This is a genomic window from Treponema sp. OMZ 788 (genome assembly GCF_024181245.1).
GTDB lineage: Bacteria > Spirochaetota > Spirochaetia > Treponematales > Treponemataceae > Treponema_B.
In genome coordinates this window covers 288,356-346,026 of sequence record NZ_CP051199.1, presented here as the reverse complement: position 1 = coordinate 346,026, position 57,671 = coordinate 288,356, and the positions used below count along the sequence as shown (strand labels likewise).

Genomic DNA, 57,671 nt, shown 5'->3' with positions numbered 1-57,671 from the left:
AAAACCATTTATTTTAACAACGAACAAAAATCAGCTTTCATCAAACATATGATCATATGTCAATATTACAATGCATATTCCAAATTTTTTCATACCTTTTCTCCATTATTAAAATTGATTAGTCAAAATATTTACAATATTTTACTCCTCGCAGTTTATAAAATATTCCTAGCTTCAAAACGACTGCTTAAAGGCCGGTCAATCGCTGTCCGAAAAATGAGATAGTTAGGTTGTGAATACAAATAAGGCTTTATTTTCATAATATTTTTCTCATGTAAGCAAATCATCCGACAACGATGTTTTAAAATAATTTATGTATAGTTTTTTAAAAGCATCTAACTGCTCTTTCGACATTTTTTTTAATACCCCTGAGTTAATTATTCGAATCATTATTTTTTTTTGTTCTTCTTCTTCTAAAGGCGAACTTTCAGTAAACGGAATGACCGGTTTATTTCTTTTAAATTTCTTCCAATTTTCTATTATATGCTCCACATCACGAACATGCATAACCATACTTGACATTTGTAACAATGGATAACTTTTTTCAAAAAATAACCGTTTTTTACTATTGCAAAAACCCAATGTATCATTATAATAGCAATATCCTACACTTACAAGTTCGTCCCAATGTTTTTCAAGACCATTTAATAACCGTATTTGAAATTTATTATGAAAATGTCGATATAAAAGGCTTACAGAACTATCTGCTACCAAGGCTGTAAGCATCAGCCATGAATTTTCTACAGTTTTTTTCATATACCATGACACAACATCAGATGTATAGACTTCATCATATAAAATATAATCACTTAAAACTGATGGAAAAAACGCATTCGGTACTGCACGTGTAGGATATCCATCAACCATTACGATTGGCGTATCTTCCGTAACTTCCATCATTTTATCCGGAGCTTGTATTTTTTTTATAAAATTCTTCATAAAAACTATATTATGATTTTTTAACGGCCTTAATCTTTTTATAACTTCGTTGTATGATCCAAATAATATGCTAGGTATTTTCATTTAAATATTCCTATATTTTTTATAATCTAGTGAATTTAATTCCACATATTGCAAACATATTTTCTTCAAATGTTTTTCCTTCTCCTATTCGATATAAAAGCCGATCCTTTTGTGGAACAAATTGATTAAAATAGTAATATAATTGCTTAGCCCACATATAAGTCTCAGGATTAGCAGTATCTCCATACACAATATTAGCATACTTTTTATTACATATACGCAAATAAAATGGTTGATTCATTCCTCGTATATCAGAATATTTTTTATGATTATTATTCGATATTAACCTTAGATTGATTTGTTTACTAATAATATGAAATTCATCTGAGGTCAATTTACCTATTAAATTATGTTGAGAGTTTGAATTAAAAAAAACAATACACTTTTCATAGTTTTTTGAAGCAACAAAAACAAGGTGCCAATAAAATTTATTATTATTTTCACTGATTCTTGCAGGAACACCTATTTCATAAAATTCCCATATATCATTACTATTAAAATAAGATTTAAAAAAAACATTTGCTTTATCATCATTAGCAATTAAATAAGGAAGATCAAACCCATGTAATACGTCAAAACATAGTATAAACATAATAATAATTAATGAATAATATTTTTTCATCGCATTATTCTCCACATTTCCATTCTTCTTTTAGTAGCATCTTTTGATCGTATAGGAATAATTTCACCACAGTATCATAAGCATGTGTTAATTCATGAGCAATAATTCCGACTGGATATAAGAGCGTACCTAAATCAATATACTTCACATCGGACGAAAAGTAAATATCAGAATCAATCATATAAAAGACTATTCCTTTCCTTGCCATTAAGAATCCCGAACCTTTCTTATAGCTTTTATTATTGCATAAAACATAAAAGTAAACAAGTGTCGGTATAGCGCTTTTCATGGCTTTGCTTTCGCTTCGGTATCTTTCCGCAGAAATTGCTGCGGAAAAATGTACAGCAAAAGCAATTTTTATAAATTGCTTTTGCTCCCTTGCAATCGCTGTCCGAAAGAGATAGGTTAATTGCTTTAATAAACACTCTTTATTTTTCATAAATCAAATTTACAATATTGCAAATATAATACCTTTTAATTATAATTAACTTTCTATAATTTTCAATCCTTCAGGAAACCGATCTAAAATGCATTCTTTAGGAATGCGATAATTATACCAATGCAATATCGAATCATCGTCTTTTTTTCCCATACAGATTCTTTTACAACTACTGTTTTTTTTCTTAAAAAGATTATCGCAATCTACCAATATTTTTATCTCTTCATCAGAAACATCACAATGGGTAAATATTTCTTCCAATACATTTCACGTGCATAAATTATTTAAATACTCATAAATTAAGTATTCTTTTCTAAATGGCATATCTTCACAAGCTTTTTTCCATTTGTTTAAAACATAGGGTAAGCCAAATTTTTTAACTAAAATTAAATATTTACTTTTAGCAATAAAATCATCTACATTCTCAAGAGTTTTCATTACATTGCTTCACCCATTCACGATATATTTTCATTTCAGTACTACCTTCAGAATACCAATTTGGAATTCTTTCAGGAGGAACTCGGTAGTAAAACCAGTATAATTTTGGATCTTCAGGCTCCTTAATACTGTTTCTATTTATCCATACATAAGGAACTTCAACTGTCTTTTTGATAAATATTTTATCTACTTTTTTTATAAATACTTTTACTTTTTTCGTGATTTTACAATTTTGTTCTACATCAAAAATAGAACATCGAATATTTAAATGGTGCAGATAATCATCATGCTGATAATGAAAAGATGTATCATACGGAAGTTTATTAACAATCTCATCCCATTTATTTAATAAATAATTAAAACCTCCAAGCTCAATAAGTTTTTCAGAATGTTTTCCTAATTGTAAGTAATCATTTATTTCTTTACTTATTCTAAAAACTTGGATATCTTCTTTATTGAAAATCTCTTTTAAATGTTTCTCCATTTTTATCATAAAACATCGTTCCTTTACCTTCCGCAGAAGGATTATGAATAATTAATGTGCCGTCAGAACCTAAGTATGCTTTAGCACCGTCTTTTCTACGAATTCCAACTTCAGTATCAGGATCATTTAAGACTTCATCCATTTTATCTTTTATTCCCTGTTTTGTAGGATCATCTAAATTTATTTCAGGACCATGACCGCCATCAAGAGCATGTTGTGCAATTTCATCTTTATCCTTCTCTGGAATATCCCTACTTGCTCCAGGCTCATCTGTTAAAGTTTTTGCCAATTGATATATATCATAAATAGTCCATATGCCAATAATAATCTCGGCTATAGGTAGAGGACCATCGGCAGCTGCAAAAGCAGCTTTAGGTGCTGCCTTTTTAACAGCAAATTTTAAAATTTCTTTAAAAGACAGCTGAGCAGCTACCCTTCCATCCGGATCCACATACTTCACCGGATTATTCCCCGCATAATGATAAACATGCAAATTGACGGTATTAAACACTCCACCCATACCCGGTAAATTCTCGTTATGCTTTTTAGCCTCATCGTCAATGGGAGCTTTGGGTATATAATCATTTAACGCCGGATCGCCACTCAACCACCTACTATACTTCGGATCAAGGTACCTTGCTCCATAGTAGTATAAACCTGTTTCTTCGTCAAGCTCTTTGCCGGTAAACCTAAACGGTAGCTTATCCAATCCAGCTGCAACTTCTTCTATCCAAAGTTCTCCGTAAGGCGTATATTCTATATGCTCATACTGTCTGCCTCGCCAGTCGGTTACGAATTGTGCACTTCCTAAGTGGTCGCTGTGGTAATAATACCTCTTTGCCTTTTGTTCGTCGTTCTCGCCTTGGTTATCCGTGTGCGTCATGGCGGTTACAAGCCGTGAGTTTCCTACAAATATGTGTTTGTGTACTCTTAATCCTTGCGGGTTGTTTTGGTCTTGTGTCGGGATATGTATTGTAAAGAAATTGCGAAAGATGAGATAGTTAGAATGTGGATAAATGTAAGGTTTTGGTTTCATTGTTTTTATATTTATCGTAAAAGTTTTATCAACTAGTTTTTAATTGTATCTCCAATTTTTTTGTTCTCTCCTACAATTAATATCATATTTCTTCCTATAGAAATATAATAATTAGTCCAAAAGAAAATTCATGACGTTCATCAAGGTCTCGCAAATCTAAATACAATAATCTATCTTTTAAATTCCAACACGGTAGCATATCCTTATATAACACCCATCCCTCTCCTTCTACATAACGAGCAACTTCAATTTCATTTAAATGATATGCGCCGTATTTCTTTACCAATGTAGAAGTAATTTTATTTTTGAGATTTTCAGATATTGGTCTACTTTGAGTTCTATCAAAACCAATATATAATCTCTGTTTAAGAAAATCATAGTCTACAGTACAGAATACCTCTGTCCAAAAGGTGCCGTATTTAAATGACTGTACATAATAAGTGCCTGCCTCCCAGAAGCCCCATTTTTTATACAGTTGATATAATTCCTCATATGATTTAATAGATTTAAAATCATAATGTATTGCATCATATAGTATATGATACCTTTCAGTACAAGAACTAAAACTGAGGGAAAGCACTAATAAAAGTATAATCCTCTTCATGCTTTTCAACTCCATTTTAAATTAATTGTTTGCTTTTCTTTTTAATCTTAATTATAAAAACAACATTTAAAATAAATGAAATCAAAAGCAAAATTGTTGTCACATCCAATAACACGGAAGACATTTTATTTTTCCAAATATATTTATAAGGTAATTCTCCATTTGAAAATTTTCCCTGATATATTTTACCGTTTTGTTTTGTCAAAGTTCCAAAGCCGTCAAATTTACCGTTCACAAAATTACCAATATAACTATCACCATTTGAAAATTTATAAACACCGTGGCCTTCAAGTTTTGTATTTACAAAATTACCTGAACGTACAGCCCCGTCATTATATTTGATTTTACCTTTTCCATTTAAAAAACCGTTTTTAAAGATACCTTCAAAAATATTTCCTGTTGATGTTTTTAATACGCCGTTTCCTTCATATATACCGGCATTGACTTCCCCTTCATATGAAGATCCATCACTGTACAAAATAAAAGCTTTACCTATTTGCAATCCATTAAAGTAATTGCCTTTGTAAGTATATGAATTTGTTGTCATTTCGCCATAGCCATGAAACAATCCATTTTGATATTCTCCTTCATACTTATCGCCATTTGGCCATATCTGAACCGCCTTGCCTGAAAACATTCCATCTTTTAAACTACCATGATAAGTTGAACCATCAGGAAGTAACACTTCAACAGCAAATAAAACTATATTTACAATAAACAATATAATCACTATAGTATTTTTTTTCATATTTCACCTACATAATTATAAAATATTTTATATTTTTATTATCACACAAACTACAAAAATAAACAAGCATCAGCATCAAGTTACTTTTAAACATAACCTAGCGCTCTGTGCAGCAATATCGATCCATTTTTTTGACACAATTGCTGGCAGAGGCGTGAGATACTTGGATTTTGAACAAAAATCAGCTTTCATCAAACATATGATCATATTTTTTATACCAAAAATAAGGCAAGACATGGCACCCCATCACATACAAATACAATAAGCCTGTTAAAATCCATAGCACTAACGAAATAAAAGATATAAAATTTGTATAATACCACTGTAAAGCGGACACCTCAACAACTTTCATATCTTCCTTAGCAACTAAATAATAATTACCTTTAATAATCATTGTAGTATTAAAGATGAAATTCTCACAATCACAATATTTATCCATTCTAAGCAAAATTGTAAATATTATAGTCAATATTATAATGCATATTCCAAATTTTTTCATATTTCATTTCCCAAATTAAAAAAAATCAAAATTATACCAATCAATATTAGCCCATCTTTTTTTATCTCCGTTAAGATAAGTACCTTCAAAAATTTTCATATTACCAAATCTAATTTCCAAATACAGTCCTAAAGCATACATATTCATTCCATATAAATCTTTTGATACCCTTTCAAATTCAGAAACTATTTTACTTTCCGCATATTTACAAATTTCGGCTTCTTGAATTTTATCAATTTTAGATTTTGTATCTATCACAACACAAACAACAGACCCTTTCAAAGCTTTAAATATTTTTACATTTTCAATATTCTTGTTTAGAGATTTTAAATCTTTTACAAAATTTTCTACATCAACATTTCCTATAGCTCTATCTCTATCTATATCAATATCAATATTTTCATAATAGTCGAATTCGTTTATTTTAAAATCAAAAGAAGTATACAATAAAATTCTGTTATTTACAAAAATACGCAGTTTAACAATAGTATCGTTTTTAATAAACTTATCAATATCTTCATAAGCGGAAGGATATTTCTTTGATGTTTTAGTTATAACATGAGAAAAATATGTTTGTGTATTTTTAATACTAGTCACATTTACATCTTTCGAAAAATAAAAATTAAAATTAACTATATTTTCAGACACATAAACGGAACATTTTTTTAAATTTTCTATTTTATATAATTCCCAAAAATTACCTTTATCCTCAATGTATATTCTATCTTTTTCATTTGAAAGATCAAAACATTTTTCGGGAACACCATTGTTATGATTTTCAACGGAACAAGAAAAAAGCAATAACAAAATACAAATAAGATAAAAAAGTTTTTTCATACTCTCACAAAAATATTTATTTCCCCATATAATAAAAACCCGGCAAGACCTAAATGGCCCCGCCGGTTAAAACTATCATCTTTTATTTTTTTATCAGGTTTGCAAATGTTGCCATGCCTGCATAGCGGGCGTTATAGCCCAGCTCATCTTCGATCCTCATTAGCTGATTGTATTTTGCTATGCGGTCGCTTCGGCTCATTGACCCGGTTTTAATTTGTCCGGTCTCGAGGGCAACGGCCAGGTCGGCAATAAAGGCATCCTCGGTCTCGCCTGAGCGGTGCGAAATTACGGCAGTGTAGCCGGCCTTTTGAGCCATTCTTACGGCATCGATTGTTTCGGTAACCGTTCCGATTTGGTTGAGCTTTATCAAAATAGAATTGCAAGCTCCTTCTTCAATACCGCGGGCAAGCCTCTTTGTGTTTGTTACAAAAAAGTCGTCGCCTACAATCTGAATCTGGTTTCCCAATTCCTTTGTCATCTTCGCATAGCCTTCCCAATCGTTTTGATCGAGCGGGTCTTCAATAGAAACAATAGGATACTTACTTATCCAATCCTTAAACAAATCTATCATTTGCTCTGCATTTAAAACTTTGGAAGGCTCAGACTTCCAGAACTTGTAGCCCTTTCTATCGCCTGCATCAAAGAGCTCCGAAGAAGCACAGTCCAAGGCAATTACTATATCCTTACCGGGCTTGTAACCGGCCTTTTCGATAGCCTTCATTATGTAGTCCAGAGCTTGAACATTTTCGATGTTGGGAGCAAAACCGCCCTCATCGCCTACAGCCGTAACATGTCCGTCTTTTTTTAGAATATCTTTTAAAGCATGGAAAACCTCAGCAGTCATCCTTATGCCTTCACGGATTGATGGAGCGCCGACGGGCATAATCATATACTCTTGAAAATCTATCTTGTTGTCGGAGTGCCGTCCGCCGTTTATGATATTTGCCATAGGAACAGGCATCTGCATTGCATGAACGCCTCCCAGATAACGGTAAAGCGGCAGGCCTAAGCTGTCGGCAGCGGCGCGTGCTACGGCCATCGAAACACCGAGCATAGCATTTGCGCCGAGCTTGGATTTATTTTCGGTGCCGTCAAGATTGAGAAGCATATTGTCTATCTCGGCCTGATCCAAGGCATCAGCCCCGTCAAGCTCCTCGGCAATAACCGTATTAACTTGGTCAACAGCTTTCAAAACACCCTTTCCCATGTAGCGGCTCTTATCGCCGTCCCTCATTTCCAAAGCCTCATATTCTCCGGTAGAAGCTCCTGAAGGAACACAGGCTCGTCCATAACTAAAATCGCTTAACTGAACCTCAACTTCTACAGTAGGATTTCCCCGCGAATCCAAAATTTCGCGGCCTTCAATATAAATAATATCAGACATATTAACCTCCTTAAGATAAAGCCGATAGTTAATTTTACCCTTATTCCAAAATAAAATCAAGCCGAAAAGAAAAAGTCACACATCCTCTTACGGAATTTAATCTGCTAGTTTAAAATAAAAAATAAGAATAAATTTTCTACATTCTTAACCTTGCATTTTTTAAAAATATAGTGTATCCTTATTCTGTGATTAAATTTTTAAGCTTTTACGCTTTATATAAAAGGAGTTTTTATGGGATTTACAACGGATAAAATCAGAACCATAGCCGTTGCCGGACACGGTCAATCGGGCAAAACCAGTCTTGTGGAACACTTGCTCTATGTTTCGGGCCTTATCGATAAGGCAGAATCGGTAGACTCGGGAAAAACCGTGACGGACTACAGTCAGGAAGAAATCGATCGAAAAATATCTATTTACTCAACCTTAGTTAACTTACAAAAAGACGATAAGCTCATAAACATTTGGGATACTCCCGGAGCTTCTGATTTTATCGGTGAAGTAATCGCAGCCTTCCGCTCATCCGAAGCAGCCCTCATAGTTTTAGACGGAAGATCGGGCGTACAAATCGAAACAATTAAATACTGGCGCGACCTTGACAGAAGAAACAAGCCACGCTTGGTTTTTGCAAATAAGATGGATGAAGGCAGGGCCGACTTCGATAACTGTATAGCCGACGTTAAAAAGCAGTTTCAGGTAGATGTCTTCCCTGTAAGCTTCCCCATGGGCACAGGAGACGATTTTAAGGGCGTTGTAGACGTGCTTCACGGAAAGGCCTATAAAATCGAAGGCGGAAAAGAAGTAGAAACCGAAATTCCTGCCGAATATCAGGATAAGTACAAGGAAGCCCTGGAGGTTTTAGCAGGAGCTGCAGCCGAAGGTGATGAGGAATTACTCGTAAAATTTATAGATGAAGGAGAACTTTCTCCTGAAGAAATCAGCAGAGGTCTTACCTTGGCTATGGCAGATAATAGGATTGTTCCTCTTTTTGCAGGTTCAGCCCTCAATAATTCGGGTCTTACCTCTCTTTTACGCTTTATAAGCGAAATTCTTCCCTCACCGGAAGGTGCCCTCGAAAGAGGAGTTACAAAAGAAGGAGAAGAAATCTCAATCAAACTTGACCCTTCTGCCCCTCTTTCAGCAATCGTAGTAAAAACATCCAACGACCAGTTCTCAGGCAGACTTTCCTATGTAAAGGTTATTACGGGAACCCTCTCAGCCGACTCCGAGGTCTTTAACCTTAGAGAAGAAAAAAAGGAAAGGGTCGGTAAGATTTATAAGATCTTGGGTAAAAAGCTCAGCGAGGTAAAAGAAATTGCCGCAGGAGATGTAGGCGTTTTGGTAAAGCTTGCAAGCACAAAGACAAACGATACCTTGGCTGCCTCTGCCGATGCAGTACCCTTTGTGCGGCTTAGAACACCCGAGCCCATCTACTCTTTGGCCGTTTCGGCAATAGATAAAAAGAATGACGATAAGGTCAGCGAGCAGCTCTTTAGGGCCTGCGAAGAAGATATGACCCTTTCATTCGCATTCAATGCCGAAACAAAGCAAAATGTCCTTTCAGGCATGGGCGACTTACATACAAGTATAGTTTTGGATAAGGTCAAAAAGCAGTCCAAGGTCGAAATCCAAACCTCAATCCCCCGCATTGCCTATCGGGAAACGATTCAGCGCAAATCTCAAGCCGAATATACGCATAAAAAGCAGTCGGGCGGTCACGGACAATTCGGAAGGGTTGTTTTGGCTATCGAACCTCTCCCTAGAGGAGAAAAATACAAGTTTACGAATGCCGTCTTCGGAGGAGCCATCTCCAAGGGCTACATACCCGGTGTAGAAAAAGGCGTTATTGAGGCTATGGAAAAGGGAGTTTCGGCTGGCTACCCCGTAGTGGATGTTGCCGTAACCGTTCTTGACGGTAAAGAGCACCCCGTAGACTCATCCGAAATGGCCTTTAAGATTGCGGCCCGAAATGCCTTTAAGGATGCAATGCGCAATGCAGGCCCCATCCTCCTTGAACCCATTATGAACCTGACCGTATTTGTCGAAAACTCATACCTCGGAGACATAATGAGCGACCTTTCTTCCCGCCGAGGAAGAATACTGGGGCAGTCTTCTCCTGCAAGCGGCATCGAAGAAATCAGAGCCCAAGTTCCACATAAGGAACTTTTGCGCTATGCAATAGACCTCCGCTCAATGACAAGCGGTACCGGCTCCTTTGAAATGTCCTTCGACCACTATGATCCGATATCCGGTAAGATTGCCGATGAGATAATAGCCGAAGCCAAGGCCTTCATGGAAGAACAAGAAGAATAGGCTAAAGCCTAAACAAAAAAAACTCCACGCCGGACAATCCGATGTGGAGTTTTTTATTTAAATAGTTTTTTAGAACCGGAATGTTTTTATTCGTGCGGAGGGTTTAATACCCCGACGCTTGCGTCGGGGTTGTTGATTACGCTTGCTGAGCTGCTTCTAAAAACTCCTGCATGGGCTTTATCAGATTCCGTGACAGCATACTATTTAACTTTTTAATGTAAATTTACAGCAGTGTTAATTCGGATGTTTTTGTTGCTTTTTGCAGTTCGTCGATGAGGATATAGGCTTGCTTCATTACGAAGGCGAAATTTCGCCCGCTGTATGCTTTTTTATCGTTTTTAATCGGGGCTTTGATCGAAACGACTCGGCTTGTGTCTTCTTTTTTTGCCAATACGATATATTTACAGCGTTCGTCGTTCAGCCGGTCGGTATTCGGGTAAATCTTTTTAAATTCCCGCAACCGCTCTATTACTTCTTCCCGTTTACCCATGCAGGTCTTGACACCGGCTTGATCAAGTGCTGCATCGTCGTTTAGTATCAGGCTCTCTACAGAACCGATAATTTCGGGGAAAAGGGGCTGAATACTCTGCTCCGCATAAAAACCCATATACTTTGTAGGCGTAAAATATCTGTTTTCTTGGCAGCGGTAGATGCCATAGTCCTTATAAAATGACCAGGCTTCCCGTGCGGGAACAATGACTGCAGTTTTCTGTTCATCGTTTAAATTTGCGTTCAGTAGGCCTTCTTCTTTAAAGAATACCTGCAGCTCCGAAAGCAAGAAAATCTCGTGCGGTATCATCGTTACTTCTTCTGTTACCGTGTTCAGTATTTCGTATAAAATGTCAAAATTGCACCAGATGATTTTTGAGCCGGATGTTTTGCGTGCAAGCTCCGTTATGTCTTGAGGACAGGATTCGTCGGGCGTTAAAACGATTAGTTTGGCCTCTTTTGAATTGTTAAGATGCCTTTCAAGCTGAGCTCTATAGACGGTATTTTTTTCGATTTTCGTTTCGATGATATAATCGAGCGATGCAAAAATCCGTGCATCCGGTATGGAGTTGCCGTTTTTATATTGATTTTCGAAAGTAATCATTTTAAAATTACTTTCCCCTTCTATGCCTTGGAAAATAGCCGATAGCGTCGGATTGCTCAGCCGTTCCAAAACCGCCAGTATCGTAGAGGTTACTCTGTTTTCGGCGTTATGATATGTTGAAAAAATTGATTTGTTCATAGTATAAAACTCCTTAAATTACAAAAAATTTTCGAGCCGCTAAAGCGGCTGACACAGTGCAGTTTCATCTTTGCTTCAAAAAATGTACTGCACCGCATCTACGCATTTGTGCTTTGGCAGGTGCGCCGTTACGGGCGGCTTACGCTGCGCCCTCCACTGCTTACCCGCCTACGCACAAATGCGTGAACTCAAGGGCACCAAGCCAGGCGGAAGCCAAGAGCGTTGCCCCTGCCGCCAGGACTGTCGTAGCCCCGTACGCCTACAGTGCAGTAGTCCGCGCTGCCGCTCCACCTGCCGCCGCGTGAGACGCGGTGAGAGCCTGACGCGGCCCCTTGAGGATCGGTAACAATACCGCCTTGCATATAAGCAGCATCGTTTGATGCAGGGTCATCCTTATACCAATCAAAACACCATTCCCAGACATTACCGCTCATATCGTGTAACCCGAGTGCATTCGCTCTCCTTTCTCCGACCGGATGAGTTTTTCCTCCTGAATTACCACTATACCACGCAACCTCTCCTGTTTCCGCCGTATTCCAGTCAGCTTTGGCTCCGCTTGCACTGTTTAATTTGGTAAGCCATACATCGCCGTATTGTGCCGCATTTTCAGTATTGCTTCCCTGCCAACGGGCCGCATATTCCCACTCAGCTTCAGTCGGAAGTCTAAAGCCTTTTTTACTCATATCGGCATAGGCGGCATCACAATCAGCTGTTGCCGTCGCATCTTTTAATACAACCGTATGATTGTCCTTTTTGCGGTAGACGCATTCGCCTATTCCTTTTTCTTTTTCCGTATACGCATTACACCACACAATACAGTCCCGCCAACTTACTTCAGTTACAGGTTGCTCTTCGTCATTTCCGGTTCCGGAACTGCCTTTTTGCCCTGCATTGGCAAACTTATATCCGTTTTCAGCTTTTACCGCCCAATCGTAAACTTCTTTCCAAAGTTTGTATGTTACCTCCGTCTTGCCTAGCTTGTAGGGGCTTAATTTTACCTTTCGGCCTGCACGGAATACGCCTTTCCAATAATCTTCATTTCCGGGTAAGGTACTGGTATCCGGCTCTACGCCTACAATGCTGTTTGCAGGAGGGATTATTTTTACAAAGCCGTCGCCTGTATATTCAAAAGAGCCTACAGCGGGCGGCGTGTTCTCAAAGCTCACCTTAACCTCGGCCGCCTTGGTAACAGGAAATGAATAGGAACTGTTTGTGCCGTTTACGGCGTTGCCGTCAAGCGTCCAGCCTTTCACCCTGTAGCCGCCGTGAGCTTTAGCCGTGAATGTTACGGTCTTGCCTTCCTCAACAGTTATTGGGCTTGCCTCTGTTTCGGGGACGCCGTCTGCCTTTGCTTTAAGCGTGCCGTTTGGCGTAGTGCTGTCCACGCTGAATGTTATGGCGTATTTAGTCGGCGGCGTGGGCGGTGTGGCACTGCCCGAACCGCTTCCGCCTGCATTGTTCGGGCAGCCTGTAAAGACCAGTGCCAATATTGCGGCTATGATGAGTGCCGCGGCTCCCTTAACTGTGAAGGCTTTTGCTTTCTTGTTTTTGTTTGAGTTAAATTTTTTCATACATCTTCTCCCTTAAAAATATTATTTGAATTGGATTGAATTGTCCCAATCCAGTAGGACATATTATAGAAATGCATGGGCTTATGTGCCCATGTTGTGTGGGGCTATGCACCCACGATTTACGGGCTTATGCACCCATGACTTACGGGTTTGTGCACCCATATTGTACGGGGCTATGTACCCATACAGTTTGAAGTTACGCACCCGTACTTTATGGTACAACCGTAAGCAGTTTAGCAAAACGGCCTGCCTTTACAGCTTTAAGAGGCTTGCCTCCGCCTGAATGTTTGGAGCGTACTTCGATGTAGTAGGTACCGGCCGCCAAATCAGCAGGGATTATTGCCATAAGACGCGCGGGTTTGTTTTCGGCGATGACGGCAGCACGCACGGGATTTCCCGTTTCGGGCACAAAGAAGATGCCTTGTGCCGTATCTTTGGCATCAAACTTAAGCCGTGCACCTACCAGCTGTACGACTCCGCCTTTGGTCAGTGTTGTGTTTACCGTACCTGTTACGATGTCGGTAACTTCGGTGATGTAGGGGTCGGTGCTTACGCCTTCGGTTTTTTCGCACTTGACTTTGGTAACCGCATCGCGAAGGAGCGTGCCGGCGGTTATGTTCAAGTTTACCGTGTGCCGTTTTTTGTCGAAGCTGTCATTTGCTCCGTCGAATACGCCCGATATGCTCATCGAGGTGTTCATAAGCGGTGTGTTAACGGCCGAGCCGTCTTTGATAAGGCTCGAGCAGACTTCTCCGTAGACTTGCAGCGTTGCCGCCACATCCGCCCTCGTAAGCGTGGTACCTTTTTCCATCATCAAGTCGATAATCTCGTCAAGAGTGTACGAGCGCACGTCGGCCGCCTGCGCCATGTAGTCATCGGGCGCAGGGGTGAGTAAGTTTTCTCGTAAACAATACTTTAACATCTTGTTCTCCTTATATTTTTTAATTTAACCGCGGAGCACGCCAAGGACGCAAGGTGTTTTAAGAAGGCTTTGTAAGGCATTCTTTTATAATCCTTTGCGAAGTTGAGCGAAGCTCAACGCTTTGCGTTCCTTGCGGTTTTTTAAACGGTGTATGAAAAAAGCCCAAGGACAGGAGGCCGGGCTTTGACTGACGGCTTGTCTTTGGGCGTGGTTTGAGTAATTGATATTTATTTGGGCACAGGAACCCCTCAGCTGTGAAGCTGTGAAGCTGTGAAGCTGTGAAGCTGTGAAGCTGTGAAGCTGTGAAGCTGTGAAGCTGTGAAGCTGTGAAGCTGTGAAGCTGTGAAGCTGTGAAGCTGTGAAGCTGTGAAGCTGTGAAGCTGTGAAGCTGTGAAGCTGTGAAGCTGTGAAGCTGTGAATTTTGCCCGATGCGGTACTTTATGTCAAGAGCTTTTTCAAAACTTTTTGTAATTTTTTTATGAGAATGTTTATAACTGCTGTCCGGGCGTTTCCATATCATTGGTATTTAGTATAAACGGTTTTGCTGCATATTGCAAGGCTTTTAGAATAAAGTTGTTTAATTGGTAATGGGCTTGTCACCGTATCAATTACACATTACCAATTAACCGAATTACAGTTTTTCAATCTCTTCACTGGAGAGGCCTGTCGCCTGCATTATCTTTTGTACAGGGTCACCTAGTTGCTTTAATATACGTGCCGTTTCAAGCTTATTTTGGTATTTGCCGTCGGAAAAACCTTGTTCAATACCGCGCTCAATGCCTTGTTCAATGCCTTCAGCAAATGCTATTCGTCTTTCTTCAGATCTCTGTACTGCGATGTCTGTGTCGTAATCATATTCGGCTACTAACATATTTATTACCTCCCGTGATTTTCTCATTAAATATTCTCTTAATATTCCTTTTTCTATGCATATCTTTACCGCATTGGTAAAGCCTTTTTCAGGGTCGAGCTGTGTTTGCTTTCTTACCTCTTCTACAAAGAGGCTGTATTCCTCTAACGGTTTACAGGCTGCTAGGATTTTGTTTGCTTTGTCCGTGTTTATGTTTAAAACCTGTACCGTCAGCTCCAGCGGAACGTGTTCTGGCTTTGTAATAAAGGCATCGGACAGTTTTAGAACCGTAGTTTCAGGATAGTCTTCTTTGCCGTTATAGAAAACGTAGAATTCCGGCGTGGGTATTTTTGAAAGTTTTCTTAGATACCTGTCGGTCGGTGCTTGCAGTTTTTCATAGAGCCTCGCTATGTATTCTAAAAAGCGTAAGGGCATGTTTTCGTTTATAGTGGACTGATGTTCTGCAAGAACGATGATTTTACCATCTACAAGGCAGGAAACATCGTTGATTATGTTCATATACATAACATTATCGAGCCTTATATTTTCTACAGGACACGAAAGCTGTAAATTCGTCCCATGCAAAGCGTTGTAAAGCGATAAGAAATTCTCTTTTGCTTTTTCGTCTTCGCTGAATAAATCGACAAAAACCGAGTCTTTGTATTTTCTGTTTGAAGTACTCATAGCCATCCCCTCATTGATTGTATTATAACATAATTACTTTAATTTTGTAAGAGTTGTTTTTTTTATTTAACCGCAGGGGGCGCTAAGAGCGCAAAGGGGTTTAAGGGAGTCTTTGTAAGACATCCTTTTATAATCCTTTGCGAAGTTGAGCGAAGCTCAACGCTCTGCGGGCGTTGCGGTTTTTTGAATCTGCACCGGTTATTTGCAAAAGTGCTCATACTATATAACCGCCGCGGATGGCGGTGGTTCCACGCATGCGATGTTTTGAGCACTGCTCAAAACTCGTGTTGAAAATCGAACAAGGATGTTCAATTTTCATACATTATACCACTCTTACCGCAGTTTTGTAAGGGATGATGACGGGCGGTCTATTACGGTAATAATAGGGGCAGGATCAAACATCTTTCCATCTTATAAAGATATGGGAACCTCTAAAAAACTGAAGCTCTTAGAGGTTCCTTTTTATAACTACCTACTTCTTAAACCGCTTTACCTTTTTGGTAGTGGTCATTTCAAGCGGCTCAGCAAGATAGGTTGTCTTTGTAATGCGCTGATAGGGTAAAAGCTTCTTATTTACGGTCTCGATGATAGCATCGATTTCTTTTTGAACAGCTGCATCGTCTTCGCTTGTGCCGCGGGTCTTGTTTAACTTTTTATAAAGTTCATCAGAGGGATAAACAAGGGCTTCAACTTCCTCGCCTTCCTCAGCCTGATAAGCTACTGCAGTAATCTGCTCAATCTCGTTATAGTAAAGCTGGAACATATTTTCGATTTCTTCTGGGAAGACGTTTTTTCCTCCCGCAGTAACTATGAGGTTTTTAGCCCTTCCGCAAAGGTATAGGTAACCTTCATCATCGAGCCAGCCGAGGTCTCCTGTACTAAACCAGCCGTCCGGCGAAAGCACCTTAGCTGTTTCTTCAGGCATGTTGTAGTAGCCCTGCATAACCATCGGCCCCTTTACGGCAACCTCGCCTATTCCCTTTTCATCCGGATCGAGGATTTTCATTTCCATATAAGAAATAAAATACTGTCCGACACTGGCTATCTTAAAGTGTTCCTTTGGGTTAAGGGCAACAATGGGAGAGGTCTCAGTCAGACCATAGCCCTGAACAAAGTCGATACCGAACTCGTTATAAGCCCTGCATACATTGGGAGCAAGGGGGCCGCCTCCGCAGATAGCGATACGCACATTTCCTAAGCTGGCCTTGTCCAAAATGCCGTGGAATAGCTTGCTGCCGATATTTACCTTAAATACCTTTTTAAAGAAGTAAGAAACTCCCATCAAGGCCCTGATAATACCGAAAACTACGGCACCCTTAGCCTTTATGCCTTTGAAGATACCTGCAAGCAGTTTATTAAACAAGAGCGGAACGCCCAAAAGCATCGTGATTTTTCCGGCTTTAAGCTCGGCAAGCATCTTTGATACGGCAAGAGTCTTGCCGAAAACCAATTCTGCACCAACCGAAAGAGCTTCGATAAATACCGCAAGCATCGTATACGAGTGATGAAGCGGCAAAAGAGCATAGAATACATCCGTGTGATAAATATTTAAATTAGACTGGGCTATATAGCAGTCGGAAACAAAGTTTTTGTGACTGAGCATAACGCCCTTTGGATTTCCCGTTGTACCTGAGGTAAAAAGGATTGCAGCTGTATCGCCTTCTTCAGCCTTGGCCAATTCGGGCGTACCATTAGGTTTTAAATTATATACATAAATCTCAGGATGTTTTTTACTTAAAGAATAAAGGGAGCCTATGTAAGTCTCGGTCTTTGCCTTTTCTTCAAAAAAGCCGAATTTTTCTTCATCTACAAAGAAAAGTTTGGGCTTTGCAGTTTTTAAAAGGTTTTCTATTTCTTCATTATGAAGACCGTAGTCTATCGGGATGGTAATAGCTCCTGCAAAAAGGGTTGCCAAATATACAACAGCCCATTCGGGGGAGTTCTTACCGGAAACAGCAACATGGGTTCCCTTTGTAACTCCGTTTTCGGTCATCCAATAAGCCAAGTCTTTGATTACCTTTAAACTTTCAGCATATGAAAGGGTAATACGATCGGGTTCAAATACCGTAAAACAATTTCTTTCAGGATACCGTTCTGCGGTAATTTCAAACATTTCGGGGAGGGTCGGCCACTCGCCTTTGAATTTTTTACCTCTCCACTCATCCAAAAAAGCCCAGGGCTTTTTATTAAGATTTGCCATAAGATCTTCCTTTTGTAAATAAATTTAGCTAAATTCTCTTATGGTTAGACCCGATAAAAGATTGGAGGTTGCAGAATTTATGAAAAAAATATTTATTTTTATTGTTTTAAGCTTTTTTTTAAACGGATGTATGTCATTCGGAGCTCAACCGCCTGAATCCCCGCGTCTCGATTTTATAAATGCCGCATATAAATACCTGAAAACTCCATATAAATATGCAGGAACTACAAAGGAAGGAATGGACTGTTCAGGTTTTATTTACCGCTCAGCTCTTGACGGCCTTGAAATGACAATCCCCAGAACGACAAAAGGGCTTGCGGGTTTTGTAAAACATATTTCAAACAAAGAGGTTCAACCAGGCGATCTTTTATTTTTTCATACTGTAGGAAATAAATTATCGCATGTCGGCATTTACATAGGCAACAGGCAGTTTATTCATGCGGCATCTCAGGGTAAACATACCGGTGTAATAGTTTCATCTCTTGATGAAAAGTACTGGAAAAAAAGCATACCGCTTTGCCGGGAGATTTTTAGAAGAAGAAGATATCTTTGATAACTAAATATCGAAAATATCCAAGATTATTATAAGCTGCATTCCCTTGCGGGGCTCAATGTTGATATAGAATTCCTGTATCAAGGCCTTAGGTTTTGTTTTAAGTTTCCTTATTATTGAAAACTCTTCCTTTGCCAATAGTTTTCCCTTAGGCCGTCTGTAATCAGAAAAATCATAAACCGCCTTCGTGATTAAGCGGCCTTCCTTAACTTGGACCACAATTTTTCCGTCTTCATTTGTAATATATTTTTCTTGAGTCCCATCCGAAAAAAATACAGTGCAGGGAAGATCCTTAAAAGATATTTGAGCCTTGTCTGTCAGCTGTATATAGGCTCCTTCAATTGTAGGCTGAACTTGCTTTGTTTTGCATGATGAAAAACAAAGAAGCACAACAGCAAAAAAAACAATAATCTTTTTCATTTTATTCTAAAATTCCTTTTATTCTCATTTGTTCAAAGACACTGTCTTCACCTATAAAATGAGCAAGCCCTGCAAACACAAGGGTTGTGCCGCCCTTATTAAGATATTCATCAAACCTTTCTGCCCAAACAATATTTCGGGCCTTCAGCAGAACCTCTTGAGAGATACCCTCGCTCATATCTAAAAGCGAACCTATAAAGTCTTTTAAGTCTTCACGATTGTTTTCCAAATAAAGCTTTTTTAATTTGGTAAGCAAGTCAACAGTGTTATCGGCATTTTTCAAATCGTCTATAGTTTTTTTAAGATCATACAGTTGTTCTTCAAAGCTGCCTGATGATAAGATATCCAGCTGTTCGTCAATAGTTTCAAGGGCTTCAACTTTTCTTTTTCCGGCACGGTTTACAAGATGCATATCTATACCGTTTTGCGGATCCAAACCGGCCTTGGTATATAGGATTTGGGTTAAGGTTACCGTAAGCACCCAAGGATTAAATTTAAAAAGCGGCAATGCAATGCCTTCTCCCAATTCTTGTTTAACAACATTGATTTCGTCTTCAGACAAAAAATTAGACAAATCTTTTTCGGGACTGATATTAATGCTTTGAATCATTCTTATCTGAAATTTTTCCTGAATGGTTCCGATTTCGGGAAGACCGCCCAACTCACTTACCAGCCTATCAGCCTTATCAAAAATTTCAAGCACTTTATCTTCTAAAGGATAAAAATCTTTATCGGCAACATGAATTGTACCTAAAACATAAATTGATGCATCATCTTTTTTTATTTCCCAAAGCATCCTTTCGGGATGCCTTATCAACACAGCCTTAGGTTCGTTTTCATCTTTTAAATTAGCGTTTTTTGTGGCACAAGATGTTAAAAACGAAAAGAGCAGTACAAGGCTTAAAACATAAGACAAAAGTTTTTTTGGGTTCTTCATATTTTCTCCAAATTTCAGCAGATTATTATATTTAAAGTATATAAAAATTTGAAAAAAAATGCTATACTGCGAAGTACTATGAATGACTTTATTGCTTTATGTGCCGTAGGTGCAGAACCTGTCCTTACAAAGGAATTAAAAATCTTAGGCTTTAAACCCTATAATAGATTACCCGGAAGGGTGTTTTTTACATCGGAAGAAAAGGATCCTCTTTTGGCCTTTTTTAAGGCAAATTATTTTTTACGCACGGCAGACAGGGTTTTTCTGCTCATAAATACCGCAAAGGCCGAAAATTTTGATGACCTCTTTGATTTAGTCTTTTCTATAGATTGGCATAATTATTTTCCGCGGGATGCCCGCATAACCATTGATAAGGTGCGTACCTATAAATCCAAACTTTCTTCGGAACATGCAGTTCAATCCATCGTGCATAAGGCAGTCTGCGATAAGCTGTGCAAAAAATGGAATATGCACTCCCTCCCCGAAACGGGAACCCGTTTTATGATTCGAATATATATAGAAAATAATAATGTCTATGTATGTCTGGATCTATCGGGAGAACCTCTTTACAGAAGGGGCTACCGCTTAAGCGGAGGAGCCGCCCCCATGAGGGAAACCTTGGCGGCCGTGTTAATTCAGCTCATGCAATGGAAAAGAAAAATTCCTCTCCACGATGCTTTTTGCGGCTCAGGCACCATCCCGATTGAAGCGGCTTGGTATGCCTACAATATCCCGCCCGGAATTGCCCGTCACTTTGCCTTTGAAAGATTTATCTGTTTTGAAAAAGAAAAAATAGAAAGCGTTTTAAAAGAAGAAAAAGAAAGAGCAGCCTCTCAGGTACGCACCGACTGCCTTGCAAGGATAACCGGCTCGGATATTTCGGAAGAGGCCGTTTCTCTTTCAAAGGCTAATGCAGAGAGGGCCTGTATAATTGCAGGAAGGGAACTTCATGCCGCAGGCATTACCCATCACATAGAACGCCCCGATTTTATTCAATCGGACTTTTCAGAACTGGAAGCCCCATACGAAAGAGGCATCCTTTTATCCAATCCGCCCTACGGTGAAAGGCTCGGAAGCGAGGAAGAAGCCTTTGAGCTTTATAAGAGGATGGCAGAAATCCCACGCCGCTTTCCCGGCTGGAAGCTCGGCTTTATCACAAGCAAAAAGGAATTTGAAAAAATATTTTGTAAGCAAAATAAGGATGCAGTCCTAAAAAAACACAACATCCGCGGCGGTAATATGGAAACAGTCTTGTACATTATGGAGTAAGCCTCCGGTTTAGCATACAAAAAAAGGGCTGTCTAAAAGACAGCCCTAAGTTAATTGCATGGAACTAATTTTTATGGAAATCGTTTATGCTACATAAACGGCAAGTTTTTGTTTTTCGGCAGGCTTTTTAAGCTGCTGCAAGGCCTTCTTTTCAATCTGGCGAATTCTTTCCTTTGTAAGATTAAAGATGAGCCCTACCTCTTTTAACGAAAGAGGAGCATAGCCGCCAAGCCCGAAACGATAGCGGATTATTTCGGCTTCCCTGTCATCAAGATTTTTAAGAAGCTCGTTGACCTCATCTTTAAGGCTCATATCCATCGCATAGTCTTCCGGCATTTGATGAGTTTCATCTTGTAAAAAGTCGTTTACACTGGAGCTGCCGGGTTCATCAAAAACGGGAGCATCAATCGAAATAGGCTCTCTTGCTGCATTCATAATTGTATGAACCATAGAATTATCCATGTTTAAAATGCCTGCAATCTCATTGAGTTCCTGAGTTTCGTTTCCCGAAAAGTCGATTTCTTTTTTTGCCTTTTCTATTTGAACAAGCTCATTTGCCCTGTTTAAAGGAAGGCGTATCATTCTGGATTTTTCGCAAATGGCCTTTAAGATGGACTGCTTAATCCACCAAACGGCATAATAAATAAATTTATAACCCTTTGAAACATCGAATCTTTCGGCTGCATTCATCAAGCCTATGTTGCCTTCACTGATAAGGTCCATAAGGGGAAGGCCTTGATTTTGATATTTTTTTGCTACATTTACAACAAAGCGCAAGTTTGAATTTACCAACATATTTTTGGCATCTTCATCTCCCTTTTCTGCAAGTTTGGCGTATTTTATTTCTTCCTCCGCAGTTAAAAGCGGTATTTGATTGATTTCTTTTAAATAAGCGGCTAGAGAGTTCATTTCTGCATCATAATTGTTTTTTGTTCTGTTATACATAACTTAACTCCTTGTATAAAACTTGGAAGCCTTTTGACCTCCAATGTATACAAGCAAAAATCATGCTAAACTATAAATTTTTGTAAAAAATATTTTTAAATTAGAAAAAACAACGGATTAATTCTATAACCTCATAATCAATATAGAGTTATAAAATCAGTCATATGAAATTTAAAATAATCAAAACCTATTGCCTTTTTGGCTTTTTTTTCTTATATTTTATGGTATTCGGGATTTATGTATTGAAATGACACAACCCGAAATAAAACACAAAAAAGAGTGCCAAAAAGGCACAAATATTGCTTTTGTGTTCTTTTAATTTTTCAGGAGGTCTTTTGATGAAAGTTAAACCCTTAGGAGACAGAGTTTTAGTAAAACCGGATGCCGTAGAAACAAAAACTGCCGGCGGAATCATCATTCCCGACACAGCTCAAGAAAAAACCCAAAGAGGTGTTGTTGTAGCTGTAGGAGATGACAAAGAAAAGATTAAGGTTTCAGTCGGACAAAAAGTTATTCACGACAAGTATGCCGGAACTCAAATTCAGCTTGACGGTGTCGATCATTTGATTTTAAAAGCAAATGATTTGGTTGCCGTTATAGAATAAGGTTTAGCGTTTTTATCTGACAGATAAAAGCTTATTAAAAAAAGGCGGGTCTTGTTTAAAGCCCCGCCTTTTTCTTTTAGTTTAAAAGAGTTTTATTTTACCAATGACATTGTGTCCTTAGCAATCATAAGCTCTTCGTTTGTGGGGATTATAAGAACCTTAACCTTTGATGAGGCCTTGCTGGCATCGGTAAGTTTTCCCCTTACCTTGTTCTTTTCGGAATCAAGTTCAACTCCGAGGAATTCCAAACCGTGACAGATTTTTTCTCGAAGCTCGATCGAGTTTTCGCCTATACCGGCTGTAAATACTAAGGCATCCACTCCGCCGAGCTGGGCTGCATAAGAAGCTATGTATTTTCTGACTCTGTTGCAGAAAACATCCAAAGCGAGCTGAGCCCTCTTGTTTCCTTCTTTTGCGGCAGTTTCAATATCCCTGAAGTCGCTGCTTACACCGGAAATACCCAAAACGCCGGACTTTTTGTTTAAAACATTGCTCATGTCATCGGCTGAAAGTTTTTCCTTGTTCATAATAAAGGGGAGAATTGCAGGGTCGAGGTCGCCGGAGCGGGTTCCCATTGCTAAACCTTCGAGGGGAGTAAGGCCCATTGAGGTATCTACACATTTTCCGCCTTTGATGGCTGCCAAGCTGGAGCCGTTTCCTAAGTGGCAGGTAATAACCTTAAAATCGGCCGAATTATTTTTAAGTGTTTCGGCAGCTTTTTCTGAAACAAAGCGGTGAGATGTTCCGTGGAAGCCGTAGCGGCGGATCTTATATTTTTCGTAATACTCGTAGGGAAGAGCATAGATATAGTTTTCTGCAGGCATTGTTTGATGGAAGGCCGTATCAAAAACTCCTACCATGGGAGTGTTCGGCATAAGGGCCTTACAAGCTTCAATTCCCATAATATTTGCAGGGTTGTGCAAGGGAGCAAGGTCGATACATGATTTGATACCGGCCATTACCCTGTCATCTAAAAGAACGGACTTATTGAATTCTTCTCCGCCGTGAACTACCCTGTGACCTACAGCCGTAATCTCGTCCATAGATTTTACAACGCCGTGATTTTTGTCGATGAGTGCATCCAAAACAAGCTGAATAGCCTTTTTGTGATCATCCATTTTTTCTTCAATTAAAACGGCATCCATTCCTTTTTTTTCGTGCTTAATGCGAGAACCTTCAATACCGATTCTTTCGACAAGGCCTTTTACCAAAACATCTTCGTTAGTCATATCAATTAGCTGATACTTTAAAGAAGAGCTTCCGCAGTTGATAACCAATATCTTCATTATATATCTCCTTAAAAATGAAAAGTAATATTATCAACTATAATACCTCAAAATATAATAAAAGTCTATCTATATAAAGGCTTGTTTTTTAATAATTTTTACATTATAATGGAATTTATAATCCTCAATTTATAAAGTATTAGGAGAAAGCTATGGTCGAAAAAGAAAAAGAGTAAATCGGCATTTGCAGTTTTTTTGCAAAATAATCTTAATTTTATAATAGCAATAATTGTGTTTTTAATTTTTACGGCCTTCAGCTTTATTAAATTAGGAAGAAATATTGAAAACCAAGTCTACGATGCAATGTTAAGACTTAAACCTGAAATCGAAGAAAAAAGCGAAGTTCTCCTTTTAAATGTAGACGATTTTTCCATAGAGCAAGTAGGTTCCTGGCCTTGGTCGAGGGATGTCTTAGCCGATGTTTTAATTCGCTTAAAGGAGGCCGGCGGCAAGGCTGCCGTTTTCGATATTGAATATCTGTCCGCAGGAAGGGCAGGTGCAAATAATGCTTATGTCGAGCATGAGCTTCCCAAAGAATATGCGGCCGTCCGTCAGGAATTCGGAGAATATATAAAAGAATTTTCGGATGCCGTCGCAAGCAAAAACATTCCGCTTTCTGAAGTAAAAACAATAGGAAAGGATATGTCCGACTATTTTCAATTAAGGATTGAGGAGCTTTCCGATTCAATTAAACATAATGTTTTTAGGGATAATGATGTTTATATGGGGGCTGCAGCCGGTTTTTTTGAAAATTCTTTTTTAACCATAAACGCAGTAAACATAAACATAAGCAGCGAAACAAAGGAACTAAAAGACTTTGCCTATAATAATTTCTTGTTTACAAATATCGAAGATGAGGCAGGTCTTTTAAAAAAAGAAACATTGGCAAACCGCAAGGCAGCAAATGAAGAGTACGGTATGGCACCGGCTATTATGCCGATACTCAAATATGCAAGAGGGGCGGGATTTCCTAATGTAGTTATAGACGAGGACGGTGTACGCCGCCGCATTTCTCTTTTAACTGAATATGAAGGCAGGTACATAGGCCAGCTGGTTTTTACTCCAATCCTTCACATCCTTGAGCCGGAAAAAATTATCCGTACGGGAAGACGCCTGATTTTGAAAAATGCCAAGGATCCGTCCGATTTGGAAAAAAGAAAGGATCTTATAATCCCTCTTGATGAGGATGGAAACCTTTTAATCAATTGGCTAAAAAAACGCTTTGCCGATACCGACAACCCCGAAAACGGCAGTTTTAAAAGTCTATCGGTTTATGCCCTTACCTATGCCGACATAATGGAAAAGAATTTAGTTTCACTTTTGGAAGCCATAAAAAATTTGCAAATCAGAACTGCTGAAGGATACCTGTCTTATCATAGTGCAGTTACTTCTTTAGAAAGTGAATATTCAAGACTAGGTGAATGGAAGAATGAGTTACTAAATAAAAACAGGCAAGACTTTAAAGAATACTTTACAGCCCGGGACTCTTTTTTTGATAATTACAGCAAATTTTTAAGCGGAGATTTCGATAAGGAAATCATCGGACTTTTTGCAAAAATAAAAGAACAAAGCGGCTCTACCGAATACGATACGATAGAAGCCTATGCTGCAGACCTTTTTACAAAGGCAAAAGAAGAATATAAAAACTATTCCGATCATATAAACTATATCAAAGGTTTTTGTAACAATGCCTTTGCAATTATAGGATATAGCGGTGTAGGAACATCCGATTTGGGTGTTAACCCCTTTTGGAAGTCATATCCTAATGTAGGTACCCATGCCAATATTTACAACACAATCATGAATGAGGATTTTATAACTCCTCTTCCAAAATGGGTTTCAATTATCCTTGCTTTTGTAATAGCAATCTTTACAGCCTTTATTCTAAAAAAAAGTAGAAAGAGGTTTTATCAAGGTACTTGTCGGAATCGTGTTATTAAGCTTAACTCTTTCCTTGGGAATTCTTTTATTCGTATTCGGCAAGATATACCTTCAGCTCTTTCTTCCGGTTGTAACGGTGGTTATCAGCTTTATAGTAATCCTCTTACTTAACTTTATTTTCAGTGAAAAAGAAAAAGGTTTTTTACGAAAAGCTTTCGGTGTTTATCTTTCGGACGATGTTGTAAACGAAATTATTTCCGACCCCGACAAACTCACTCTTGGCGGAGAACAAAAAAGAATTACGGCTCTGTTCACCGACATAAAATCCTTCTCTACCCTTTCGGAAAAAATTACGCCTGAGCATTTAGTTTCGGTTTTAAACGTTTACCTCACACAAATGAGCGATTTAATTCTACATGAAAAAGGCACAATAGATAAATACATTGGAGATGCCATCGTAGCCTTTTTTGGAGCGCCGACAGACTTACCGGATCATGCTTACAGGGCTTGCCTTGCCGCAATCAGGATGAAGCAGGCAGAAAAAGAACTCAATAAGCAGCTTTATGACGCAGGAGACATTCCCATGCCCATCTTTACGCGCATAGGAATAAACACCGGAGAAATGGTTGTCGGCAACATGGGCACAGAAAAAAAGATGAACTACACTATCATGGGAAATGATGTAAACCTTGCAGCCCGTCTTGAAGGTGTAAACAAAAAATACGGCACATGGATATTGGCATCCGAATCTACATGGAACGAAACTAATGATGCTTTCTTAGGCCGCCGCCTCGACCGCGTAAGGGTTGTAGGTATCAATACTCCGGTTCAGCTTTACAATGTTATGGCAGTAAAATCGGAGGCCGATTCCGAAATGATAAGGCTTGTAGGCATATTTGAAAATGCAATAGATTTTTACAGACAAAGGGAATATCAAAAAGCCCTTAACCTTTTTAACAAGTGTTTGGAAGTCGCCCCTGATGATGAGCCTTCAAAGATGTATGTTGAAAGAATGAATATGCTTCTTGCAGATACTGAAACAGCCTCAACTCACAGCGACATTGTAAACATGACAAGTAAATAAATCTCTTTATTTTATAAGGATGCTAATATGAAAAATTTAACTCAAGGAAATGAGCTAAAACAAATAACGCTTTTTTCCTTACCGATGCTTTTAGGCAATATCTTTCAGCAATTATATAATGTGGTTGACAGCATTGTAGTAGGAAAAAACATAGGAGACCATGCACTTGCAGCCGTAGGAATTTCTTTTCCGGTATGGTTTATTTTTATATCACTTGTCATAGGTTTTACAATGGCTTGTAATATTTTAATAGCTCAATTTGTAGGAGCAAAAAAACACGAAGAAATAGACAAGGTAATTCAAACAAGCATATTGATTTTGTTTTGGGCAGGTCTTATAGTTACGGTCATCGGTATCTTTTTGGCTCCCTACATTTTAAAGATGATGAACACACCCTCGGATGTATTTGAAGAAGCCCTTATTTATTTAAGGCTGATTTTTAGCGGAATGATTTTTTTGTTTATATATAATGCCTTTACTGCCATGCTGAGAGGTTTCGGCGACTCGATGACTCCTCTTTATGCCCTGATAATTTCTACCTTAATAAACATAGGCCTTGACTGTTTATTTGTAATAGTATTTAAATGGGGAATTGCGGGAGCTGCAATAGCAACGGTGATAGCACAATTCGTTTCATGCTTTTGGCTTATACTTTATTCAAGAAAAAAATACGAAGCCTTTAGAGTAAACTTTTTTAAACTAAGGTTCGATAAGATTATATGTATGCAGTCCGTCAAAATGGGCTTCCCCTCAGGGATTCAGCAAGCCTTGGTCGGCGGAGGCTTTATGGCCCTCCTTTCGATTGTAAACACCTTCGGCACACAAACGGCAGCAGCTTATTCGGCCGCAGGAAAACTTGACGGTTTTATAGTTATGCCGGCCCTAAATATCGGCGTTGCCCTTTCATCATTTACGGGTCAAAACATAGGAGCCGGAAAACTGGACAGGGTAAAAAGAGGTTTGCATGCCTCATTACTTTTAGCACTGGGAATTACAGTTACGGCTACTACTGCAATAGTAATTTTCGGCAAAAGCGTTATGCATCTTTTTGTCAATAATCCCGAAGTAATCGCATTGGGAGCCCGATACCTGATAATAGTTGCCCCTGCATATTTTTTTAATACGATAACCTTTACCTTAAACGGAGTTATACGCGGAGCAGGAGAGACTGTTTTTCCGATGATTTCTACCCTGATGGCTATGTGGGTTTTTAGGGTACCGGCCGCTGCTGTTCTATCAAGATACTTAGGCTCGGACGGAATTTGGCTCGCCGTTTCTATAGGTTCGGCTGCAGGCTGTCTTTTAACCTTCATTTACTATTGTTCGGGAAACTGGAAAAAAAAGACAGCCAAAATTTTGGAAATCAAAAATAGATAAATTATTGAACTTAGCTATTTTTCAAGTTTAAATAATATATAGATTAATTTTTATTTTAAAGGAAAAAAAATGAAAGAAAAATTATCGAGTTTTTTTTACATTGTTTGCGGAGTTTTGATGATAGCATCCGGCATTCATTTCTTTTTGCTGCCTTCAAAACTGTCTTTGGGAGGAGCAACCGGTATGGCCTTGGTATTGTCAAAATACCTGCCGCTTTCTACAGGAGCCTTACTTGTAGTAGTAAACATTTTTTTGTTTGCCCTAGGCTTTTTAATCATCGGAAACAAATTCGGTCTTAAAACGGTTTGTGCAAGCCTTGGGCTTTCAGGAGCCGTATGGCTTTTGGAAATTTTAGTTCCTCTTCAAGCTCCTATTGTAAACGATAAATTCTTACAGCTTATTATTGCTGTCATACTTTACGGCGGCGGTGTAGGCATAGTTTTAAACCAATATGCTTCAACCGGAGGAAGCGATATCTTTGCAATGATTTTTCAAAAATATTTCGGCCTCGACTTAGGGAAGGGATGCTTGCTTACCGATTTTACGATTACCGTTTTCGCAGGCTTTGCCTACGGAACGGAAATAGCTTTGTTCTCTCTTGTAGGAGTTATCATAAACGGCCTTGTAATAGACTCTACAATTGACGGTCTAAATGTAAGCAAGTACTGCGTAATAAATACAGAAAAACCTGATGAGCTTTGCCGATTTATGGTAGAGCTCGGCCGGTCGGCAAATGTATACAAAGCGACGGGAGCATATACACATACTGAGCGTTCTGTTATCCAGACCGTAATGAGCCGCCGAGACTTTGTAAAACTAAAAAGCTATCTAGCTCAAAATGACCCTAAAGCCTTTATGGTAGTAACCAATGCCCATTCAGTATTCGGCTGGCATTGGAGGAAGATAGGAGAATAGGATCTAGGTACATAAAAGGTACTGGATTATTTTTGCAAAAGCTGATATAGTTAAAATATTCATCAATAGCATCTTAAGGAGTTAAAACTATGCTTAAAGAAATTCGCGGAAAGAGCGCAAAGAACTTGCGCGGAAGAAGCTTTCTAAAATTGTTGGATTTTACTACAGACGAAATCCGCTATTTACTCAACCTTTCAAAAAATTTTAAAGACATGAAAAGGGCAGGAATTCCTCACAGATACCTCGAAGGAAAAAATATCGTTCTTCTTTTTGAAAAAACCTCTACAAGAACACGCTGCTCTTTTGAAGTTGCAGGTTATGACCTAGGGATGGGCGTTACCTACCTTGATCCCAATTCTTCACAGATGGGACACAAAGAATCTATCGAAGACACAGCCCGTGTTTTAGGAAGAATGTATGATGGTATCGAGTACAGAGGTTTCAGCCAGGAGCTTGTAGAAACCTTGGCCGAGTATTCAGGCGTTCCCGTATGGAACGGCTTGACCGACCTTTTCCACCCCACTCAAATGCTTGCAGACCTTCTTACAATCGAAGAAAACTTCGGATATTTGAAGGGGCTTAAATTCACATACATGGGAGATGCCAGAAACAACGTAGCCAACTCCCTCATGATAGCTTGTGTAAAGATGGGAATGCACTTTACTGCATGTTCACCCAAGCACCTCTTCCCCACCGAAGACTTGGTGGCAGCTGCAAAAGAAATCGCAGCCCAGACAGGCGGAAGCGTAACCCTCACAGAAAACGTAAATGATGGAACAAAGGGTGCCCATGTTCTTTATACCGACATTTGGGTATCCATGGGTGAACCCGACAGCGTATGGGAAGAGCGCATTAAGCTTTTAAAGCCCTATCAGGTAAACAAGGCCGCTATGGACAATGCAGACAAGGATGCAATCTTCTTACACTGCCTCCCCTCTTTCCACGACCTAAAGACAACAAAGGGTCAGGAGATTCACAAAAAATTCGGTCTTCCCGAAATGGAAGTAACAAACGAGGTTTTCGAATCTCATAAATCGGTTGTTTTTGATGAAGCCGAAAACCGCATGCATACAATCAAAGCCGTTATGTATGCCACAATGTGCTAATCTCTTAAACTAGCTTAATCACAAGACTCTTTCTAAAAAACTTAGGAAGAGTCTTTAATTTTTTTTGGAGGTAAGCCTTGTGATTCTTGAACTTAAAAATATTTCAAAAACTTATCCTTCAGGACGAAGAGCCTTGCAAAGCATTTCTTTTAAAATAGAAGAAGGAGAAATTGCTGCAATAATAGGGCTCTCCGGTGCCGGAAAATCTACGATGCTTCGATGTATAAACCGCTTGGTTGAGCCGGATGAGGGAGATGTGATTTTTTTGGGAGAAAAAATAAACAGGCTCAAAGGAAAAGCATTAAGGCAATACCGCTCAAAAATAGGAATGATTTTTCAAAACTATAATCTGGTAGAGCGGCTTAATGCCGTCGAAAATGTCCTCCACGGCTGCCTAGGTTCAATTCCCTCCTACCGCGGAGCCCTAGGCCTTTACACCGAAGAAGAAAAGGAAAGAGCCTTTGCCCTTTTAAAAACTGTGGGCATGGAAGACTTTGCCTTTCAAAGATGCAGCGAATTAAGCGGCGGCCAAAAGCAAAGGATAGGCATTGCAAGGGCACTAATGCAAAATCCGAAACTTTTATTATGCGATGAACCCATAGCCTCCCTCGACCCTCAATCTTCAGAAATAGTTTTAAACTATATTAAAGAATTTGCAGTAAGAAAAAAAATAGCCTGCCTTATAAGTCTTCACCAAATGGAGGCCGCAAAAAAATATGCGGATAGAATAATAGCCTTCAATAGCGGTAAAATAGTTTTTGACGGAAGGCCTGATTCTTTAAATGATGAAATCCTCCATAAGGAAATTTTTACACAGTCCTCTATTACAGATTCTTCTATTGAGAATTCTTATGTTACAAATTCTTCTAAATGCAGTGAGGAAAAAACTTTATGAAGTTCGATTTAAAAATTCACGCAGAGGAAAAAAGGCATAGAAGGCATTATCATAAAAAAACGGCCTCATACTCTTGGGAAAAAAAGCAAATCTTTTTTGCAAGAAAAAAACTAAAAGCAATTTTAATTCTTTTAAGCCTTATTTTAATTTATTACTTTGCGGCAAATATAACGGGCTTTAAAGACCTTAGAGCAATTTTTAAGTTTCCGCTTGCGATAGTTTGGCTTATAAAAAATTTTATCCCCGACAGTGAAAGTTTAAAACACACTCCGGTTATAATAAAAACCTTGGGCGAAACCTGCGTGATAGCAGCTTCGGCAACTACGGCAGCCGCCCTTTTTGCGCTTGTCCTTGCCCTACTCGGCTCCGAAACCACAGGCATAAATAAGCCTTTTAAAATAGGCCTTACCTTGGCAGCTTCTTTTTTAAGAAACATTCCGCTTGTCGCATGGGCCATGCTTTTATTGTTCTCGTTTAAACAAAATAACTTTACCGGTTTTTTGGCCCTCTTTATAATTACCTTCGGGCATCTTGTAAGGGCTTTTAAAGAGATGATAGATGAAACAAGCGAGGAGTCCTTTACAGCCTTGCGTGCTGCAGGCGTTCCGTATTTTCCGGCCCTCTTTAATTCGGTCTTCCCAAGCATAGCACCCGGCCTTGTTTCGTGGCTCTTATATACGATCGAAACAAATGTGAGGGACTCGGCCCTCATAGGAATTTTAACCGGAACGGGAATCGGTTTTTTATTCAATCTTTATTTTAAAAGTTTCAGGTATAACAGTGCAGGCCTTATTATTTTTAGCCTGATAATCGTAGTTTTATTTATCGATATTCTTTCAAATAAAATAAGGCGGATTCTTTTATGATTGAACAAGAAAAAAAAATCAGACAGGCAAACAAAAAAATAAAGATAAAAAAATTCTCAAAACAAAGGCTTTTAATTTTACTTGTGCTCATCTTTTTATCCTGCCTTACAATCATAACCTTATTTAAAATAGAAAAACCGAACTACGGAATTCAAAAAGCCTTTTTACAATTTGCAGAATATTCAAAGGACTTATTTATTTACCCAAAGCTCTCGCAAAAATATTCTTATACGGAAATCTTTTTTTCTCTTTTGGTAAGTTTAAGCCTTGCCCTTTTAACTACAGTGTTCGGAATTGTGCTTGCCTTCTTTTTAGGGATAGCCGCCTCGGAAAATCTTTCAAACAAGTATCTTGTAAAAATCGTAAGAACGGCAATGTCCCTTATCCGCTCGGTGCCGACCATTATTTGGGTTTTAATTTTTTCGGTAACCGCAAACATCGGAGCGGAAGCCGCCGTCCTCGGTATGAGCTTTCACAGCACAGCCTACCTTGTAAAAGGCTTTTCGGAAAGCTTTGACGGCATAGACAAAAAAACGATTGATGCCTTAAAAGCCTGCGGGGCAAGTTATATCGAAATTATAAGTCAAGCCGTCCTCCCTGCTTCAATAAACAATTTAATCTCGTGGAGCTTTTTTAGGTTTGAGATTAACTTTGGGAATGCCGTTGCCGTGGGTGCAGCTGCAGGAGCCGGCGGAATAGGTTACGAGCTTTTTATGGCAGGCTCCTTAAACTTTAATATGAGTGAAGTCGGCTTTATATCATATCTGATTTTCGGCACGGCAATTATTTTGGAAGTATCTTCGACAAGGATAAGAAACAAGATCAGGCATTAGGCCTTTAAGTTTAGCGGGGCAGGAAAAAAAATAAGCGAACTTTAGGCTGTATTAAAAAAACAACTAAGTTAAATTCTAAAAGTTGCTGCTATCCTTAAAGTAAAAATATTACCGAAGCCGACTGTCCCGCCGATTTTATTATTGTCATCTGCAATATTAGATTTTTCCTTACTAAGTACAAGCCCTGAAAAACTTATCATATCATGCAAGCCTACAGTAATGCCGAAATATTTTGTAAAAATATATTGAAAGCCGAGATGCAAAGCAATCGGTGTCCATGCATGATAAAAATTCTCAAGCCTCTGTTTATTTAGGTGAGTCCAAAACCTACCTGATGCAAGACCGGGACCGATACCGGCATGAATACTGAAGGGCTGTTTTACTCCGAATGTATAACCAAAAAGCATTTGACCGTCCCATATAAAACCTTTTGTTTTGATTGTTTCATTACCGAATCCGCCTCTTTTATACATTGTAATAGGAAATGCTGCATTATTAATAAGACTGAATGTAAAACCGGTTTTTTCATGAATAAAATGTGCATCAAGCCCCATCGAAGGAGCGGGAAGGGTATATGTTACAGCCTTATCTGAAAGCTCAATTTTTTCTCCGGTTATAATAAGTTCATAACTCCGCACGCTATACGCCGACAATCCTATACCCGGAGAAAAAACTATTTCCGCTGCAAAACTATTTACCGCACAGACTACAATACATAAAAGGGGGATAAGTATTTTTTTCATTGGTGCACCTCCAATTTAAAAGCATACTACAAGACTCTATCCATAAAATACAATTACGGAATCGAGTCTTGTAATAATTTTAATTTTTAATGACTAATATTCTTTATTTTGCCTATAAGCCGGTCTATAGGCATAACAACCACATAAGTCACCTATCTCCAGCCTTTTGCCGAAGATTCGTCTGCAACAGCCGCTGAACAGATAATCTGTGCAGCAAGCTTAACTTTTTTATTTCCAAAACGCCTATTAAATTCGGAATAATCCTTGATGTTATGGTAATACTATACCACTAAAATGTCAAGTATTATTATTTATCGAATAAAGATTTAATAGTATTTTTTACGGTGCGATTCTTTTACTTGGCGTTGTTCTCTACAATTTTTACAACAAGCTCAATTCCCTTTTCGATAGATTTTGTAGGGATGAGCTCGAAGCGGCCGTGAAAATTATAGCCGCCTGCAAAAAGGTTAGGACAGGGAAGCCCCATAAAAGAAAGACGGGCTCCGTCAGTTCCTCCCCTTATCGGAACTATATGGGATTCGATACCAACATCAGTCATCGATTTTTTTGCAAGCTCGATTATTTCCATGTGGGGCTCGATTTTTTCTTTCATGTTGTAATAAGAATCTTTCATCTCCATCTTGATTATGTTTCCGTATTTTTTATTTAAAAAATCAACTGCATTTTTCATAAGTTCTTTTTTATGAAGGAAGCTTTCCATAAAGTGATCGCGGATAATGTAGGACATCTTTGTAAAATCGACACTGCCTTCGATAGAGGTTAAATGAATAAAACCCTCATAGCCTTCGGTGTATTCGGGTTTTTGCTCTTCGGGAAGCATGTTTTCCAATTCACGCGCTGCAGAAAGGGAGTTAATCATCGTGTTCTTTGCAGAACCGGGATGCACATTCTTTCCCTGAATCTCAATCTTAACGCTTGCAGCATTAAAGTTTTCGTATTCAAGCTCACCCAAGGGGCCGCCGTCTACAGTGTAAGCAAAGTCCGCTCCGAATTTTTTTTACATCAAAAAGGTCGGCACCTCTTCCGATTTCTTCATCGGGGGTAAAGCCGATTTTTATTTCGCCGTGTTTAATTTCGGGATGAGCCAAAAGATATTCGACAGCACCCATGATAATCGTAATGCCCGCCTTATCATCGGCACCCAAGAGGGTCGTTCCGTCGGTTGTGATAATCTCCTGCCCTTCAAGCTCTTTTAAGAAGGGAAAATCTTTGACGGTCATGGTGTACTCATCGTTGAGTTTAATATCCCCGCCCTTGTATACAAAGACCTTAGGATTGACACATTTTCCGTCCAAGTCCGGAGCCGTGTCCATGTGAGCTATAAAGCCGATTGCGGGAACCTTTTTATCGGTGTTTGCAGGAAGGGACGAATAAACATAGCCGTGCTTATCCTGCTCGGCCTTTAAACCCATATCGGTCAATTCTTTTGCAAGATATTTTCCAAGTTCAAGCTGCCCGGGAGTGCTGGGACAGCATTCATTTTCTTCATTGGACCTGGTGTCCATCGAAATATATTTTTTAAATCTTTCAAGATAGTGCATAGAACCTCCATAAAAGTGTTGAGTCTTTACGGCAATCAGCCTAACACTTTTGGGGGCTTGTGTAAAGGGGGGAGACGGCCCAATCCTTGATTGTTTTATTGTAACAAAATCTTTTTCCCTACATCGAAAACTTCTTTTTCATTTGGCTGAAAATATCGGCGATGCGTTCTTCTTCGGCTTGGGCGTCGGGCTCGTGGTATTCGACAAGGTCGGAAGGAATTTCATCCAAAAAGGGAGAGGGAGCACATTCGGCGATTCCTCCCTGCTTCCGCCTTTGCCGGCAGCTTGTGATAAAAAGTTTTTGCTGAGCCCTCGTAATGGCAACATAGAAAAGGCGGCGCTCTTCTTCGACATCTCCGTCATTTTCTTCAACACTCCGCGCATGGGGAATAAGGCCGTCCTCGGCTCCCGCAATAAATACGACAGGAAACTCCAAGCCCTTTGAAGAGTGAATGGTCATAATGTTTACCTCACCCTTATCTTCTTCAGTATCGTCGCGGGTTAAAAGGGTAATACGGTTAAGATAATCGTATAGGCTTGCGTCCCAATTGTCGGGGTTGTTTTCCCAATCGTCCATCGAGCGTAAAAAACTTTCGATGTTCATCATTTTAAATTGGGCGGCCTTTTCGCTTTTTTTGATACTCGGCGATAAGGTACTCGTTATAGGCAATGTCGTCCAAGAGCTTTCTTACCTTTTGAGCAAGGCCCTTCCCCGAAAGAAGATGGGTGCGGTGAGTGCTTATAAGCTCGGCAAATTCTTTTAAGTCTTCGATACTCTTTCCCCTCATATCCTCAGGAGGATTTTCAAGGAGGAGACGTATGGCCGTCCGCATAGAGCACTCATTTTCGGTTGCGAGGGCCGAAAGGGTTTCGAGAGTTTTTTTGCCTATGCCCCGCCTAGGCGTGTTTATAATGCGCAAGAGGTTTACATCATCGTCGGGGTTTGCAACCACTCGCAGATAGCTTATAAGGTCTTTTATTTCCTTACGCTGAAAAAAACTTGTTCCCCCCGACATTCTATACGGAATGTTTACTTCCAAAAAGGATTCTTCCAAGGGGCGGCTTAAACTATTGGCCCTGATTAAAACTCCGAAGTCTGAATATTTAAAGCCCTCCCTTTGCTTTAAGCTTAAAATCATGTCCGAAATAAAGTCGGCTTCAGCAGCCTCGTTTTCGGGTATAAAAATTTCGATAGGCCGACCAGAATCTTTTTTCCGACCAAAGGGCCTTAACCTTGCGGTTTACGTTATGAGAAATTACTCCGTTTGCGGCAGCTAAGATTGTACCCGTGGAGCGGTAGTTTTGTTCAAGTTTTATTTCAACCATTTCGGGGAAGTCTTTTTCAAAGGTGCGGATATTTTCAAAGCTCGCACCCCTCCACGAATAAATAGATTGATCGTCATCGCCTACCACGCAGATATTTTTGTCTGCGATGAGCTTCATAAAATTGTATTGCTGGGTGCTGGTGTCCTGAAATTCGTCAACCATTATGTATTGGTATCTTTCGCGGTATTCCGCCAAGACCTCGGGGTGTTCTTTAAATATTTTTATGGGAAGCATTATAAGGTCGTCAAAATCTACGGCATTGTAAAGTTTAAGCCCTTCCTGATATTCTTTATAAAGAGCCTTGTACGAATCATGTTCGTTTGTCCAATCCTTTCTTCCCATTTTGATGTTTGAAAAAAGAATGCCGACCTTGTAAACATCCAAGGCATCCGCCGAAAATTTAAGCTCCCTTCCGCATTCTTTAATCAGCTGATTGCGGTCGGTCTCGTCATAAATACTGAAGTTACTCCTCCAGCCTATTTTGTCGATATGGGCACGCAGGACCTTGACTCCAAAGGCGTGAAAGGTGCTCACGGTCAGGTTTTGAAGTTTTTTACCGGTGAGTTCCTTTACCCGATCTGCCATTTCCTTAGCGGCCTTGTTGGTAAAGGTGAGGGCCAAAATCTGAGACTGAGGAATTCCCTTGTCGAGCATGTGGGCAATTCTAAAAGTGATAACGCGTGTTTTCCCCGAACCGGCCCCCGCAATTATAAGCACGGGCCCGTTAATTGTCGTAACGGCTTTAAACTGTTCGGGATTAAGACCTTCAGTAAATTCATTCATAGGAAGGGTGAGTATATCAGAAAAATGGGAAAGTTTCTATAACTTAAAACGGGAAATTAAAGCTTAAGCCCCTTAATCCAGTCCTCTATTATCGGCTCCAAGGTCTTTACATCGAAGCCTAATTTTAATACTTGAACCCTCTGCTCGGAGATGCCCCAGTTTTGGTAAGGATTATCGTAGTTTTCATCAAAGAAATCGTAGATAAAATTCTCGGCATCGTTTTGCTCGTTACCGAACATCGAAATTTTTTGAACAGCGGACCTTTCAAGAACCTTTCTGATTGAAGGCCTTATGCCTTCAAAAAAGAGGCCCTTGTGAATTTGATATTTATCGCCTCTCATGGTCTTAATCATTTCGGATATGGAGCCTGAAGGATTCATCTCAAGTTTAGGCCTTTCAAAATAAGAACTCAAAATAGGTTCTTCTTTTTTAGTTTCTGTAAGATTTTCTTTTTTTACAATATCCTTTTTAAGTTTCTCTTTTTCAAGTTTGATGTTTTCGGATTTCTGTTTTTCGATTTTTGCATTTTTAACTTCCTCGGCTTTTTTATCCTTAGCAGTTTCATTGTTTGGTGCAGTCTTATCTTTTTGCCCGGCAGCTCCTGAAGTTTTTGTAAGTTTTTTCAGATTTTTCTTTTCAGCTTTTTTGTTGGGAGTCTTTTTTTCTTTTTTAGGTTTTACCTTCTCTTTTAAAGGAGCTTCTTCATCGGAGGTCTTATCAATAATTTCTTCTTTCTTTTTTACAGGCTCAATAGAAAGTTTTACTCTGGCCCATTCTCTTTGAAGATAAAGGTCTCCGCTTATGCTGTAGTAGTAACCGTTTACAAGGTTCAATAAAACGGCCTGCAAAATTTCTTCATCCTTCCAGCTTCTAAACCTTCCGATTTTTACGGCTTGAAAAATATTAAAATTATTGGTCTTATATTTTCGGCTGTACAGCAAGACAATATTTTCAAATCCGCCGTCAGCATAAACCGGCCAATACTTTAAGGTGTAGGCTATAACCTGATCTTCTATTCTCTTAATATCGGGAGAAATAATTATCGCATCTATTTGTTCTTTTGTAAAAACAATTCTGGAAAAGTCAAAAGTTTTAGGAGGCTTGTAGGCAGCCCGTTCTCTTTTTTGCTGTAACAAAATTTCGGCCTGCTCATCACGATAAGCCTTTACTGATGAAAGGGTATCGGTAACATAGAGGCGGATAAGCTCTGCCGATTTTTTCATAGCCGCCTGTTTAAAACCTATGATATCCGCATAGCGAGCATATTTTTCGGTAAACGAAATCGAAGCAAACCTGTCGGAAGAAACGGCTGAAACTATTTTTTCGCATTCTTGAACAACATTGTAAACATCGTTTGTATCAAGATTGGCCGTTCTTTCGGTAATAAAACCTATTACCTGCTTAATCTGCATGATGGTTTTTTGAGCAAGCTGAATTAAATTTGCAGTCAGTAATTCCTGAAAATGTTGCGAACCCTGCCGATATGATGACATAAGATCATAACGCATCACATCATCAGGATATTTCCGCTTTAATTTTCCGTTATATAATAAAAGGGCTTCGTTTAAGCGTCCGGTTTTTCTAAGTTCAAAATATCTTTCAATATCAAGATCGTCCGTAAGGCTTACTTGCGGATATTCTTGTTTTAAGACTTGTTTTTCAAGTTCAGTTATTTCCATAAAAAGCCGCCGATTTTAGGCAAAAATTGTAAAGCTATAATATAGCAAAAAAGGAAAAAAAACAAGCTCAACGGCCGAATTTAAAAAAATTATCAATTAAATCTTATATTCAATGCAAGGCCCATTCCTTTAGGGCTTATTATCGGCATAGGAGTAAACGATACCTTGTCGGTTTTTTTTATCAAAACCGAATTCAATGTTTTATTGTAATTTATTACATATAAGCTTGACGTAAAATACGAAACGGCACGGTTTACTATAGCAATAATGCCGGCTGTGATACCACCATAAAGAGCAATGTTTAAATTTTTTCAAATCTGAAGCCAGAGCTTCCTTGTGATATAAGGAAGGACTAAGAAAGATTTTCATACCATGAATATAAAATGCAATACCAAGAGATGTCGCCAAAATATCAATTCCGGCATGTACACATCCTCCTACAATATCTCCGCAAGCAAAATTACCGCTTCCGAACCCAATAAAAATATTCAGTAAAAGAGGTCGTATTATATTTTTTTTGTATTTTTCTTGCAGTAATAAAATTTGCTCAGAACTTAAATTTTTTGAGTATTCAGAAATTAAGCTTTTATTTTTAAAAAGACTTTTATTGATGAGCTGATCGACAGTCAAATAATAAGAAAAATTTTCATCATCTTCTTTGGCTTCTTTAATTTTCTCTTCAGAATACAAAGATATACCTACAAGCAAAGTTAATAGAAACATAAATAATTTTTTCATCACACTACCTCCAACCATACTAGAATTCTAAACTGAGTTTAAAATTCTGTCAAGCCGAAAATATAGAAAAACTTTAATATGGTAAAATAGACCTGATTTTAATTAAGATTATTTAATAAATATCAAACCCTTAAATCTACTGATAGAGGAGGTCCGCATTTTGACGGTTCCCCATAGCGGACAAAAACGGAGGAGGTTTCCGAATCGAAAAAGCCTGTTTCCGTTAAGCAGGAAGTAAAAAGTTTTTCCAAATCGGCTTTTTCTTTTTGAGAAAGCTCAGCGTTTTCACGCATAAATGAAAACTCTTTATCCTGCAAAGAAAAGATCCAAGATTCACCTTCATCGGAAGATTCTTTTTTAAAATTGCACCTAAGTACCAGAGATTTAAGTTCTTTTAAGCCTATATTCAGCAAGAGGGCCAAGGAACCGGCTGCCTTGGAAGAATCGAATTCTCTTTCAAAGGGAAGGATAATCCAATGGAGTCCCCCGCCTTTTAAATGGTTTATCATCTCCAAGACCTCATCGTCATTTTTATCTCTGCCGCCGCCGAAAACAGCTGCATAGATTTGAGAAAAAAGCTCATCGGAAAGTTCAAGTCCCTTGCTTTCGATGAGGGAGGCGGCAAAGGCTCCTCTTTCTTTTTCTTTTAAAGATGCCCGGTCTGAGGCCTTGCCTGCAGGCTTGTCTGTTTTTTTGTGCAAAAAGTTAAAAATGCGGTTTATCGATTTTTCGTCAAGACGGCTTTCTGTTGCGGTAAAAAAGGCGATAATGTTTGAGATTAATTCGTTTTGAGGGAGACCAAGTTTAGAAAAGACATCCTTTGAAGAAGATGCCTCGTTTCCTTTTTCGGGGAAGAGAAAAATTCTGTCTCCCTCTATCAACACCCGCATCTTTAAGCTGGTGCCTTCTTTGAGAGTACCTGAAACATTCCCCTCAAAAATATGGCCGTTAAAAAAAATACGGGCTGCTCCGTCCGTCTTTAAGCTTAAAATTTTGGCATTTACAATGTCGCCGTTTTTTAAGCTCATCGAAGCTGAGTCAGCCCGTCTTGAAGCGGTAAAAAAAAGTTTTGTACCGTCCGTATAAATCACGAAGTTTTTCGCTGATTTAAAATTTTAAACTCAAAACTATGAGTTCTTTTTGGTGATAAGGGTCTTAATCTTAGCGGCCTTACCTACCTTGTCTCTGATATAGTAAAGCTTGGCTCGGCGTACCTTTCCGGGGCGTACCACTTCAACCTTGGCAATTCGAGGTGAATGAAGAGGGAAAACGCGTTCAACGCCTACACCATAAGAATTTTTTCGTACAGTGAATGTTCTTCCGATTCCGGAATTTTTAAAACAGATTACCAAGCCTTCATAAACCTGAATTCGCTCGGTCTTTCCTTCAACGATTTTAAAGTGAACTTTAACCGTATCTCCTACGCGGAAAACGGGAGGGTTTTCAGCCTTTTGCTGAGCTTCAATTTTCATAATAAGATCACTCATTTTCAAACTCCTTAAATATTTTTTCTGCTTCCTTTGTCCACGTTCCGCAATTTCTTGCTTTTTCGATAAGTTCGGGTCGGTTTTTAAGCGTCTTTTCGATACGCTTTTTCAGCCTCCACTTATGGATGTTTAGGTGGTGTCCTGAAAGGAGCACTTCGGGAACCTCTCTTCCCTTAAAATTTCTTGGTCTTGTATATTGCGGATACTCAAGCAAAAATCCTGAAAAACTTTCCTCTTCAAGCGACTCATCCGATATAACTCCGTCTATCAGGCGGTAAACAGCATCGATTATCACCAGGGCAGCAAGCTCGCCTGAGGACATAACGTAGTCGCCGACCGAGATTTCATCATCGACATATTCGTCGATAATTCTCTGATCGATGCCTTCGTATCTTCCGCAGACAAAGACGAGCTCTTCTTCTAAAGAAAGCTCTTTTGCAAGCTCTTGGTTGAAGGGCTTCCCGGAAGGAGTAACATAGATTACTCTTTTAGAAGAAGCATTAACCGAATCCAATGCGAGGCTTAAGGGTTCCGGTAAGAGCAACATTCCGGCTCCCCCGCCGTAAACGATGTCATCGCATGAGCGGTGCTTGTCAAAGGCAAAGTCTCTGATGTTTACCAAGTTGCAGCTAATAATTCCCTTTTCTACAGCCTTAGCCATAATCGAAGTTTTAAAAAAAGCTTCGGGTATTTCGGGGAATAAGGTCAGCACATCGAATCTCATTCAAGAATCCAGCGGTGCATGAGCTCCACGGTTTTAGCCTTTAAGTCGATTTTTCCGATAAATTCCTTGTTAAAGGGAACATAAAAGCTCGATTCCGCAGCAGCCTCGGAGGTTTTGCCGGCTATTTCTAAGAGGTAACCGCCTCCGCCTTCTGCTACACTTGTTATTTTTCCAACAAGAGTTCCTTCGCATACAAGATCACAATTACAAAGATCATGGACATAAACTTCACCCTCCTCAAGGGGGGCGGCCTTGTCCCTAGGAATAAACAATTCCGAACCCGTCAAACACTTGGCGGCTTCGGGGCTGTCTATCCCCTTAAATTTTATGAGAGCATCGGCCTTTCTTAAATTAACTTCTTCAATTTCAAACCAGCCGTCTTTATACTTTTGCTCTCTTAATTTTTCCTGCGGGATACTTAAAAAAACTCTGTCAAATCCTAAAAAATGCCCGTATTCCCCGGAAAAACTTTCAACTTTTACAAATCCTTCGACCCCGAAGGTACCGCAGATTCGTCCTGTTGCCAGCAAATCCATTATTAGTCTACAATTTCAAGCGAATAACGCTTTCCCGACTTTCCTGCACTTGCACTCAGCAAGGTTCTGATCGACTTTGCGATTCTTCCCTGCTTTCCGATTACCTTGCCGATGTCGCCGGAGGCTACTTTAAGCTCGATGACAGTGCCCTTTTCGTTTTCGCTTTCCGATACCGTTACGGCGGAAGGATCGTCAACAAGGGATTTGGCAATGTATTCTATTAAATCTTTTTGCATTTTGTTTTCCTTTTCACTTCTTCAAGTGATTTTACACTTATAGAGTGAATTCTTTTTTGTTAAGTAAGCGTCTAACCGTGTCGGTGGGCTGTGCGCCTTTTCCCAACCAGTTTCTAACCTTATCGGCATCAAAAGAAATCTGCTTTTCTGCCGTTTCGATCGGATGATAAATGCCGACTTCATCGATGGTTTTGCCGTTTCTGGGCTCTCTGGCATCCTGAACAACAATTCGATAATAAGGGCGTTTTTTAGTTCCGAGTCTCTTTAGTCTGATCTTTACCACATAAACCTCCCGGGATTAACCCAAAATTTCAATATAAACCCCATATTTTAATGAAAACAGGGGTAAGAACGCATAATACTATAAAGAAAAGAATTAGTCAATAGGGAATTCACATTATGCACTAATCTGCCGCCCTTATCTTTGCCACTGAATCAGCTATGGTAAAATTTTATCCTTCAAGCGGTTCAACTCGGTATTATTATCTATTCTCATTATTTTGACAGATTTTTATTGATATGCCGATGACCGGCAGGCAAATTATATTTACCTAAAGAGTAAACTATCGGGCTAGAGCCTGTTTCAACAACATTTTTTAAATCGGCCTACTTACCGCTTGTTACTAACGGTTTGAGACGGCCATCTGCGTTGACTATCCATTTTATTGGACTGTTTCCGGCTTGATCTGTTACAGGGAAAATCTCGTGCCATGAAGCATTTTCTTCTCCACTCAATATTTCTTGTTCTGAATATTGGGAAGGAGTTATTTGTGCTGCCGCACCAAGCCCCCTGCCCGAATACCTTATCTTACCGGAATTGGAACCCTCAACTACCGTATATACATCATTGCGGTTAAGAGCTGTCCCCGTCTTTATCGGCATAACTTGAGACAATTGCTGAGTTCTGGTTATATGCAAAATTCTATTTTTACCCACATAAATACCGCTTCCGCAAGCTTGATCATCACGAATATTCTCAAATGAATTCTCTTTAATAATTGTGCCTTTATTACCGCTATCTGCTTCCAAATCCGATACCGTGCACATAGTATTAGATAAAAAAGCAGATGTATCTTCGATATAGATACCCGCTCCATATTGTTTTTGAGAATTGTTTACAGGTTTTATTTTGTTATTCTGAACATCGCATCCCAAAAACGATATTTTCGATGCAGAGCCAATATAGATTCCTCCGCCCTTATGTATCCTTTCTCCATTATTTGCTATAATATTATTGCTAATCATCGTATCTTTAAACTCTGCACTATATAACTGAGCTTCCATATAAATGCCGCCGCCGTGTCCGTTTGCATTATTTTTTGAAATTAACGAATCATTTATTTTAATTATGGATGTTATGTGTTTTATGTACATACCGCCGCCATTACCTATTATGCTGTTAACATTTTCAAATCCCGCAGTATTATTAACGATAGATGAAGATTTGATAGATAAAGCTCTCACAGAGTCTACATATATACCGCCGCCGCCTTCATATCCGATATTTTTTTGAATAAGGGCATAATTTATATTTACTTCACCTCCGTTTATATAAATACCTCCTCCACATTTATTTGATGTATCTTTAGCATTTGCCCTACAATTTATAATTTTTACAGTCTCATTTTGAGAGCCTGCAATTTTAAGATTGCCTAAATCGCAAGCTATACCGCCTCCCTGCCTGGCCTTATTGTGTTTTATCTCTACGCCGCCGTTAATAATACAGTTTGCGTTTAACCCTATATATATAGCCCCTCCCCTGCCTTCTATCTGAGCTCCTCCTAGTGCTATATTTTCATTATCCGCATCTTCACCGCCTATAACTGTTCCCTTATTTATAATACATCCGTCAGATTTCGTTGAAATTATATAGATACCGCCCCCATCAGAAGCTTGATTTTTATAAATTCTAGTTTCTTGACTTTCTTTTATGCCTATTTTACAAGAACCGTTCGTACCTACATATATAGCCCCGCCTCTGGCTGCATTATTGTAATAAAAATCACAATCATCTATTTCACAATTACCATTTTGAATATATAATGCACCTCCGTCACCCATATTATGAGTTAAGCCTGTAGAATTATCACTAAAGATGCAATTTTTAACCTTTAATTTACCTGAAGAAAGAACAGCAGCTCCATTTTCATCATCATTACTGCAACGACCGCCGGTAAGAGTTAAGCCTTCAAGTATAAGCTCCTTATTTGATTCAAGTTTGAATATACGGTGAGAGGGTTTTCCCCCAGTATCTTTATTTGCATTTATCTTATCGGTATTTTTTCCGTTTTTTCCCTTTATAGTTAGATTCTTATCTATGATAATTTCTCCAAAATTTGTACCATCATTTTTAGCCGTAATGCTTCCGTCTATAATTATTGTGTCGCCATCTTTAGCATTTTCAACGGCAAGTTTTAAGTTTTTCCATTCGCCGGAAACATTTATAACTTCAGGCTTTATTAGGTCTACTGGTTTTTCAGGAGAGCAAAGGCCGGCTTTGTCAATTAATTGTATTGAGTATTTTTTACGTGTACCGCCGACTTCAACATCGGTTTTATAACAAAGCATCCATTTTTCATGACTAAGCCCTATGTCTGTAGGTGCCGCTCCGGTTAGAGACTTAACGGCTGCTGCCGATATAAGTTTTGATCCGGCTATATTAAAATCGTTACCGGCTTCATTAATTTTAATCTTAATTTTTTCAGATTTACCATCATTTGAATTTATTTGAAGAAATTCAAGATCCTTATGCAAAAGCTCGTTATTTATATATTTTTCCATCTCGGAGGCTTTAAGGCAGATAACATAGTACCATTTGCCTTCAGTTTCAACTCTACCGAGATCCTTATACTCAGGTTCCTTAGGAGGAGTGTTTACAAGAAGTTTTAAAGTATATGTTCCGAATTTTCTTCCATCATGATTGTAAAGGGTAATTGCAGGATTTAATTCTTTAATTCCCCATTCATATTTTTCTAAAAATTGTTGAGTAAGAGTAAGTTCCAAATTATTTGCATTTAATTGCCTTAGAGCATAATCGTTATCAAAAACAGGAGTACCGGAACTTAAGGAACCGGAAACTCCGTTTGCAAAGGTTACTATGTCGGCAGGGGCATCGTGATCACCAGGCATTTTTAGTTGATTACTGCCTGGGTTTATAATTTTTAAATTTATCGATTTATTTGAATCACTTGATGTATAAAAATATCCTTGATTATCGGAAATTAAGCCGGGAACACTATCCATATCAAGCATGACAGTAGATGCCCAATAGGAAAATATATTATCCAAATCGGCCATCCACTGCTTGCATGAATTTAAAAGAGAAAAAATCATGAGAAATAACAAGAAAAAAACAGGCCTATTTTTCACACCTAATATTATATATATAAATGTATAAAATTACAATATTTTATTTAAAATTTACTCATTTTTTCCATTTTCTATACTCTTATATCCACCAAATCAGCCCCGTCTATCATGGTTTCGGTAAATTTTCCCATATTTTGCATTGTGAAAACGGCCCCTTCAAGCATCTTAAATAGAAGGGGACAGCCGCTTCCTTCGCCGAGCCTCATTTTCATGCCGAGAACAGGCTCAAGACCAAGTTCCGCTGTGCATATTTTAGCCCCCTTTTCTTCCGACTTATGAGAAGCAAAAAGGTAATCTCTTACAAGAGGATTTAAGCTTATGGCGCAGAGGGCTGCAAGGCCGGAAATATAGCCGTCGATTACGGCAGGAAGTCCGCGGGCAGCAAGACCTATGTAACAGCCGCACATTGCCGCGATATCGAAGCCTCCGACCTTCGAAATACAGTCTACCGCATCCCCTTTTTTGGGAGCATTTATTTCGATAGCTTTCTTTACGGTCTTAATCTTCAGCTCATACATCGCCTGTGTTGTAGAAGCACCGCGCCCGACAGTCAGCTCAGGATCTACCCCGCAAAGGCCTGCAAGAACTGCGGCCGTTGTGGTAGTATTGCAAATTCCGAGCTCCCCTATTCCGGCAATATCAAAGCCCTCATCGGCTATGGTAAAGGCAGCCTCTATTCCGGTTTCAATCATACGGATGCAGTCTTCCCTGCTCATCGCAGAGCCTTGGGCTATATTTTCTGTACCGCATTTTATCTTTTTGTTGATGACATCCTTCCGTTCACTTGTTTTTATCATCCCGACATCGTAAACCCTGATGCGGCTTCCTGCCCATTTTGAAACGGCACCTAAACCCGTCTTTCCGGTGTGCATAATCTCGGCAAGCAAGAATGTGGTAATCTGGGGCTGGGAGGTAATTTTTTCCGCATAGACCCCGTTATCGGCACAAAAAACAACCGTTATTTTTTTATCGATTTTTAGGTTGTCAAGCCCCTTGATTTTTGCAAGCCTGACCGTCATCTCTTCAAGTTCACCCAAGGAGCCCGGCGGATGAGCAAGACTGTCCCAAAAAAGCTTAGCCTTCTTCCCCTCTTCTTCCGAAACGGGTTTAATCGATTTTAGCGTGTTTTCTAAAATATTCATAAAGAACCTCTAAGTAAGTTTTTAAGCCGATTTAATTTTTATTCGTAAAAACGAGTAATTATACAACTCTGCTTATAAAAGAATCTTAAACCGATTTTGCATAAGAATACATTCTTATCGTTTCAAATTCCTTAAAATGTTTATTTTCTTCTAGTTATATATAATAACGCAAAACGGAAGTATTTGTCAATATTTTATATAAACAATAATTTTCAAAAACACAGTCTTACCCCAGCCTATAATAAACAACTGTCAAAATTATTACGGCAAAGATTGCAGAAACCAAGCTTGTATAAAATATTTCTAAAGAGAAGATTTTTATGATTTCTTTTTTGGTGTAGGCCAAAGAGCGGTAAATCCGGATCTCGTTTTTTCTTTCTAAGACAGTAGTGTAAAAAATAGAAATTAAGGACAAGATTGAAACTGAGCATATCAGTATAAGTAAAATTTTTGAGAAGTCAAAAAAAGAAGCTATCTTGTTATAAGCTATACTTACTCGTTTTTGATGTACTTCGTTCACTCTTATTTTTTTATTTTCTTTAAAGGCATTTAAAAGTTCAGTATGCTTTTCTGCGCTTAGATCTGTTTTATATAGCTTAAGGCCGTGTTTGTACAAGCCGCCTTTTTTTATTTCAAAAAGATTTGTAAAGCCATCTACAAAATAAACCGTGTGAGTTTTTTCGCTTACTTTTGTACTGTCGATAAGGCCGGTTATTTTAATCTTAGGCAAACGGTATTCTGCGACAAAGAAAAAAGCATTTTCAACCAGACTAAAAACATACTTATCATCAAGTTTGCCTGTATTAAATTGATCTTCCAATCTTTCCCCGCCGATTTTAAGCTCTTTAAGCAAGGCTATTGCACCCGATGAACTCATAAGAACTTCGTCAGCTTTTTTGGGGAAACGTCCGGCAGTTATTATTTTCTTAAAGTAATCGTTAGAGCTTATATCTTCCAGATTTGTATATGAAAGAACAGGCTTTCCTGCTTGAAGGCCTTCAATATAATTTGAACCTGCAATTTTTATTCTTGTATTATATGTATAGGAACAATGTTCAATATTAGGAAGCTCTTTGTATTGCATATTTAATTCTTCGACAAGAGTTTCATCACTTAGCTTTTCTTTTACGGCATCCAAAACACTTGTTTTAATGCCTTCTTGAAGATAGATATCATGCATATAGTTCTTAAAATAATCCGATTCCATAAAAATTGAAAACAATATAGAAAGGAAAATAAGGCCTATGATTATTATATTCCTGATACTAGCCTTCGCCCGCCCTTTTAAATTTTTCAAAGGTAAGTATCGTGTATTTTTCTTATACGAGTTATTTTTTTTCGGCACACTCAATTTGCTTTTAATTGAATTTCCTGATTCTGCGTTTATATCCTTAGTTATATTTTCATCCTTGAGAATTTGTCCGTCTATTAAACTTATAATTCTGTCGCTGTACTCATAAGCGAGTTCTTTATCATGGGTTACAAAGATTACGAGTTTTTCTTTTGAGATATCTTTTAGAATATCCATTATATGGTGTGCATTTTTTTTATCCAAACTTGAAGTCGCTTCATCGGCCAAAATAATATCAACCTCTTTTGCAAGCATTCGGGCAATTGCAAGTCTTTGTCTTTGTCCGCCCGATAATTGTGTAGGTTTCTTTTTTGTAAACTCTCCTATGTTTAAACTTTTTAATATAGAAACGGAATGTTCTTTCCGTTTTTTTATACCGCCGGTAATACTATCAGTCATACCTGCAATAATATTATCTTCACTTGATAAATGGTTTATTAAATTAAAGTCTTGAAAGACAAAGGCAATTTTACTTTTTCTGAATTCGTTATAGTCTTCAACTTTTTTATTATTATAAAAAATCTCTCCGGAATCAAAACTACATAAACCGCCGATTATATTTAAAATTGTAGACTTTCCGCCTCCGCTTCTGCCTAAGATACTTACCAAGCCCTTATCGTCGAAAACAATGTTTAAATCTTTAAGAACCCTTTGCTCCAAACCGGCTCTAATCTTATATGACTTATTTATATTTTTTAATTCAAGCATAGTTCCTCCAAACTTTACCTTATAAGTTCATCGATATTAGTTTTTTTAAGCTCAGAGCTTATCGAAATTATAATTATCAAAATGATTATAAGAAACGCTGCAGAGAGCGAAAAAATATCAAAGTTAAAAAGGCTCTTTAAATTTACTATTCTGCTGCAATCCAATAAGTTAATAAAATACTCACCCAAAAATAAGCTGATTATCATAAAAAAGAAAACCGATGCAAGGCAGACAAAAAAAGAAATAATCAATCCTTCTTTGATAAACATCTTTTTTAATTCCTTTGTTGTATAACCCAATGAGCGGTAAATGCCGATATCCTTACGTTTAGCCGTAATTAAATTTTTTAAGCCGTTATATGCCGAAAGCACGGCAATAACACCGAGAATAATTAATGTAAAGATTATACTTAATTTATAACCGTAAATATCATCAAGATATGATTTTCTTTCCAGCGAAATATTATCGCTTCCCTTAAAAATGGACTTAAACAAAAGGTAATTAGTGTGTACCTTTTTTCTGGTATCTAAATTTTCATCTATAAATATATCGAAATATGTAAATTTATAAGCAGTTTCAGAAAGATAAATCTTACTTAGATATTTAGTAAATTCTTCTTCCAAAAAATAAATATTTTCATTTACATAGATCGAATCGGAGATTTCTTCTTCCCCTAAATAAAAAGGATAATTTAAATTAATTCCGATATTACGCATAAAGGCAACAAAACCGGACACATCCATATCTTCATTAAATTTTTTCATTTCAAAAAAAAGGCCTTCATCAAAATCAGAGATGTATCTTAAGTCGTCGATTATACCTACAATCTTTAAATCTTCATCGTAAAAGTCGGAGTCCTTTGGAACCTTCCCTGCAAATTTGCAAACAGCTTTATACGAAATAGGAAGTTCTTTTAAGCGGTTAAATAAATCGCCGGCGGAAATATTTTTAATATCAATAAGATTATCAAAAGTATAAAGCAGTTTAAGTGCATAATATTTGCTGAATAAAATCTCTTTAGGATTTTCAGGAAAGCGTCCTGCAATTATATCTTCCGAAAAGCTCGCCTTATTTTTTTCCTGCATCATATTTATAAAAACGGGTAATTTTTCTTTTTCGAGTCTTATACTTGAAGGCAAGCCTAGAGTTAAACCGTAAATTTTTTCTTTAAATTTTCCGTTATAGTCTTCAATGTTTTGAAGCAAGGCGTTTAAACTCATACCAGCACTGCTTAAAGTAATTTTATCGGCCTTGTACTTACCGTAAAGATATTGATCTATTCCATAACTTACAGCCTTAAATGAGCCGATCGAAAATATAAATATTCCTAAAATAATAACTAAAAGTTGTAGCGAATTAAAAAGCTTTAATTTTTCGGATAGAATATTTATATAAAACCTGTTTTTAAAACTTGAATCTTCCGGCTTAATTTTATTTTCCGCTCTGCGTTCAATTTGTGAATCGGATTCAGGTTGAGTTTTTTCTTTTATAGATTTTAGTTTTTTATTATCGATAGTTAAAATTTCATCGGCGTATATCCTTGCCAATTCTTCATCATGGCTTACAAAGATAATTGTTTTGCCCTTAAAAACTTCTAAAATTAAATCGCAGATTTCAATCTTTGTTGTTTCGTCCAAACTTCCTGTAGGCTCATCACAAAGCAGGATATCGGTATTCCTTGCCAAAGCTCTTGCAATACTCGCCCGCTGTCTTTCGCCCGTAGAAAGCATAGAAGGTTTTTTATAAATATGTTCGGATAGGCCGACTTTTTTAAGTAAGTTAATTGCAAGCTCTTCTTTATTTTCTATACCGTTATGGAGAGCAATTACGATATTTTTTAATAAATTTTGATGCGGAATTAAATTACTGTCTTGAAAAATAAAGCTGATATTTTCCCGCCTAAATTTATCGTAATCTTGAATAGTTTCACCCTTATACAAAACCTCACCGGAATAGTTTTTGTCTATACCTGCAATTATATTTAAAAGACTCGATTTTCCGCAGCCCGATGGCCCAAAAATAAAACTTATTTTTCCCGAAGCAAAATTATGAGAAAGGTCATCCAAAACAATTTGTTTTTCATCTCCTACGGAATAGCTTTTAGAAATTGATTTTAATTTTATATCGTGCATATTTATATTTTAAATGCAATAGTTTGAGGTGTCAAGTTGATTTTTGGGAAATTTTGGTTATAAAACACGATAAAGCTGTACAAGGTCTTTTTTATTTTTTGTTATAATTTCAGTATCTAAAATTTGAAATCCGCTTTTTATATAAAAATTTATTACCTTTTCTATTTTTTCGCATTCAATAAAAACAATTTTTCCGCTGGTCAAATTTAAAATATTTTTTACTTGCTTTAAAACAATATCCATTAAATCAGAACCATTAATTGATTTTGATTTTTTATTGAAATTTTTACTAAACTGAGCAATAAGAATCGCAGGTATTTTATAAGAATTAGAATCTTTATCATAATATCCAAAACGGCTAATAATTTTTATTTCTGACTTTGATAGAACCTCTTTTTTCAAAGTTAACATCTTTGTAGCTAATGTAAAATATCCTAAAATGTCGCATCCTTTTTTTGAAGAAACCACAAGATAGGTAGATGAGGTATTAAGTTTTGTTGATTGGACTGCTTTTTCTTTCAAGAATTCTTCAACATCTTTATTTGTTGAAGAAAACACATCCGACATAGATTTAAAAAAAATCTCCCCTCCTTCTGTTGCTAATAGATCAAATAATCTAATAATTTCAAAACTATTTTCTTTTTTCATTTATCAGTTCTATTAGGCGTTCTTGAGAAAGTGTTACAATATTGATATCTTTTAACGGCCTTTGGTTCTCTTGTTCTGAAAATAATTTTACAAAATTACCGGCTTCTTTTTTTGTTTTTATAACAAAAGATTTTGCCAAACTTGATGTAGCCATCTCTCACCTCCATACTATTTAATTATACTATATTTTAATAAAAAACTAAAGCCTTTTGAAGCTTTTCTTATACGCTCTCGCTTAGAACAAGTCTACCCCAACAGCCCCTTAATTTCCTCAGCGGTGAGGGGGCGATGTTTGCCGGAGGGGAGGGAGCCTAATTTAACGCAGCCTATTCTGACGCGTGTAAGTTTTTTTATTTTGATATTAAAAAATTTTAAGACGCGGCGGATTTCGCGGTTTTTGCCTTCAATCAAGACTATGCGCATCTTGTTTTTGGCTAGGCGCTCAGCCGACAGGGCCTTATAAAAAACGCCTTCAATGCGCACTCCCCTTAAAAATTTTTGGAGAACCTCGTCGGGGTATTCAAAGACTGTTATTACCTCATATTCTTTTTCGATTTCGGAGGAAGGGTGCTCAACCCTTGCAGAAAAACCTCCGTCATTTGTAAAGATGATTGCCCCGCCCGAAAGCATATCCAAGCGGCCGATATTGTAAAGCCTTTCGGTGTAGGTATCTTTTAAGAGGGAGGCAGCGATGGGTCTATCCTTCTCATCGGCGAGGGAGCAAACATAACCTTCAGGTTTATTCAATAGAACATATCTTTTTTCGGCCTCGGGGAAAATTTGTTTTCCGTCAAAGCATATTTTTTCCTTACCGGAAACCTTTGTGCCGAGCTCCGTTACAATCTTGCCGTCAACAGCTACCCTTCCGTTTAGGATGAGATTTTCCGAGGCCCGGCGCGAAGCGATTCCGCAGCGGGCTAAATAAACTTGAAGTCTTATTTCTTCCATAAAAATTAAAACACCTTATCGGGCAAGCTCGAACCTTTCTCTTTCGGTTTCATCCAGCTTCGGAAGGTCGGCAATGCTGTTAAGCCTGAAGACTTTTAAGAACTCCTTTGTGGTACCGAACATCGTGGGTTTGCCGGGAACATCCTTTTTGCCGACCTCTTTTATAAGGTCTTTTTCAACAAGGAGGCGGATCATATTGTCTGCGGAAACTCCGCGGATAGCTTCAATTTCAGCCCTTGTTACCGGCTGGGAATAAGCGATTATCGAAAGAGTTTCCATGGCGGCACGGGAAAGGCGTCCTTCATTTTTTTTACCGTAGCGGTCTTTTAGGTGCTCCCACAATTCTTTTTTGGGCATTATAACCCAGCCGCCCATCATCTTGGCAAGCTCGATTCCGCTTTGAGGCGCAGCATAGGCTTCCTGCAAGGCCTTGATTGCATCGTTTACGATTTCGGGCGAGAGACCTGATATTTTACAAAGAGCCTCATCAGTTAAGGGGTCGCCTTCCAAATAGAGGATGGCCTCAACCAAGGAGATTTCTTTTTCCAAATTATAATTCTGAACCATTATCCTGCTCCCATGGGCGTATTTTTATATCTCCGAACATTCTGTTTTGCCAAATACTTGCCATCTTAAATTTAACAGCCTCCAAAATAGCCATAAATGCACAGACCACATCCATTAAATTGCCCTTACGCACAATCAAGTCGGTAAACATACACTCACCCTTTTGTTCCAAAAGCTCGTTCATGAGGGTAATCTTTTCGTTTACCGAAACTTCTTCGTAAAGGTCTAAGATATGTTCGGCATTGTAGTTCGACATAAGCTGAGAAAAAGTTTTTAAAAGATCCCAGGTATCGACCCGCTCCCAAAGTTCTTCTTCTCCAAAAGGAAGGGCGTGCTGAATTTTTTTTCTTTCAAAAAACCATTCCGCTTCGCTTTCTTTTTCTTCCATAAGTTCGGAAAGCTTTTTATATTTTTGATACTCGATGAGCTTATCGACCAGCTCGGAACGCGGGTCTTCAATATCTTCATCATCAACCGAAACCTCAACCGGTAAAAGCATTCTGCTTTTTATATAAATTAAATTTGCGGCCATCGAATAAAAATCGACAAGGTTATCCAAATCGGGTTCAATTGCATAATCCAGATATTCCAGATATTGCTCGGTTATTTCTGCAATCGGAATATCGTAGATATTCACCTCGTTTTTGTTTATCAAAAAAAGAAGAAGGTCTAAGGGGCCCTCAAAATTATGCACCTTAAATTCCGTGTTGGAATAGGTTACTTCCTGTGTATCAATCTGACTTAAAGCTTGTGTACTCATAATGCCGCTCCTCCTTTATTGTTCGGCATTTTAAAAAAAAACTTAAAAAAGACTGTCGTCAGCCGGAAGGCCTACAACTTCAGTCTTTTTTGACTTTGGAGCGGCAGGCTTTTCTGCAGCAGCACCATCGGCTTCTTCTTTTTTAGTCTTTGAAGCTGTTTCTTTTGAGTCTTCTTCTTGTTTAAGAGCTTCTACTACCTTTTCTTGGGCTTCCTTTTGCTCCTTTGTTTTTTCTACAAAACTTGAAACAAAGGTCCTGCCCGGGAAGAGCTTTTCTCTCAATTCTTTTTCGATTTTTTGAGTTATTTCTATATTATCTTCCAAGAATTTAACGGCATTCGGTCTTCCCTGTCCGATCTTATCGTCTCCGTAAGAATACCAAGAGCCGCTCTTTCCGATTATCTCTTGTTTTACGGCAGAGTCCAAGAGGCTTCCATAGGGACAAACCCCCTTTCCGAAAAGGATTTCCATTTCGACCTTTCTAAAAGGAGGAGCGACCTTGTTCTTTACAACCTTTACACGGATCTTATTTCCCCATGCTTCATCTTCGCCCTTGCCGAGTGTTTCGGTTTTGCGTACATCCAAGCGGACTGATGCGTAAAATTTGAGAGCATTTCCGCCGGTAGTAGTTTCGGGGCTTCCGAACATAACGCCTATCTTCATTCGGATTTGGTTGATAAAGATTATCATACAGTTGGACTTGCCGATAATAGCGGTGAGCTTTCGCAAGGCCTGACTCATCAAGCGTGCTTGTAAGCCCATGTGTGAATCTCCCATTTCTCCGGCGATTTCTGCCTGAGGAGTTAGGGCGGCTACAGAGTCAATTACTATTATGTCAACCGCACCTGAGCGGACAAGACTTTCGGCTATTTCAAGAGCCTGCTCTCCCGTATCGGGCTGAGACACCCAAAGTTCATCAATGTTTACGCCCAAGGCCTTGGCATATTGGGGATCGAGGGCGTGCTCGGCATCGATAAAGGCGGCTATACCTCCCTGCTTTTGTGCCTCAGCGACGGCATGAAGAGCTATAGTAGTCTTACCCGAAGATTCGGGGCCGAATATTTCGATAATTCTGCCGCGGGGATAACCTCCTATTCCAAGAGCTTCATCCAAAAGAATGCTTCCCGACGGAATAATATCGATATTTCCGATAGCGGAATTATTTCCTAACTTCATCAAGGAGCCCTGCCCGAATTGCTTTTCGATTTGAAGACGGGCGGCCTCTAAAGCCTTTAACTTATCATCCGGATTTGCAACTACCGGTGTTTCATTTTTTGCCTTTGCCACAATATTCTCCTATAAAAAATTTTCTTATTCTACTAATATTGTATAAATAAAAAAGATTTTTTCTCCCTTTTTAAAAAAAATATAAAGATTTTTAACCTTCCAGTTTTTTCATTGCTTTTTTAGGCCAGTCGGAATCATTTAGAAGAGCCCGCCCCACTCCGATTAGATCGGATTTTCCTTGTATTAAAATGTTCTCGGCCGCTTCGGGGCTTACAATTCCTCCCGTAAGAATTACGGGCACACCTACTTTTTCTTTTAAAGCTTGAGTTATACGGCTGAACCATCCTTCTTCTTCAAGTTCAGGGTTTGTGTAACCGCAAAAACCTCCGGAAATATCGAGTAAATCTACTCCGGCTTCCTTAAAAAGAAGACAGGCCTTAACGGAATCTTCAAGGGAGCTGCCTCCCGAAATATAATCGCAGGCCCCCAAACGAACTGCAATCAAAAATGACGGGCCTGTTATTTTGCGGATGGATCTTATGATTTCAAGATGAAGCTTTGTTCTGCCTTCAATGGAAGTCCCGTTGTATGCGTCGGTACGCTTATTCATAATCGGCGAAAAAAACTGGTTTAAAAGATAACCGTGGGCTGAATGAATTTCCACACCGTCAAAGCCGGCTTCCTTTGCCCTCCTTGCAGCCTGAACAAAATCGACAACAACCTTGTCTATATCAGCCTGACTCATCTCCTTAGGCAATTCATAATCAGAACTTTTACGGGGAATTTTTACGCAGCTTGAGCTTAAAACATCATATCCGGTTATTTCGTGATGAGCCGCAGCTCCTGCATGAGAAATTTGTGCGATAACCTTTGCTCCGTTTTTGTGCAAAACAGAAACAAGTTTTTTGAAACCTTCAATAGCAGAATCTTCCGAGATAGACAGCTGTCCCGGACTAGCCTTGCCTTCAGGACTGACATAACTATGCTCCGTTACCACAAGGCCGACATAGGCACCTTTCGTTTTTTCGTCATAATAATCACAAAGAGCTTTGGTAACGCAACCTCTTTCATCAGCCTTTTCTGTAGCCATCGGAGGCATAACCAATTTTGTGTTAAGCTCTATATTTTTAACTTTAAAACTCGAAAACAATAAAGACATATAAGTGCCTCCATAAAAATCAGTGTTATTTAGTATTCTATCACAGTTTTAAAAGAATTGTAAGGCCCTTTATTCCGAACGCTGATAAAGAAGCGAAATAATCAGAAAAATCAAGGCGATTACAGGCACGCTGAAAACTATCAGCGAGACATATCTCGGTGTCAAACATACAAAGAACGCAATTTGCAGTTTAAAAAGATATCTAAAAGTTTCCATTAATATATAAGACAAAAACGGACAAAGAGGCACAAATAAAAACATTCTTTTATTTAACCGTCTGCCCGGCGATACTCTAAACCGCCAAGCCAATATAAGAACAATCAAAGATACGATTAACAATAAAAGAGGTTCGGTCAAGCGGTACAAGACCTCACTCAAATAGGCTTCTTTTTTTAAGCCGTATTTTTCAGATATCAAACTAAAATAGTACAAATCGGATATTTTCATAAACGAAGGGCCGCTTACCGATTTTTCAATTAAGATAAAATCCTGCATGGTCATAGGCAGAAAAATATTATGCATATTTTTTTCCGGAAGCTCTCCCGACAAAACCTTGGGGCAAATGGTGTTTTCCGAAGAATATCTATCGACAGAGCAAATCTGAAGCATCAAACGGCTTTTTCCTGCACTATCTAAAACCTCTATAAGTTTTGCATAAGGAATAATTATAGACCATTTTTCAGAATCAGATATACCTAATCTCTTATATGAAACATTCATAAGGTATATTTCATTGCGTGAATCTGAACTTCCATGAGAGATGCCGTGTATTTTTATTTCGGAATATTCATTGGTATTCCATGCAACAGTGAAGCGTATATCTCCCCGCATGACAAAGTTGGGAATATTTTTAAGCTCGTCGGTAAAAAAAACATTTTTCTCAAGCTCAATACGGGACAAATTTAAAAAATGTTCAACCTCAGGATCTTTTTGGTCAGGATTCATCGCTCTGATAGATGAAGCAATTTTTAAGAAAGAATAATAAGCATTTA

Annotated in this window: 51 protein-coding genes and 4 pseudogenes (1 of these 55 cut by a window edge); 11 read left to right on the top strand and 44 right to left on the bottom strand. The window is 38.5% G+C overall.

The genetic code is table 11. From position 1 onward, the window contains the following. Nucleotides 1-270: 270 nt before the first annotated feature. The 11 genes and pseudogenes from E4O00_RS01555 to eno all read right to left on the bottom strand — a co-directional run bounded on the left by E4O00_RS01555 (nucleotide 271) and on the right by eno (nucleotide 8,114). Nucleotides 271-1,023, bottom strand: coding sequence for a hypothetical protein (locus E4O00_RS01555; protein WP_253678250.1), 753 nt, complete (start codon nucleotides 1,021-1,023; stop codon nucleotides 271-273). A gap of 19 nt (nucleotides 1,024-1,042) precedes the next feature. Continuing rightward, nucleotides 1,043-1,645, bottom strand: coding sequence for a hypothetical protein (locus E4O00_RS01550; protein ID WP_253678249.1), 603 nt, complete (start codon nucleotides 1,643-1,645; stop codon nucleotides 1,043-1,045). 4 nt (nucleotides 1,646-1,649) lie between these two features. After that, nucleotides 1,650-2,084, bottom strand: coding sequence for a hypothetical protein (locus E4O00_RS01545; protein WP_253678248.1), 435 nt, complete (start codon nucleotides 2,082-2,084; stop codon nucleotides 1,650-1,652). A gap of 267 nt (nucleotides 2,085-2,351) precedes the next feature. Then, entirely contained in the window at nucleotides 2,352-2,522 is a 171-nt protein-coding gene (locus E4O00_RS01540) for a hypothetical protein (RefSeq protein ID WP_253678247.1), read from the bottom strand. Further along, entirely contained in the window at nucleotides 2,509-3,015 is a 507-nt protein-coding gene (locus E4O00_RS01535; RefSeq protein ID WP_253678246.1) for a hypothetical protein, read from the bottom strand. Before E4O00_RS01535 ends, E4O00_RS01540 begins: the two co-directional genes overlap by 14 nt. A 421-nt stretch (nucleotides 3,016-3,436) precedes the next feature. Then, nucleotides 3,437-4,012, bottom strand: a pseudogene (locus tag E4O00_RS14080) (RHS repeat domain-containing protein); the annotation flags it as partial. Nucleotides 4,013-4,136: 124 nt separating this feature from the next. After that, entirely contained in the window at nucleotides 4,137-4,646 is a 510-nt protein-coding gene (locus E4O00_RS01525) for a hypothetical protein (RefSeq protein ID WP_253678245.1), read from the bottom strand. 16 nt (nucleotides 4,647-4,662) lie between these two features. After that, nucleotides 4,663-5,394 carry an MORN repeat-containing protein gene (locus tag E4O00_RS01520; RefSeq protein ID WP_253678244.1) on the bottom strand — a complete coding sequence of 244 codons (732 nt, stop codon included), beginning with the start codon at nucleotides 5,392-5,394 and terminating at the stop codon, nucleotides 4,663-4,665. Nucleotides 5,395-5,575: 181 nt separating this feature from the next. Then, nucleotides 5,576-5,893 carry a hypothetical protein gene (locus E4O00_RS01515; protein WP_253678243.1) on the bottom strand — a complete coding sequence of 106 codons (318 nt, stop codon included), beginning with the start codon at nucleotides 5,891-5,893 and terminating at the stop codon, nucleotides 5,576-5,578. A 15-nt stretch (nucleotides 5,894-5,908) separates the two neighbouring features. Beyond that, nucleotides 5,909-6,730, bottom strand: a complete 822-nt coding sequence (locus tag E4O00_RS01510) for a hypothetical protein (RefSeq protein ID WP_253678242.1) — start codon at nucleotides 6,728-6,730, stop codon at nucleotides 5,909-5,911. A gap of 82 nt (nucleotides 6,731-6,812) precedes the next feature. Further along, nucleotides 6,813-8,114 carry a phosphopyruvate hydratase gene (gene eno, locus E4O00_RS01505; RefSeq protein ID WP_253678241.1) on the bottom strand — a complete coding sequence of 434 codons (1,302 nt, stop codon included), beginning with the start codon at nucleotides 8,112-8,114 and terminating at the stop codon, nucleotides 6,813-6,815. A 231-nt stretch (nucleotides 8,115-8,345) separates the two neighbouring features. Between eno and fusA the strand changes: the two genes are divergently transcribed. Further along, the gene (gene fusA, locus E4O00_RS01500) at nucleotides 8,346-10,424 is read left to right on the top strand and encodes an elongation factor G (RefSeq protein WP_253678240.1); all 2,079 of its coding nucleotides are present in this window, start codon (nucleotides 8,346-8,348) and stop codon (nucleotides 10,422-10,424) included. Between the two features lie 223 nt (nucleotides 10,425-10,647). Here the strand turns inward: fusA and E4O00_RS01495 are convergent, their stop codons facing one another. The 6 genes from E4O00_RS01495 to E4O00_RS01470 form a co-directional block, all read right to left on the bottom strand. Beyond that, the gene (locus E4O00_RS01495) at nucleotides 10,648-11,655 is read right to left on the bottom strand and encodes a hypothetical protein (protein WP_253678239.1); all 1,008 of its coding nucleotides are present in this window, start codon (nucleotides 11,653-11,655) and stop codon (nucleotides 10,648-10,650) included. Nucleotides 11,656-11,843: 188 nt separating this feature from the next. Continuing rightward, nucleotides 11,844-13,052, bottom strand: a complete 1,209-nt coding sequence (locus tag E4O00_RS01490) for an SUMF1/EgtB/PvdO family nonheme iron enzyme (protein WP_371922738.1) — start codon at nucleotides 13,050-13,052, stop codon at nucleotides 11,844-11,846. Nucleotides 13,053-13,437: 385 nt separating this feature from the next. Next, a complete protein-coding gene (locus tag E4O00_RS01485) occupies nucleotides 13,438-14,148 on the bottom strand; it encodes a DNA-binding domain-containing protein (RefSeq protein WP_253678237.1) in 711 nt (236 codons plus the stop codon). 58 nt (nucleotides 14,149-14,206) lie between these two features. Then, nucleotides 14,207-14,668 carry a hypothetical protein gene (locus E4O00_RS01480; protein ID WP_253678236.1) on the bottom strand — a complete coding sequence of 154 codons (462 nt, stop codon included), beginning with the start codon at nucleotides 14,666-14,668 and terminating at the stop codon, nucleotides 14,207-14,209. 111 nt (nucleotides 14,669-14,779) lie between these two features. Next, nucleotides 14,780-15,682: an Rpn family recombination-promoting nuclease/putative transposase gene (locus E4O00_RS01475; RefSeq protein WP_253678235.1), complete on the bottom strand. Its 903-nt coding sequence runs from the start codon at nucleotides 15,680-15,682 to the stop codon at nucleotides 14,780-14,782. A 472-nt stretch (nucleotides 15,683-16,154) separates the two neighbouring features. Continuing rightward, nucleotides 16,155-17,882: an AMP-dependent synthetase/ligase gene (locus E4O00_RS01470; RefSeq protein WP_253678234.1), complete on the bottom strand. Its 1,728-nt coding sequence runs from the start codon at nucleotides 17,880-17,882 to the stop codon at nucleotides 16,155-16,157. 79 nt (nucleotides 17,883-17,961) lie between these two features. On the opposite strand from E4O00_RS01470, the gene E4O00_RS01465 reads away from it, so the two are divergent. Further along, nucleotides 17,962-18,435: a C40 family peptidase gene (locus E4O00_RS01465; RefSeq protein ID WP_253678233.1), complete on the top strand. Its 474-nt coding sequence runs from the start codon at nucleotides 17,962-17,964 to the stop codon at nucleotides 18,433-18,435. Between the two features lie 3 nt (nucleotides 18,436-18,438). On the opposite strand, the gene E4O00_RS01460 is transcribed toward E4O00_RS01465, so the two are convergent. Both E4O00_RS01460 and E4O00_RS01455 read right to left on the bottom strand, forming a co-directional pair. After that, nucleotides 18,439-18,855, bottom strand: coding sequence for a hypothetical protein (locus E4O00_RS01460; RefSeq protein WP_253678232.1), 417 nt, complete (start codon nucleotides 18,853-18,855; stop codon nucleotides 18,439-18,441). 1 nt (nucleotide 18,856) lies between these two features. After that, nucleotides 18,857-19,792 (bottom strand): TraB/GumN family protein, encoded by a 936-nt coding sequence (locus E4O00_RS01455; RefSeq protein ID WP_253678231.1) that lies wholly within the window; start codon nucleotides 19,790-19,792, stop codon nucleotides 18,857-18,859. Between the two features lie 78 nt (nucleotides 19,793-19,870). Here E4O00_RS01455 and E4O00_RS01450 point away from each other — a divergent pair, with 78 nt between their 5' ends. Next, entirely contained in the window at nucleotides 19,871-21,061 is a 1,191-nt protein-coding gene (locus tag E4O00_RS01450; protein WP_253678230.1) for a THUMP domain-containing class I SAM-dependent RNA methyltransferase, read from the top strand. 84 nt (nucleotides 21,062-21,145) lie between these two features. Here the strand turns inward: E4O00_RS01450 and E4O00_RS01445 are convergent, their stop codons facing one another. Continuing rightward, a complete protein-coding gene (locus E4O00_RS01445; protein ID WP_253678229.1) occupies nucleotides 21,146-22,006 on the bottom strand; it encodes a sigma-70 family RNA polymerase sigma factor in 861 nt (286 codons plus the stop codon). A 338-nt stretch (nucleotides 22,007-22,344) separates the two neighbouring features. On the opposite strand from E4O00_RS01445, the gene E4O00_RS01440 reads away from it, so the two are divergent. Then, nucleotides 22,345-22,611 carry a co-chaperone GroES gene (locus tag E4O00_RS01440; RefSeq protein ID WP_253678228.1) on the top strand — a complete coding sequence of 89 codons (267 nt, stop codon included), beginning with the start codon at nucleotides 22,345-22,347 and terminating at the stop codon, nucleotides 22,609-22,611. 92 nt (nucleotides 22,612-22,703) lie between these two features. Here the strand turns inward: E4O00_RS01440 and E4O00_RS01435 are convergent, their stop codons facing one another. Next, nucleotides 22,704-23,897, bottom strand: a complete 1,194-nt coding sequence (locus E4O00_RS01435; RefSeq protein WP_253678227.1) for an acetate/propionate family kinase — start codon at nucleotides 23,895-23,897, stop codon at nucleotides 22,704-22,706. Between the two features lie 138 nt (nucleotides 23,898-24,035). Between E4O00_RS01435 and E4O00_RS14075 the strand changes: the two are divergent. The 7 genes and pseudogenes from E4O00_RS14075 (at nucleotide 24,036) to E4O00_RS01395 (ending at nucleotide 32,854) form a co-directional block, all read left to right on the top strand. Beyond that, nucleotides 24,036-26,862, top strand: a pseudogene (locus E4O00_RS14075) (CHASE2 domain-containing protein). A 27-nt stretch (nucleotides 26,863-26,889) separates the two neighbouring features. Then, nucleotides 26,890-28,239, top strand: coding sequence for an MATE family efflux transporter (locus E4O00_RS01420; RefSeq protein ID WP_253678224.1), 1,350 nt, complete (start codon nucleotides 26,890-26,892; stop codon nucleotides 28,237-28,239). A 69-nt stretch (nucleotides 28,240-28,308) separates the two neighbouring features. Next, nucleotides 28,309-29,154: a YitT family protein gene (locus tag E4O00_RS01415; RefSeq protein WP_253678223.1), complete on the top strand. Its 846-nt coding sequence runs from the start codon at nucleotides 28,309-28,311 to the stop codon at nucleotides 29,152-29,154. 89 nt (nucleotides 29,155-29,243) lie between these two features. Beyond that, nucleotides 29,244-30,260 (top strand): ornithine carbamoyltransferase, encoded by a 1,017-nt coding sequence (gene argF / locus E4O00_RS01410; protein WP_253678222.1) that lies wholly within the window; start codon nucleotides 29,244-29,246, stop codon nucleotides 30,258-30,260. Nucleotides 30,261-30,339: 79 nt separating this feature from the next. After that, nucleotides 30,340-31,155, top strand: a complete 816-nt coding sequence (phnC, locus tag E4O00_RS01405) for a phosphonate ABC transporter ATP-binding protein (protein WP_253678221.1) — start codon at nucleotides 30,340-30,342, stop codon at nucleotides 31,153-31,155. Next, nucleotides 31,152-32,021 (top strand): ABC transporter permease subunit, encoded by an 870-nt coding sequence (locus tag E4O00_RS01400; RefSeq protein WP_253678220.1) that lies wholly within the window; start codon nucleotides 31,152-31,154, stop codon nucleotides 32,019-32,021. Before phnC ends, E4O00_RS01400 begins: the two co-directional genes overlap by 4 nt. Next, the gene (locus E4O00_RS01395) at nucleotides 32,018-32,854 is read left to right on the top strand and encodes a PhnE/PtxC family ABC transporter permease (RefSeq protein ID WP_253678219.1); all 837 of its coding nucleotides are present in this window, start codon (nucleotides 32,018-32,020) and stop codon (nucleotides 32,852-32,854) included. The genes E4O00_RS01400 and E4O00_RS01395 overlap by 4 nt, the downstream gene beginning before the upstream one ends. A gap of 68 nt (nucleotides 32,855-32,922) precedes the next feature. Here the strand turns inward: E4O00_RS01395 and E4O00_RS01390 are convergent, their stop codons facing one another. The 23 genes and pseudogenes from E4O00_RS01390 to E4O00_RS01280 form a co-directional block, all read right to left on the bottom strand. Next, entirely contained in the window at nucleotides 32,923-33,597 is a 675-nt protein-coding gene (locus E4O00_RS01390; RefSeq protein WP_253678218.1) for a DUF2715 domain-containing protein, read from the bottom strand. A gap of 355 nt (nucleotides 33,598-33,952) precedes the next feature. Continuing rightward, nucleotides 33,953-35,159: pseudogene (pepT, locus tag E4O00_RS01385) on the bottom strand (peptidase T). 118 nt (nucleotides 35,160-35,277) lie between these two features. Then, nucleotides 35,278-37,268, bottom strand: a pseudogene (locus E4O00_RS01380) (ATP-dependent helicase). Nucleotides 37,269-37,324: 56 nt separating this feature from the next. After that, on the bottom strand, nucleotides 37,325-38,947 hold the full coding sequence (locus tag E4O00_RS01375; RefSeq protein ID WP_253678217.1) for a hypothetical protein: 1,623 nt from the start codon (nucleotides 38,945-38,947) through the stop codon (nucleotides 37,325-37,327). A 201-nt stretch (nucleotides 38,948-39,148) separates the two neighbouring features. Then, a complete protein-coding gene (locus E4O00_RS01370; RefSeq protein ID WP_253678216.1) occupies nucleotides 39,149-39,685 on the bottom strand; it encodes a P13 family porin in 537 nt (178 codons plus the stop codon). A gap of 122 nt (nucleotides 39,686-39,807) precedes the next feature. Beyond that, nucleotides 39,808-40,776: a hypothetical protein gene (locus E4O00_RS01365; protein WP_253678215.1), complete on the bottom strand. Its 969-nt coding sequence runs from the start codon at nucleotides 40,774-40,776 to the stop codon at nucleotides 39,808-39,810. Between the two features lie 36 nt (nucleotides 40,777-40,812). Continuing rightward, the gene (gene rplS / locus E4O00_RS01360; protein ID WP_002670222.1) at nucleotides 40,813-41,172 is read right to left on the bottom strand and encodes a 50S ribosomal protein L19; all 360 of its coding nucleotides are present in this window, start codon (nucleotides 41,170-41,172) and stop codon (nucleotides 40,813-40,815) included. Next, nucleotides 41,165-41,896, bottom strand: a complete 732-nt coding sequence (gene trmD / locus E4O00_RS01355) for a tRNA (guanosine(37)-N1)-methyltransferase TrmD (RefSeq protein ID WP_253678214.1) — start codon at nucleotides 41,894-41,896, stop codon at nucleotides 41,165-41,167. The genes rplS and trmD overlap by 8 nt, the downstream gene beginning before the upstream one ends. Then, entirely contained in the window at nucleotides 41,893-42,432 is a 540-nt protein-coding gene (gene rimM, locus E4O00_RS01350) for a ribosome maturation factor RimM (RefSeq protein ID WP_253678213.1), read from the bottom strand. The genes trmD and rimM overlap by 4 nt, the downstream gene beginning before the upstream one ends. Before the next feature lie 2 nt (nucleotides 42,433-42,434). After that, nucleotides 42,435-42,668, bottom strand: a complete 234-nt coding sequence (locus E4O00_RS01345) for a KH domain-containing protein (RefSeq protein ID WP_002670215.1) — start codon at nucleotides 42,666-42,668, stop codon at nucleotides 42,435-42,437. A 37-nt stretch (nucleotides 42,669-42,705) separates the two neighbouring features. Next, nucleotides 42,706-42,951 carry a 30S ribosomal protein S16 gene (gene rpsP, locus E4O00_RS01340; protein ID WP_010692354.1) on the bottom strand — a complete coding sequence of 82 codons (246 nt, stop codon included), beginning with the start codon at nucleotides 42,949-42,951 and terminating at the stop codon, nucleotides 42,706-42,708. Between the two features lie 323 nt (nucleotides 42,952-43,274). Next, a complete protein-coding gene (locus E4O00_RS01335; RefSeq protein WP_253678212.1) occupies nucleotides 43,275-45,956 on the bottom strand; it encodes a right-handed parallel beta-helix repeat-containing protein in 2,682 nt (893 codons plus the stop codon). A gap of 152 nt (nucleotides 45,957-46,108) precedes the next feature. Next, nucleotides 46,109-47,179, bottom strand: a complete 1,071-nt coding sequence (gene cobT / locus E4O00_RS01330; protein WP_253678211.1) for a nicotinate-nucleotide--dimethylbenzimidazole phosphoribosyltransferase — start codon at nucleotides 47,177-47,179, stop codon at nucleotides 46,109-46,111. 226 nt (nucleotides 47,180-47,405) lie between these two features. Next, entirely contained in the window at nucleotides 47,406-49,238 is a 1,833-nt protein-coding gene (locus E4O00_RS01325; protein WP_253678210.1) for an ABC transporter ATP-binding protein/permease, read from the bottom strand. A 14-nt stretch (nucleotides 49,239-49,252) separates the two neighbouring features. Beyond that, the gene (locus E4O00_RS01320; RefSeq protein ID WP_253678209.1) at nucleotides 49,253-51,370 is read right to left on the bottom strand and encodes an ATP-binding cassette domain-containing protein; all 2,118 of its coding nucleotides are present in this window, start codon (nucleotides 51,368-51,370) and stop codon (nucleotides 49,253-49,255) included. Between the two features lie 57 nt (nucleotides 51,371-51,427). After that, complete coding sequence (locus E4O00_RS01315) at nucleotides 51,428-52,018, bottom strand: hypothetical protein (protein WP_253678208.1); 591 nt, start codon at nucleotides 52,016-52,018, stop codon at nucleotides 51,428-51,430. Beyond that, nucleotides 52,002-52,172, bottom strand: coding sequence for a hypothetical protein (locus tag E4O00_RS01310; RefSeq protein WP_253678207.1), 171 nt, complete (start codon nucleotides 52,170-52,172; stop codon nucleotides 52,002-52,004). Before E4O00_RS01310 ends, E4O00_RS01315 begins: the two co-directional genes overlap by 17 nt. Before the next feature lie 92 nt (nucleotides 52,173-52,264). Then, nucleotides 52,265-52,966 (bottom strand): pseudouridine synthase, encoded by a 702-nt coding sequence (locus tag E4O00_RS01305; protein WP_253678206.1) that lies wholly within the window; start codon nucleotides 52,964-52,966, stop codon nucleotides 52,265-52,267. A 15-nt stretch (nucleotides 52,967-52,981) separates the two neighbouring features. Continuing rightward, nucleotides 52,982-53,533, bottom strand: a complete 552-nt coding sequence (gene scpB / locus E4O00_RS01300) for an SMC-Scp complex subunit ScpB (protein ID WP_253678205.1) — start codon at nucleotides 53,531-53,533, stop codon at nucleotides 52,982-52,984. Beyond that, on the bottom strand, nucleotides 53,517-54,293 hold the full coding sequence (locus tag E4O00_RS01295) for a segregation and condensation protein A (protein ID WP_253678204.1): 777 nt from the start codon (nucleotides 54,291-54,293) through the stop codon (nucleotides 53,517-53,519). The genes scpB and E4O00_RS01295 overlap by 17 nt, the downstream gene beginning before the upstream one ends. 42 nt (nucleotides 54,294-54,335) lie before the next feature. Next, on the bottom strand, nucleotides 54,336-55,580 hold the full coding sequence (gene recA / locus E4O00_RS01290) for a recombinase RecA (protein WP_253678203.1): 1,245 nt from the start codon (nucleotides 55,578-55,580) through the stop codon (nucleotides 54,336-54,338). 91 nt (nucleotides 55,581-55,671) lie between these two features. Further along, nucleotides 55,672-56,679 carry an NADH:flavin oxidoreductase gene (locus E4O00_RS01285; RefSeq protein WP_253678202.1) on the bottom strand — a complete coding sequence of 336 codons (1,008 nt, stop codon included), beginning with the start codon at nucleotides 56,677-56,679 and terminating at the stop codon, nucleotides 55,672-55,674. A gap of 69 nt (nucleotides 56,680-56,748) precedes the next feature. Further along, nucleotides 56,749-57,671 carry the 3' portion of a hypothetical protein gene (locus E4O00_RS01280; protein ID WP_253678201.1) on the bottom strand. 859 nt of this gene lie beyond the right edge of the window, so the window shows 923 of its 1,782 coding nt (coding positions 860-1,782); its start codon lies beyond the right edge, outside the window; it ends in the stop codon at nucleotides 56,749-56,751.

Excerpts from the sequence above, each read along its gene's own strand:
- E4O00_RS01555 (WP_253678250.1), bottom strand. The coding sequence starts at position 1,023 with ATGAAAATACCTAGCATATTATTTGGATCATACAACGAAGTTATAAAA.
- E4O00_RS01550 (WP_253678249.1), bottom strand. The coding sequence starts at position 1,645 with ATGAAAAAATATTATTCATTAATTATTATTATGTTTATACTATGTTTT.
- E4O00_RS01545 (WP_253678248.1), bottom strand. The coding sequence starts at position 2,084 with ATGAAAAATAAAGAGTGTTTATTAAAGCAATTAACCTATCTCTTTCGG.
- E4O00_RS01540 (WP_253678247.1), bottom strand. The coding sequence starts at position 2,522 with ATGAAAACTCTTGAGAATGTAGATGATTTTATTGCTAAAAGTAAATAT.
- E4O00_RS01535 (WP_253678246.1), bottom strand. The coding sequence starts at position 3,015 with ATGATAAAAATGGAGAAACATTTAAAAGAGATTTTCAATAAAGAAGAT.
- E4O00_RS01525 (WP_253678245.1), bottom strand. The coding sequence starts at position 4,646 with ATGAAGAGGATTATACTTTTATTAGTGCTTTCCCTCAGTTTTAGTTCT.
- E4O00_RS01520 (WP_253678244.1), bottom strand. The coding sequence starts at position 5,394 with ATGAAAAAAAATACTATAGTGATTATATTGTTTATTGTAAATATAGTT.
- E4O00_RS01515 (WP_253678243.1), bottom strand. The coding sequence starts at position 5,893 with ATGAAAAAATTTGGAATATGCATTATAATATTGACTATAATATTTACA.
- E4O00_RS01510 (WP_253678242.1), bottom strand. The coding sequence starts at position 6,730 with ATGAAAAAACTTTTTTATCTTATTTGTATTTTGTTATTGCTTTTTTCT.
- eno (WP_253678241.1), bottom strand. The coding sequence starts at position 8,114 with ATGTCTGATATTATTTATATTGAAGGCCGCGAAATTTTGGATTCGCGG.
- fusA (WP_253678240.1), top strand. The coding sequence starts at position 8,346 with ATGGGATTTACAACGGATAAAATCAGAACCATAGCCGTTGCCGGACAC.
- E4O00_RS01495 (WP_253678239.1), bottom strand. The coding sequence starts at position 11,655 with ATGAACAAATCAATTTTTTCAACATATCATAACGCCGAAAACAGAGTA.
- E4O00_RS01485 (WP_253678237.1), bottom strand. The coding sequence starts at position 14,148 with ATGTTAAAGTATTGTTTACGAGAAAACTTACTCACCCCTGCGCCCGAT.
- E4O00_RS01480 (WP_253678236.1), bottom strand. The coding sequence starts at position 14,668 with ATGATATGGAAACGCCCGGACAGCAGTTATAAACATTCTCATAAAAAA.
- E4O00_RS01475 (WP_253678235.1), bottom strand. The coding sequence starts at position 15,682 with ATGAGTACTTCAAACAGAAAATACAAAGACTCGGTTTTTGTCGATTTA.
- E4O00_RS01470 (WP_253678234.1), bottom strand. The coding sequence starts at position 17,882 with ATGGCAAATCTTAATAAAAAGCCCTGGGCTTTTTTGGATGAGTGGAGA.
- E4O00_RS01465 (WP_253678233.1), top strand. The coding sequence starts at position 17,962 with ATGAAAAAAATATTTATTTTTATTGTTTTAAGCTTTTTTTTAAACGGA.
- E4O00_RS01460 (WP_253678232.1), bottom strand. The coding sequence starts at position 18,855 with ATGAAAAAGATTATTGTTTTTTTTGCTGTTGTGCTTCTTTGTTTTTCA.
- E4O00_RS01455 (WP_253678231.1), bottom strand. The coding sequence starts at position 19,792 with ATGAAGAACCCAAAAAAACTTTTGTCTTATGTTTTAAGCCTTGTACTG.
- E4O00_RS01450 (WP_253678230.1), top strand. The coding sequence starts at position 19,871 with ATGAATGACTTTATTGCTTTATGTGCCGTAGGTGCAGAACCTGTCCTT.
- E4O00_RS01445 (WP_253678229.1), bottom strand. The coding sequence starts at position 22,006 with ATGTATAACAGAACAAAAAACAATTATGATGCAGAAATGAACTCTCTA.
- E4O00_RS01440 (WP_253678228.1), top strand. The coding sequence starts at position 22,345 with ATGAAAGTTAAACCCTTAGGAGACAGAGTTTTAGTAAAACCGGATGCC.
- E4O00_RS01435 (WP_253678227.1), bottom strand. The coding sequence starts at position 23,897 with ATGAAGATATTGGTTATCAACTGCGGAAGCTCTTCTTTAAAGTATCAG.
- E4O00_RS01420 (WP_253678224.1), top strand. The coding sequence starts at position 26,890 with ATGAAAAATTTAACTCAAGGAAATGAGCTAAAACAAATAACGCTTTTT.
- E4O00_RS01415 (WP_253678223.1), top strand. The coding sequence starts at position 28,309 with ATGAAAGAAAAATTATCGAGTTTTTTTTACATTGTTTGCGGAGTTTTG.
- argF (WP_253678222.1), top strand. The coding sequence starts at position 29,244 with ATGCTTAAAGAAATTCGCGGAAAGAGCGCAAAGAACTTGCGCGGAAGA.
- E4O00_RS01400 (WP_253678220.1), top strand. The coding sequence starts at position 31,152 with ATGAAGTTCGATTTAAAAATTCACGCAGAGGAAAAAAGGCATAGAAGG.
- E4O00_RS01395 (WP_253678219.1), top strand. The coding sequence starts at position 32,018 with ATGATTGAACAAGAAAAAAAAATCAGACAGGCAAACAAAAAAATAAAG.
- E4O00_RS01390 (WP_253678218.1), bottom strand. The coding sequence starts at position 33,597 with ATGAAAAAAATACTTATCCCCCTTTTATGTATTGTAGTCTGTGCGGTA.
- E4O00_RS01375 (WP_253678217.1), bottom strand. The coding sequence starts at position 38,947 with ATGGAAATAACTGAACTTGAAAAACAAGTCTTAAAACAAGAATATCCG.
- E4O00_RS01370 (WP_253678216.1), bottom strand. The coding sequence starts at position 39,685 with ATGAAAAAATTATTTATGTTTCTATTAACTTTGCTTGTAGGTATATCT.
- rplS (WP_002670222.1), bottom strand. The coding sequence starts at position 41,172 with ATGAGTGATCTTATTATGAAAATTGAAGCTCAGCAAAAGGCTGAAAAC.
- trmD (WP_253678214.1), bottom strand. The coding sequence starts at position 41,896 with ATGAGATTCGATGTGCTGACCTTATTCCCCGAAATACCCGAAGCTTTT.
- rimM (WP_253678213.1), bottom strand. The coding sequence starts at position 42,432 with ATGGATTTGCTGGCAACAGGACGAATCTGCGGTACCTTCGGGGTCGAA.
- E4O00_RS01345 (WP_002670215.1), bottom strand. The coding sequence starts at position 42,668 with ATGCAAAAAGATTTAATAGAATACATTGCCAAATCCCTTGTTGACGAT.
- cobT (WP_253678211.1), bottom strand. The coding sequence starts at position 47,179 with ATGAATATTTTAGAAAACACGCTAAAATCGATTAAACCCGTTTCGGAA.
- E4O00_RS01325 (WP_253678210.1), bottom strand. The coding sequence starts at position 49,238 with ATGCTTGAATTAAAAAATATAAATAAGTCATATAAGATTAGAGCCGGT.
- E4O00_RS01320 (WP_253678209.1), bottom strand. The coding sequence starts at position 51,370 with ATGCACGATATAAAATTAAAATCAATTTCTAAAAGCTATTCCGTAGGA.
- E4O00_RS01315 (WP_253678208.1), bottom strand. The coding sequence starts at position 52,018 with ATGAAAAAAGAAAATAGTTTTGAAATTATTAGATTATTTGATCTATTA.
- E4O00_RS01310 (WP_253678207.1), bottom strand. The coding sequence starts at position 52,172 with ATGGCTACATCAAGTTTGGCAAAATCTTTTGTTATAAAAACAAAAAAA.
- E4O00_RS01305 (WP_253678206.1), bottom strand. The coding sequence starts at position 52,966 with ATGGAAGAAATAAGACTTCAAGTTTATTTAGCCCGCTGCGGAATCGCT.
- scpB (WP_253678205.1), bottom strand. The coding sequence starts at position 53,533 with ATGGTTCAGAATTATAATTTGGAAAAAGAAATCTCCTTGGTTGAGGCC.
- E4O00_RS01295 (WP_253678204.1), bottom strand. The coding sequence starts at position 54,293 with ATGAGTACACAAGCTTTAAGTCAGATTGATACACAGGAAGTAACCTAT.
- E4O00_RS01285 (WP_253678202.1), bottom strand. The coding sequence starts at position 56,679 with ATGTCTTTATTGTTTTCGAGTTTTAAAGTTAAAAATATAGAGCTTAAC.